Genomic DNA, 57,671 nt, shown 5'->3' on the forward strand with positions numbered 1-57,671 from the left:
TCAGTTCTTTTCGTTTCTTAGAAAGCGTCTCGAATATATGATTTTTAAATGTTTCTCCTGACATTTGAGAAAGCTTATTCATACGTTCTTGATCTCTTTTATGTTCCTCTAAAACGGCAAGCATCCATGGAGTATTTTTCAGTGTATCATCAGCCAACGCATATAATTCTTCAAAATCGGGTAAATAATAATTCATTTTATAACAATACAAACGCCCGATTCCATTATGAATATTTTGCTTTATGAATTCTTTACGTATTGCCCTTCTTGACATTCCAAGCATTTTATTTATACTATCAGATTTAAATTGCATACCATCATACTTCTTCATAGTCTTTTCAAATTGTCTCAGAGCATCATTCAAAGGCGTACCAACTACACTCAGTGAGTCTAAAGATACTTGTATTTTTCCCGCATCCAAGAATAATTCTACAGAACGTGTAGGCTTGGGATAATTACCCACTGCTAATATTGAAGGATTATAGTCATTTACCTTTCCTCGAAAACAGAATTTACCATCTGCCACCATTACCGTATCAACATGCTGGATCTTCTCCCAATCGGTAGCCTTGAACGTAAATAACATGGCAAGTTCACCATTGTAGGCAGGGTTTATTGTTCCATAAATTACATATTCATCGGGTTGCAAAGGGGCTTCTTCTGGTTTATTTACAGTCCAAAAGGTCCAAATACCATTTCGTGCTCTTTCACCAAAATTCATGATAGCATTACGCACAGATATGACTTCACCGAATCCATCAATCTCACCATCTCCCATTTTCTTTGCTGTAAATTGATAATCAGCTTCTTTAGAATCTATAAAACAAATCGTTGAATCGGGTGACAACATTTCCTGTCCTTTTACAGATATAGGAGAAAATAGTATTATAAAAAATAAATATATTACATTTTTCATACATCGAATTATTTATCATAAAGGGAAACATTTGCCTTGAAAATGTTTCCCTTTTAAATTTCATAAGGCTAGTTTATACCAGATATAACACATTCACATCCAATTGTTTTTTTGCATATTCTTGGTTTCATTACAAATGAACCATTAGATGAATCATAATGTCTATAAGGAGCACAAGTACCAGAGCATTTTGTCTGAGGAGGATCAAATGAAATATATTCTTCATAACAATTATCGCCAGTTTGTCTGGCGAAGGAGTTTCCTCCCAATATCTGTTTCATTTCTGAATCAGACATCTTCTCTACATGTAGTAGAGTCATTTTGGATAACTTTTTCATGTTTGTAATTTATTAAATTAATAATAGCCGCAACGTGCAGCAAATATTACTATTCTAAATATCTGTATCTAGGAAAAAAGATAAATTTTCTATTGTATATTGAGGAGGAAGTAAATATCCATTAACTAAGATTGTTGGAGTAGCCACTAGATGCGTATACCTTTTCCATTGTTCATGTTTTTCCAACTCCTCTTCCACTCCTTCAAAGCTAAAATTATATTTTGCTATAAAATCATCCGAATGATATTTACCTTTCTCATACCAATCTTTATATATTTCATCTATTTCGCCAGATTTCCCATTTAGATATGTTGCAATCAAAAAACGATTACTATCTAACAAGTCATCGCTAAAAGCTGAAAAGATATATTGCACACAAAGTTTATCTGCATTAATAGCCAACATCTTCTTTACTCTCGTATGCATCTGTCCACAAGGCTCACAGTGCGGATTAGTCAATATAGTTACTTTTAACTTCGCTTTTGAATTACCAAATACTATTTTCGTTGTATCTTGTGTTTCAAAATAGGGTTGTGATTTTAATAGAGCTTTAAATACATTATCAGAATTCTTTAATGCAGTAAATCCTTGTTCAAGCAATTCCAATCTATTAGAATGAGCTATTTTCATAGTTGATATATTGATCAACAAAACGATAAATACATAAAATGAGCCAATCGAAATTGATGGTATGATACTTAATGAAGATTCATTAAAACATACTCCCAATATATTAGTTAAGAAAATAGCCCACAACAATACTTGAACTATCAAACATAGCATACACCACTGCCTAACTTTTTTATATTGATACCAGACACTCCAAACTGTATAAGGAAGAGCAAAAATATTAATTATTGCTTGATAAAAGATATATTTGGGGAATAAAATAATCAATAATAGATTTGCAATAAAATAACCTAATCCTATCTCACTCCAACTAAAAATTCCAACCTTGGCCGCTGGCATTTCCAAAATATTATTACAATCTCGTTGATGAAATAAAGAACAAATTTTATCTGCATAATCACTTTGTCTCTTTTCTTGTTTCAATAACAGCAAATACGATATAAATATGCCAGCTAAATTGATTAAAGATAACATAGTTCCATATACTCCAATTTGTTCCATATTTGCATACCATGCTCCAAGAAGAAAAAGAGAAGGAATAATGCATAATAGAACTGTTTGAAGTTTTTTCACTAAAGTTATCATCAAATGTTTTTTATAATCTGGTTCTACGGAGTCTACAGCAGGTTCTGCAAGAAGCGCAACTCCAGACCATACCTCTTTAAAATTATCAAAAGAGTTTTTTATCTCAATACTTCTCCAATCATAAGTAACATTATTCTCTGAGATAGCTTTAACTACGACAAATTCTTCTCCAACATGAGCAATAAAAGGAGGCACAAACTGCCTTACATTTTTATCAACAGAACGTACTCCTTCATTATAAACACCATAAGTTTTTAACATATGAGAAAGTCCATACAAGGAATCACGATAAGGATGGATTCTATATAATTTATCTGAAAAAGCTGCAGTATGTTTTACTTTCAGAGCAGTAAGAAATTGTGTAAATATAGTATTTTTCATTTGATAAGGTCAAATAAATTAGTTAATAAGAAAAATAGCCATTACATTTTCATAACCCATGTACCAATTTTGGCTAATTTACTATTCATCATATATAAATCAAAATCAATATCTAAAAGGAGTTTATCTACCAATACATCAAGCTTAGTAATTAACGGAGATAGTGATAGCGGCATATTAAATAGCCAATACCAATTTAATTCTGATTCAAACATTAAACTCTCATTCATTACATCCATATGAAAATTTATGCTTTTGACTTTTACCAGTAGCTCTTTAGTAATTCTATCTTCCGGCAATAATGAAACAACGTTCTTCAATAAAACAATATTTACATCTCTATTTCTATTAATTGACTGTAGCGCACATTCCAAAAGATAATCATATAAAGGATAAAATCGACACTTATCGGCAACAAAACCAGATAACTTAAACAAAACGAAAAGAATTGAACTTATTAATAAAATCCTTGACGAGTCATCTTTTATTTGTCCCAAATCAATCGCCTCAACTGCATCTATAACCTTAAAAATCCATTGCTCCTTCTGAGAATCAGCAACATCTTCTACAGACAAACGATCTAATAAATACAAACCTGAAGAATAGATGGGATAATCAGCATTCATATCCTCCATTAGCGTTTCTTTTACATCACATAACAACTGCTCGTCTAAAACGTCTAAAATTTCTGAGGGATCGCCTTCTACGTACTTTTCCTTTATAATTCGGCACATTGCACAACCTATTCCAGCTAATCCACGTTCATAATTTCTTGGAATTGCGTCATTCATTTTATTATAAATATCATCAATTATTTCATCTGCGATATTTTCATAAAACTGGTTATTTACAAATCTAGAATATCTATACATAAATAACGCCAATCCTATTTTACCATATAAAAAGCCAATACCGTCCGCATTATTCAGATTTGCAATAATTGTATTGGAAATTTGAAGTAATATTCTTTTTTCTATCATAATTATTGATTCTTTTTGTATGCTATTACTTTTCTAAAGAACTCTATAAGCTGAGGAACATGATAGTCGAATGAGAATTCCATTCTATGTCTCAACATATTAACACGTAAGCGAGAGAGCATTTCTACATCTCTTAATTTAGTTACCAACTCTTCATAATTATCAAATAGGACACCAATATCCAGTTTGTTTATACAATCTTGAATCGCGACTAAAGCATTAGAGTTATTTTTCATCATAACTGGCAATCCAGCAGCAGCATAAGTGCTAATTCTGGCTGGTATATTCAAATCATCCCAACCAACTTTAAGTATATCATTATTATTATAGCTATTAAAACAATGCAAACAACCGATATCGTATTTTGAAAATTCTTTTGTCCAATTATCAGCACTCACGTGAGCATGAACATGAAAATGATTTGGTGCAATACGCATCCATTTTTGTTCAGCGCTAAAACGAGATTCATAATAATTTTCAGTATATGAATGAACATGAATATTATTGTCTGCCAACAAAGCCAACCCCTCATCCTCTATGCCAATCATGCGCCCGGCAACAAGAATATGTATAGCATTATCATCTTCCGAAAGCTTTTTTGAAAAATTATTTTTGAAATAATCAGCTTTTGGCAAATCCCCATCTAACACCATAGACAATCCATCTTTATCAATTATAAACTGGTTATACCACGATTGGGTCAATTCGTTCAAATAGATTTTTCCTGTTGAAAACGTATATAAATACATTAATTCATTCCATGTACCTTCTCGCAAACAGATAAATGGTCCTTCCTTAAAATGCCAAACAAATGGAATTTGACGAAACTCTCTCAAAACATTATAGGCAAATGAAACAGCACCTGAGTTTAGCATTGCATAAATAACATCTGGCTTTATTCTTTCCACTTCATCTTTCCACCGAGATATATTTAGATCTTCCACATGCCCAAAAGGCAAATGTCCAACAGTCGAAAAACTATATTGCGGCTCTGGCAACCACAGTCCATACAATTTATGACCAGCTTGCTCTAAAGCATAAACACGTTCTGGGTTATAAGATAATTCACCTACTATTAAAATTTTCAATGATTGCTCACATACAGAAATCTTGTCTCTATAGGAATTGTATAAGCTATCCTCATTTATAAACTTATATTTAGAAACTCTTAACTTAATAGGATCCTGTACATGATAATATCCCCTATATTTATTTAATCCACCACCATATTTTTCCGCTATTAATCTATGTCTTTGATAAGGATGGTTTGTCCAATAACAAGTTATCTTTTGAGTCATTGAAAACAAACCTTTGTCAGCTAATTTATGCCAAAACATCGCAAATAAATCATTGGTAATCCATTCTTTTCGTTCTAACCAGCGATCTAATGTTTTCCTATGCGCTGTCTGGACCAATTGCATACTAAATCCCTTTTTTATTCCTAAGCTTTCGGTGTCAGAAACGTTAAATAAAGAATCTTTCGCGTCATATCGTACACCAGAGTATGCTAAGACAATATCCTCATTTTTATCAAACTCTTTTCTTAAAACCTCCAAATGGTCTCTAAAATAGTAATCATCTGATGGAAGATAAGCAATATAATTATAGGTTGCTTTCGCAATTCCTTTATTCAAGGAATATCCTAACCCCTCATTTTGGGCGTTTTTCAAATATATGATTCGTTTATCTTCTAAAAAAGAAGAAACAAATCGGTCTGTATCATCTACACTACCATCATTTACAATCACCAACTCCCAATGTAAATACGTTTGTTGAAGCAAACTAAAGATAGCACGTCTAATAAAAGCCGCCTGATTATAAGTAGGCATAATAACTGAAATACCATCAACCATAATAATCTAATATAATAACATTAATACTAACATGTTACATAAATATTGATTTATCGACTATATATTTTAAACCAATGTTATTCAAAGAATGATTTATCAATCTATCATCAAAAGTTCAATTTATTACCACAAAGGTGACAAGGAAATATTGGAAATTCATTATAAGAAACTATTAACAAATGCAAAATAAGACAGATAAAAGCATCCTGCTAGCAATATTACGCCGCAATTTACACATCATTTAACGCTTCGATCAATTTTACACCTTTATTTACCTTCATTTTACCTAATAATGACTTACTTCTTTTATGTACATTAACAGAAGTGCATCCCCATATATATGCTATTTCCGAATACTTAAAATCCAGCTTTACCAAACAACAAAAATGTAGGTCATCTTCCAACAACCACTCATATTTTTTCTTTAATCTTCTCACAAAACCCATAGATACTTGATCAACTTCATTAATCAATATTTCCCATTCTTCCGAAGTCATTTTTTCTATTTTATCTGGACTATTCTTATTACTTTTACAAATCTCACATAATTTTATACAAACAGGAGTAGAAGATAAAAGAGATCTCAAATTCAACGTTCTTAGTCGTACAACTTCTAAATCCTTTTTTTGAAGTTGAATATTCAATTCATTTTGCATTTCTCTTTGTTGTTCTAATAGTTCCTTCATACAACTTTCTAATTGGCATTTCTGTTGCATATCATATTCTAAATTTTGGTAATTCCAGTTCATTTTCTTTATCTGTTCTTCTTTTTCGACTAGCTCTTTTTCTAAATCCTTTATATTACATAATAAAGACTTGGTATTACCAACCAATTCTACAACTCTTTCATTCTTTTTTTCCACTTTAATAATAAACTAACAACAAAGAAGAGCAATAAAAGTAATATTACTATTAAAGCAAAACGCAATAGGATCAAATATGATTTATAATGCTCCAGTGATTGACTATATGTAATATCTTTAAATAAAGATACTAATTGAACAGGGCGCTCTAACAGTTTTATAGAATCTTTATAAGCTACATATTTCAATTCATATTCAAGTGCCTCATCACTATCACCTAAAGCCTTTGCTACTTCGGACAATCTCATGTACGCATTTGCGATTGTATAATAATTCTCTGAATAGAGACACCGATTTAAATAAATTCTTGCTGAGTCGTATTGCCCGGACTGAGCGTATGCACTACCCAATACAAGATAACAACCTTGCCTTTGCAATGTATCCCCATCAAACCCTATACCTTTATTTGCCCAGAATATAGCATCTTGAAGTTTCCCCTGATATTCAAAAAGATAGCCCAATGATCTATAAATAATATCCTTATTATAGCGATTTTCGAAATTTTCCGCGAGCTTTAAAGCACGTTTCAAGTATCCCTCTGCAATGTCATAATACCCCTCACCATTCTCAATGTAAATATCAGCACGATTCACTAAGGATGTAGCCAAACGCAATGAATCTTTATGTGCTTCCGCTAATTCCATAACTTGTTTATAAAGAGAATCTGCGGCTTCCTGCAACCCATTTTCCCTACATAAGAATCCTAAATTACTTCGCAAAAGAATATTCAACTCATAATCTTTTGCTTTCTCAGCCAAAGGTATTGCTGTCAAAAATTCACGCACAGCTCTCTCGATATCATCTCTATCCTGAAAAAACCTTCCCCAATAATAATGTGCTTTAGCTTGCTGAAGTACATCACCGAAAGAATCAAAATAATCTACAGCTATGCGAATTAATGAATCATTTGTATGAGTAACACATTTTTCATCTGCTGCTTGAGTCAGTAGTAAAGCATACCAAGCCTTCGATAATTCCGTATCCAAACAGGAAGGAGTAATATCTTCGAGTATAGTTAATGCACTATCTACATGTCCGATCTGTATCAAGGAATCCGCACTCAATAAAGGGGAAATTGGCCTATCTGTTGTAGAAACACAAGAGATAAGTAACATGAACAATATCCACCAAAAATTTTTCATTCCTATTTGTGTGTTATTCCTATTTACAAAATCAATTGATAAATACTAATACTCCGCACATAATTTCTTATAGCGTTACATATTTACAGGCACAAAGGAAAGAAAAAGGTAATAAAAACAAGGAAATATACAAACCAATAAAGGACAAAATCTATTCATTTATCACTTTTCAGTTATCTCTTTCTCCTAACTTAAAAATGCAAACGTTGCTATGATTTTTACATCGGCTCTACCGTTCCAAACAAGTTAACTCAACTCTGAAATAAGAATTTACACAACACGTATATACACTACCGTTTTCCCAATCCCATATTTCTGAATAACTCCCTTTTCAATGAAAAGATTCAATTGCCGTATAGCCTATGTTTTATTCATTCCGGTGATAGCACAATAATCTGCCCGATTGATACAAGGATATTTCTCCCCAAAGTCCTGCAATCTTTTCAAACGAATAGATGGAGAGAACACCTCTTTGCCTGTTATAAACTCTGGCTTAACGTGTTTAACAGTAAGTGTTCGTATTTTATCTTACCGACATCTTCATCGTTCCACCCGGGTGAACAGTACATATCACCCGGGTGAACAAGTCGGTTCACCAAGGTGTAATGATCTGTTCACCCGGGTGGAACGATGAAGATACCGATAAGTTAACGCAATGATGTATATAGGATAACGTATGAGATACAGTGACTTAACATACAAACAACTGTCGGTTTTCAACAGATATAACGGCCCATATCTGATGTACTTACTATGATGCGAGAGATAGGAATGAGAGATAACCGAAAATAGGTGGTTTTTGCCATAAAAACAATGAGAGATACCTTTCCGGAAAGGTATCTCTCATTCATTACATCATTGATTATCAACAACATAAGTAGATCACAGTGAGACCGTGAGACTAAAATTATTTTTTTCTTTCTAAGAGAGTGCCAATTTACTTGGCAGAAAATACCGGAGAGCGAAAGCATAAGGATAGAAAAAGACATAGCCTGAAAGACGCGAATCTTTCAGGCTATATTCCTTTCATTTATCTACAGTGGTGACTAGCGACAATTAGTCCACCTGCCCCAGAGAGTTTCCATATTCCATTTCTCCCTGAACCACAAAAAGGATTTCTTCGGGATCATATTCTCCCATGTCGTCCTTCTTGGCTTCTTTCACGATGTAAGCTACGACCTCTTCCAAGTCGATGTTTACGTAGCCGTCGTTATCGGGCTGAGCGTCAAGAATGCCACTTTCTGAATAGTACTCGTCTATCAGATCGAGAAAATAGTACAGTTCATCATCCTCGAACTTCTCTTTCAGTTCCTGAGGCAGATAGTTCTTGATAAACTCGACGGTCTTTTCGTCATCGGCATCTTCTAATAAAAAATCATCTTCCAGTCCCATGGTTGTAAGTATTAAGTAATAAGTATTAAATATTAGACAAAGTCTAGAGAAGGTTCTTCACTTTTTCCACGAATACCGGTTTGGCGACTGCGCCTACCTGCTTGTCTACAATCTCACCATTCTTGAAGAACAAAACAGTAGGAATGTTGCGGATACCGTATTCGGCAGCCACATCGCTGTTATCATCCACATCGCATTTACCGATGATGACTTGTCCTTCAAACTCCGCAGCCAATTCTTCAATAATAGGAGCCACCATTTTACAAGGGCCACACCAGGGAGCCCAAAAATCCACCACAACAGGCTTTCCTTCTGCAAGGATTTCCTTATAGTTGCTGTCTGTAATTTCTAAAGCCATTTCTTTTTAAGTATTAAGTATTAATTATTATGTATTACTTCGTTTGTAGATTTGCGCTACAAAGATAATCAATTTATACGGAATCCAAGTTCGGGGCGCTCCTTTAAATATGTTATTAAATCTCTGCCTACCGAAAGCCTGACCGGACGGGAAATCAGATCGACCGACATACGGCTGTCCGTATCGTCCGTCACCTTGAAATAGAGTTCTGTATTACCGGGATGTTCTTTGGTCAAAGTCGCCAGCTCGGTAATAAGTCCCGAATTTAACACTGACAGAGGAATGATAATGGTGATCTTCTGCACCAGTTCTTCTTTCACATCGGGCAGAAGTTCCATTGAAGTGATCTTGACTTCCAGTTCGTCCTGCCGCCATTGCTTGGCCTGACAACGGGCTTTGATATACAGGAACGTGCCTTCATTCAGATATCCCTGATAAGTCACCCAGTCATTTCCCCAGAAAGGTATTTCCGTAGAGCCCGAATAATCTTCGATCTTGGCAATGCCATACGGATTACCATTCTTGCTGACTCCACGACGGACACTGGTCACAATGCCACCCATTGTAATCTCCCGGCCTGCCAAAGCCGCCTTATCTTCCAAATCTGCCATACGGGTATTGCAGACGTGATCCAGCACAATCGCGAACTCATCCAGCGGATGGGCGGAAAGGTAGATACCTACCAGGTCGCGTTCCTTGTTCAGACGTTCGAGGTCGCCCCAGCGCTCTACTCCCTGAGGTATTTCGGGGGTGGCGATATCGACGACATTCGCTCCGCCGAACAATGAATTGATGGCAGCTCTTTTGTCTTCCTGATAGCGGTTACCGTATCGCATTAAGGTCTCGAGGAATACTTCGCCCTTAGAGTTGACGGCAAAGTACTGCTCCCGCTTCAATTCGGGGAAACTGTCGAAACCTCCCGCCAACGCCAGACATTCCATATTCTTTTTATTGCAGGCATTCAGATTGACACGTTGTACGAAATCAAAGATACCTTTGAATGGTCCGTTGGCATTACGTTCTTCTACAATGCTTTGCACGGCAGCTTCGCCTACGCCTTTCACCGCTCCCAGTCCGAAACGGATATTACCGTCGTGGTTGACCGTAAACTTCAGGTTACTCTCATTCACATCCGGACCGAGCGTCTGGATACCCATTGCCTTGCATTCGTCCATCAGCTTCGTGATATCGGTAATGTTGGACAAACTTCGGCTCATGACAGCCGCCATGTATTCCGACGGGTAGTTCGCTTTCAGATAGGCTGTCTGATAAGCTACCCAAGAGTAGCAAGTAGCGTGCGATTTGTTGAACGCATAAGAGGCAAACTTTTCCCAGTCGGTCCAAATCTTTTCAAGTACTTTCGGGTCATGCCCGTTCTTGCGTCCGCCTTCGATAAACTTAGGCTTCATGTGATCCAGCTTATCACGCAGCTTCTTACCCATCGCTTTGCGAAGAGCATCGGACTCACCACGGGTAAAGTCCGCCAGCAGACGTGACAAAAGCATCACCTGTTCCTGATAGACCGTAATGCCATACGTATCTTTCAGATATTTCTCCATCACCGGAATGTCATATTCAATCGGCTTACGGCCATGCTTACGGTCGATGAAGTCCGGAATATAATCCATCGGACCCGGACGATAGAGGGCATTCATAGCGATCAAATCTTCGAAGGTAGAAGGCTGCAATTCGCGCAGGTACTTCTGCATTCCGGCAGATTCAAACTGGAATGTTCCGATGGTACGTCCGTCACTATATAATTTGTAAGTTGCCGGATCGGTAATATCGATCTGGTCTACGTCTATCTCCAGACTACGACTCAGACGGATATTCTCAACCGCCTCCTTAATAATAGACAATGTTTTCAATCCGAGGAAGTCCATCTTGATCAATCCGGTATCCTCGATCACCGAACCTTCATACTGGGTAACGAGCATCTTTTCGCCCGTTTCCTTATCGTCGGCCGTACTTACAGGCACCCAGTCGGTAATGTCGTCACGACAGATAATCGTACCGCAGGCATGCACACCGGTACCACGAACGTTACCTTCAAGCATTTTGGCATACTTAAGAGTGTCTCGCACCAACGGGTCGGACGATGCCTCAGCCGCTTGCAGTTCGGGGACGTATTCGATGGCATTCCGCAGGTTCAACTTCTTGTCCGGGATTTTATCCGGCACCAGCTTTGCCAGACGGTCGGACTCCGAGAGAGGAAGTTTCTGTACACGGGCAACGTCTTTGATAGCCAGTTTGGTAGCCATCGTACCATACGTGATGATATGCGCTACTTTTTCCTGACCATATTTATTGGTTACCCAGCGAAGCACTTCACCACGACCGTCGTCATCGAAGTCCACATCGATATCGGGCAACGAAATACGGTCCGGATTCAAGAAACGCTCGAACAGCAAGTCGTATTGGATAGGGTCGATCTTGGTGATACCCAGACAGTAAGCCACTGCCGAACCGGCAGCCGAACCACGTCCGGGCCCTACCGATACGCCCAGTTCCGAGCGTGCGGCATTGATAAAGTCCTGCACTATCAAGAAGTATCCAGGGAAACCCATCGTTTTCATGATGTACAACTCGAAGTTGAGCCGTTCTTTCACTTCTTCCGACAAAGGGTCGCCATATATTCTTTTCGCACCGTCAAATGCTAACTTTGCCAGATAGTCGCCTTCAAGTTTGATACGATACAGTTTCTCATATCCCCCCAGACGTTTGATCTTGGCCTGTCCTTCCTCTTCGCTCAGCACCACATTACCATTTTCGTCCTGTGTAAACTCATCGAACAGGTCTTTCTCCGTATATTTAGCACGATATCCTTCTTCTGTCCCGAAGTCTTCGGGAATAGCGAAGGTAGGCATGATAGGTGCATGGTCAATCGAATAATATTCGACTTTATCTAGAATTTCCAGCGTATTGCTTAGTGCCTCGGGAATATCTGCAAAGAGTTCATTCATCTCTTCACGGGTCTTCATCCATTCCTGTTTGGTATACAGCATACGAGTCGGGTCATCCAGGTCTTTGCCTGTACTCAGACAGATCAGACGGTCGTGCGCCTCGGCATTCTCTTCATCCACAAAATGGACGTCGTTGGTGCAGATCAGCTTGATATTATACTTCCGGGCATACTCCTGCAAGTATTTGTTCACATTTACCTGTAGCGGATAACATTCATGATTGGCACGGGGTACAGTCGCCTTATGGCGCTGCATCTCCAGATAGTAGTCATCACCAAACAGGTTCTTATACCATTGGATCGCTTCTTCGGCTTCGGCAAACTGCCCTGCGGTAATACGCTTCGGCACCTCGCCACCCAGACACGCCGAGCAGACAATCAGACCTTCGTGATACTTCTCCAGCTCACTGCGGTCGGTACGCGGACGCATATAGTACCCGCGCGTCCACGCGTGCGATACTAATTTAATAAGGTTATGATAACCTTTCTCATTCTTGGCAAGTACAATCAGGTGATAACCGCTTTGGTCCGGCTTCCCTTCTTTCAAGTCCATCGTACGGCGGGCGACGTACATCTCACAACCGATAATCGGTTTAAAGAGCTTGTTCTCCGCCTCCACGATCTTCGCCTTGCAGGCAGCTATCTCCGCCTCCTTATCCTCACACTCCACTGTGCCGGCTTCAATCCCTGCAATCCGCTTCTTCAGATCCTTGATTTCCCCTTTCGGACCGCTATTCTTCTTATTGACATAGTTCGTAAATTCCTTGATGCCGAACATATTTCCATGATCGGTCACGGCAATACCCTTCATCCCATTTTTCATGGCTTTATCTACCAGACGGGCGACACTTGCCTGACCATCCAGTAGAGAATATTGCGTATGAACGTGTAAATGAACGAAATCCTGCATAATGATAAGTAGTTAATTTGAAGGCATAAAATTACTACCTCCCGCGTTATAAACAAAAATAATCCTCAAAAAGTTATCAACACTCGCATTTCTCTGCTCATTTACTTGCTGTTTTTTTAAAATAAGTATATTTTTGCACACAATATCATTAAACAGCATTCATGGGCCGACTAAAGAAATTAAAAAAGATACGTATTCACCGCGAAGGAACACATATATTATGGGCTAGCTTTTTGCTATTGCTACTGATCAATGCGGCTCTTTACTGGGGAATAGATTGCAAAATTCCTTTTTATGTGGTAGCAGTAGCCAGTATTGCAGTATATCTGCTGATGGTTAACTTCTTCCGCTGTCCGATTCGACTTTTCGGGAAGGATACGGAGAAAATAGTCGTTGCTCCTGCCGACGGCAAAATCGTAGTCATTGAAGAAGTAGACGAAAACGAATATTTTCATGACCGTCGACTGATGATCTCTATCTTCATGAGCATCGTAAACGTACATGCGAACTGGTACCCGGTGGACGGCACTATTAAAAAAGTAGCCCACCACAACGGTAATTTCATGAAAGCATGGCTGCCCAAAGCAAGTACGGAGAACGAACGCTCTACAGTAGTTATAGAAACTCCGGAAGGAGTGGAAGTGCTGACCCGACAAATTGCGGGAGCCGTGGCACGCCGCATTGTCACCTACGCTGAAGTAGGAGAAGAATGCTATATCGACGAACACATGGGGTTCATCAAATTCGGTTCCCGTGTGGATGTATATCTGCCCCTCGGCACGGAAGTCTGTGTCAACATGGGACAACTAACGACCGGTAACCAAACGGTTATCGCCAAACTTAAATAATTCGGTCACAATGACAAATGTTATAAAGAACAATATTCCGAATACAGTAACCTGCCTGAACCTTTTCTCCGGTTGTATCGCTTGTGTCATGGCTTTCGAAGCCCGATATGACCTGGCACTGCTTTTTATTATTCTGAGCGCTGTCTTCGATTTCTTCGACGGCATGCTGGCTCGTGTTCTGAATGCACACTCAATCATCGGAAAAGACTTGGATTCACTTGCTGATGATGTAAGTTTCGGTGTGGCCCCTTCGCTGATTGTATTCTCCTTATTAAAAGAGATGTACTATCCGGCAAGTATGGAATTCATAGCTCCTTACCTGCCTTATGCAGCCTTCCTGATTTCCGTATTCTCAGCGTTGCGACTGGCAAAGTTCAACAATGATACCCGCCAGACCAGTTCTTTCATTGGCCTCCCTGTTCCGGCAAACGCTTTGTTCTGGGGTTCTTTCGTCGTGGGAGCACATGACTTCTTGGTCTCCGAAAACTGCCATCCTGTCTACATTCTTCTATTGGTTTGTCTGTTTTCATGGTTACTGGTGTCAGAGATACCGATGTTCTCGCTGAAGTTTAAGAATCTTTCATGGAGTACTAATAAAATCAGTTTCATTTTCTTGATTGTATGTATCCCATTCCTCATTTTCTTGGGTATTAGCAGCTTCGCAGCAATCATTGTCTGGTATATTTTACTTTCACTTTTTACAAGAAAAAGTAAATAAACAATCTCTTGGCACGTTTGTTGTACTATGAGTTTCATCGAAGTTACAACATAAAATCATCGCCCAATGCATATATTTTTATTTTTACTTCTTTTTCTGGCTGCCATTGTCATATTTGGCCTTTCGATTGTCGGATTTATATTAAGAGCCATCTTCGGGCTTGGTCGTGGTTCGTCTTCCCGGACGAAGCAGACGGATAGTGGACAAAACAACCAGCAGCAAAGCCGTCCCGGCTACACTCAGAACATCGATAACCGTACAGATAACGAAGAAGAAATTTTCTCTGAAAACAGACCGAGAACCAAACATAAGAAAATATTCACTCAGGATGATGGTGAATACGTGGATTTTGAGGAAGTAAAATAATGCAATTTATTTTCTTCGGGATGCGAAGAATTCCTTCATCAGTGCAGCACATTCGTCTGCAAGGATACCTTTTACAACTACCGTTTTAGGATGCAGCGCTTGTGCCGCATATCGCTGATACCCGCGTTTATCATCTTCCGCACCAAAAACAAGTTTTCCCGTTTGTGCCCAGGCAATAGCACCGGCACACATCACACAGGGCTCTACGGTGACATACAGTGTACATTCGTTCAGGTACTTTCCGCCAAGCACATTGGCCGCAGCAGTAATAACCTGCATTTCGGCATGGGCTGTCACATCATTCAATGTTTCTGTCAGGTTATGGGCACGGGCAATGATTCGCTCTTTACAGACAACCACTGCCCCTACAGGAACTTCTCCCCGCTCTGCAGCCTTGCCTGCCTCTATCAATGCCTGTTTCATGAAATAAGTATCGTCCAGTGTCATAATCAGCGTCTCATATCATGTTCTCCGAAGAGGGTAGGATAATCTTCTTCCATATTTTTATGGATAAACATAAGAATCGTTTCACGAAGCCAGCGCGACTTATTCGTTATCTTATATTTTTCCAGATAACGATCGACAATCAGCTGCTCGTCTTCGCTTAACAAAATGCTCATTCGCCGTTCCCGTTTGGTATACTCAGCATGCATTTTCAGGCACTTTTTGCTCCTTTTTCTCATATCTTCTGCAAAATTACTTTTACTTCTGTAAAAACAAAGAATAAAAGCTGTAAATTTGCAAAAAAAGATGGCTGAACACAATGAATTAGGGAAAGCAGGGGAAAATGCCGCAGTAGCCTATCTCGAAGAACATGGTTATCTTATCCGCCACAGGAACTGGAGAAAGGGACACTTTGAGCTGGATATCGTAGCTGCTAAAAAGAATGAACTGGTGATAGTAGAAGTAAAAACACGCAGTAATACTCTGTTTGCCCAACCGGAAGAGGCGGTAGATTTACCAAAGATTAAACGAACGGTGCGTGCAGCAGACACCTACATGAAACTGTTTCAAATAGATATTCCGGTACGCTTTGATATTATAACTGTAATCGGTGAGAACGGAGATTTCAGAATAGACCATATAAAGGAAGCTTTTTATCCTCCTTTATTTTAATATAGAACAAGTATTTTAATAAAGAGCAAAAACATAGAATTGAAAGACTTATGAATGTAGAAACTATCAGGGAGTACTGTTTAAGCAAAAAAGGGGCAACCGAATCATTTCCATTCGATGACGTATCACTTGTAATAAAGGTGATGAATAAAATGTTTGCCCTCATCGACTTGGAAGGAGCAAACTCTATCGCACTGAAATGTGACCCGGAACGTGCCATCGAATTGCGTGACTATTATACAAGTATCGAAGGTGCCAGCCATTTCAACAAGAAATACTGGAATAGAATCAACTTCGGTATGGATGCGGATGACAAACTTATCAAAGAACTCGTTGATCATTCTTATGAAGAGGTCATCAAAAAATTCACTAAAAAACTGCGTGCTGAATATGATGCCCTCCCTTGATACACTATTTCCTGTTCCATTGATTCATATCAGTGAGACAAACTCTACAAACAGCTATCTGCAGACTCTTTGTTCCAAACAGCAGGAAGTTGCAGAATTCACGACGGTAGTTGCCGACTTCCAGACATCCGGACGTGGACAACGTGGCAATTCGTGGGAGTCTGAGCCCGGGAAAAATCTTCTTTTCAGTTTTGTTCTTTTTCCAGAGTTTCTGGAAGCGCGCCGGCAGTTTTTAATTTCCCAAGTTATGTCGCTGGCTATTAAAGAGGAACTGGATAGCTATACGGACGATATTTCCATCAAATGGCCGAATGACATTTACTGGAAAAATAAAAAAATATGTGGCATGCTGATCGAAAATGATCTGATGGGACGTACTATCAGACAAAGCATTTCCGGCATCGGAATCAACGTGAACCAGGAAGCATTCCACAGTTCAGCCCCAAACCCGGTTTCGCTTCAACAAATCACAGGAAAACAATATGAAATTTTCGGGATTCTCAGAAATATCATGCTCCGCGTTCAATCTTATTATGAATTACTCCGAAACGATGATACTGAATTTATAGCCAACCGATATGAAAAAGCGCTTTTCAGAAAAGAAGGGATGCATCGGTATAAAGACCCTGATGGAGAATTCTTTGCGAGAATTGTTTGTGTAGAGCCCGAAGGAAGACTCATACTGGAAGACGAAACGCTGAGAAAAAGAGGCTATATGTTTAAAGAGGTAGAATATTTATTGATATAATACATACATCCTAAAGAAGAAAACATTACCTTTGAGTTTGCTATATAAAAAACACCTTTAATTTTATGAAGAAAATACAGTATGTCAAGTTACTTGGTCTTTTGACCGTTTTATTACTCCTCAACATATCATGTAAAGATGATGACACTCTACTGCGAGGTAGTGGAATTACAGAACAAAACTGGTCTACTAACCAAACATATTTTGCCTCAGCAGAGCAAACCCTCACTTTTACTTTCACAACTCTGTCCAGCTGGACTGCTCAAAACAGTTCTGCCGCATTATTATCATTAGATAATGATGCAGGAAACTCCGGGAAAAACACCATAAAAATTACGGTACACAAGTCTTCTCAGGAACAAGGTACCATTACGATTAAAGTAAATGGATATTCCTCTACCAGCAATATAAAAATCCAGTTGAGTAATGATAATGTAGAAGGATACGAAATCAACTATAGCGTAGATCAATATTTGAAGGAAAAATACTTGTGGAATGATGATTATAAATTACTAACTCCCAATTTCAAGCAAGCTTATGATGACTTTTTAAGAAACACATTGCTAAGCATGACTACTAATACATTGGACAAAAAACGCAATAGTAATGGTACCTATTCATTATTTTCATTTATCCAAAAGCTAGATCCGGATTTACAATCTTCCCGAAGTGCCAAGGAGAAAAAAAACTTAGAGTATAATTATGGGTTCGTAAACTTTGTAGCCGTTCAAACCCGTAATACTTCCAATATTGTTTTTGTCATACAAGGAGTACATAAAGGATCATCTGCCGATAAAGCAGGGCTAAAACGTGGAATGGAAATAGCCGAAATAAACAATCAAAAGATAACAACGTCTAATGTGCAAACGTATTACTCTAAATTGATGCAGCCGTCCTCTCCAACTTCTATAGAAGTTAAAGACAAAGATGGAAAAGTATATACAATAGACTCCGGACCTATTTATGTAAATCCAATCATTCATCACCAAGTCAACGGACAGACCGGTTATTTGGTATATTCGGCCTTTGAATCCGGCTTTGATCAGGAACTATTCGATGTATTCAAAGAATTTAAAAACCAAGGTATAGAAGAGTTAATTCTAGATCTCCGTTACAACGGAGGAGGAGATGTTACATCAGCCAATCTCATATCCAGTTGCATCGCCGGAGATTTTTGCATTGGAAAGACATTCGCTTCATACCGATATAATGATGGGCGCATGAAAGCCCTTAACAATCAACGTCCTATTCAAAAATTTGTATATTCTCTGTATGACAATTTAAATACTTCTCTCTCTGACGGAGGTTTAAATCTACGGAAAATCTACTGCCTTGTTACCGACGACTCTGCATCTGCAAGTGAATTAGTAATCAATGCACTGAGAGGAATTGATATCGAAGTTGTTCTAATCGGCACTACTACACATGGGAAAAACGTAGGAATGGAAGGAGTAGAACTGACTGTTGATACAGACAAATATCTGCTTTTCCCTATAACTTTCCAGGCATACAATGCTAAAGGCTTTGGAGACTTTGAGAACGGTTTTACACCTGACTACGAAATAAATGAAAATAAGCCTAACGGAGAATATTTCGAAGGGTATGGAGACTTTGGTACAGAAAGTGATCCTTTATATGCCAAAGCAATCAGTTTGATTTCAGGAACGGACTTAGTAACCACTACCCCTACAAGGGCAGCAAATCAAGCTAAAGAACAAGCACAAATAATAGCTACACCTAATTTGAACCGCATCGGTATGATAAAATAAGATTGCATACATTGTTATTATAGAGAAAGAGGTGAACCGCTCAGCGATTCACCTCTTTCTCTATCAACAAGATCTTATCTAATGTCTTTTTAGCCTCCGTCGATGGAAACCTCAACACTACTTTCTGCAAGGAACTTCGTGCTTTTTCATATCCGGTAGCAAACAGTTTCGACAACCCATCCCGATAACGTGCATACTGCATCTTCGTCGGCGAAGAAATCTTTCTGTAATCACTCTCCAGTTTTTTCTTCTCTCTCTCCGCCATCAAATAATAATAATTGCCGAGAAAAATGTTGGCTGCCAGATTATCAGTATCCAACCTCAATATATTCTCATACAGACGCAACGCATCCTTCTCCTGCCCACGACATACCTGCATTTCGGCAACGGCTTCCAGATAATCTACATTATCAGGGGTCTTCTGCGACAGCTCTTTATAAAACAAAAAGGCTTTATCATAATTCCGATTCTTCTTATAGGCAAGAGCTAACTCATTAGAGAGTTTCGAGCTAATATCACTGCTCTTATCTATACTCGTCCAATAGAACATTTCCGATCGGTCTATATTCAGACTGATAGCCTGGCGGAAATAGCTAACCGCCTGTCCATGCTGACCAGCTTCAATAGCCGCCGAAACTTTATGCAACATCTCATCGACCGTCTGTGCATTCAGCATCAGCGGCAACGAAAACAAAGAAAAAAGAAGAATAGTTAAGGCTTTCATAATCAGTTACATTGTTTCTAGTTCGTGACACGCAAATATACAATAAAAAAATAAAAGATGTACCTTTGTCCGCAAAAAGAACAATCTATTTAACAAAAGTGTTTCTACAAGATGATAAAGAAGAAAACTACCTCCGAAAACAGACGAATATTACAGATTGCCGTACCATCGATTATTTCGAATATTACTGTACCATTGCTGGGACTTATCGATGTCACTATCGTGGGGCATCTCGGTTCTCCGGCATACATCGGAGCGATTGCCGTGGGAGGAATGTTATTCAATATCATCTATTGGATCTTTGGGTTTCTGCGCATGGGAACAAGCGGTATGACTTCACAAGCATACGGCCAGCATGACTTAAACGAGATCAACCGGCTACTGATACGCTCTGTTGGTGTCGGACTATTTATTGCTGTCTGCTTGCTGATTCTCCAATACCCCATTCTTCATCTGGCATTTACGCTTATACAAACTACGGAAGAAGTCAAGCAACTGGCAATGACCTATTTCTATATCTGCATTTGGGGAGCTCCGGCAATGCTGGGCCTTTACGGATTTGCAGGCTGGTTTATCGGAATGCAAAACTCACGTTTCCCGATGTATATTGCCATTACACAGAATATAGTCAATATCATTGCCAGTCTGTCTTTTGTCTACCTTCTGGATATGAAAGTGGCAGGAGTGGCTACCGGGACTCTTATCGCACAGTATGCAGGCTTTTTTATGGCCATACTATTATATATGCGTTATTACAGTACCCTCAGAAAACGTATCATATGGAAAGACATCATACAAAAGCAGGCGATGTACCGTTTCTTCCGAGTAAACCGTGATATATTCTTCCGTACTCTCTGTCTGGTGATTGTGACAATGTTCTTCACGTCGGCTGGAGCGGCACAAGGAGAAGTCGTACTGGCAGTAAACACACTACTGATGCAGCTGTTCACGCTTTTCTCTTATATCATGGACGGCTTTGCTTATGCAGGAGAAGCATTGGCCGGACGCTATATCGGTGCACGAAATCAAACGGCTCTCCACAATACAGTAAACCATCTCTTCTATTGGGGCATCGGACTATCTGCTGCATTCACCCTTTTATACGCAACAGGCGGAAAAGGGTTTCTCGGGTTACTGACAAATGATATTTCAGTAATCAATGCCTCGGATACTTATTTTTATTGGGCACTTGCTATTCCATTGGCAGGTTTCTCCGCTTTTTTATGGGACGGGGTATTCATTGGCGCCACTGCAACCCGGCAGATGCTTTATTCAATGCTAGTTGCTTCCGTCAGCTTTTTTATTATCTACTACGCTTTCCACAATCTTTTGGGAAACCATGCTTTATGGCTGGCTTTCATCACTTACCTGTCATTGAGGGGAATCGTACAAACCTTCATTGGAAGAGAAATTGTGAAGAAAGCGATATGAAAGTTATCGCACAACTATGAGGTCTATCCAACAAATTATCTCTATATTTGCAGTAAACTAAATGTAAAAAGATTATGGCAAAGTATAAAAGAATTCTGCTGAAGCTCAGTGGAGAAAGCCTGATGGGGGAAAAACAATACGGCATTGACGAAAAAAGACTGGCGGAATATGCCGCACAAATCAAGGAAATCCATGAACAGGGAGTACAAATTGGTATCGTTATCGGCGGCGGAAATATCTTCCGTGGATTAAGTGGGGCTAACAAAGGCTTCGACCGTGTGAAAGGTGACCAGATGGGTATGCTGGCAACTGTTATCAACAGCCTTGCACTCAGTTCTGCATTAGTAGCAGCCGGAGTGAAAGCCCGTGTACTTACAGCAGTCCGTATGGAACCAATCGGTGAATTTTACAGTAAATGGAAAGCAATCGAATGTATGGAAAACGGTGAAATCGTTATCATGTCCGGCGGTACGGGAAATCCTTTCTTTACTACAGACACCGGCTCTTCATTACGAGGAATAGAAATCGAAGCGGACGTTATGCTGAAAGGTACCCGTGTAGATGGCATTTATACTGCCGACCCCGAGAAAGACCGCACTGCAACCAAATTCAGCGACATCACCTATGATGAAGTTCTGAAACGTGGTCTGAAAGTAATGGACCTGACCGCTACTTGCATGTGCAAAGAAAATAATCTGCCGATTGTCGTTTTTGACATGGATACGGTAGGTAACCTGAAAAAAGTAATCAGCGGAGAAGAAATCGGAACAGTAGTGCACAACTAAGCTCTGACTCCGTCATACGCATACATACCTTTGTCAGAAATATATCGTTAAACCTCTTTCTGACAGATTACATAGTTCGGCATTGATTTTCGTCTTTGAAAATTAATGCCGAACTATAATTATATACAGTACACTTTCGAACCAATAAGTATCCATATACACATAACAACCGCATTCTATCCATTGCGACAGTTCCCCATAAGCTATCAGACAGAGACGTTTTGCGAATAATATCACATTTTCTCCCGAATAAAAAATCTGCTATTAGTAGACAGACATTCTTTTCACATACATATCATTTCCTTTGCTGCACCTATATGTAAACAATAAAATTAGCATAATTAGATCAAATATGTATCTATTTTATTTGCATATAGAAAACAAAATATTATATTTGCGATGTTATTTAACCTGATAAGAATAAACACCTTTAGCAATATATCATATGAAACACGCCAAAATCAAAAGAAAAAAATGCAGCAGATATGTAATAATGACATATATCTGCCTGTTTTCATTTAGTCATGCTATTCATGGAAACCCTTGTTTAGAAACTGGCGCGGACCATCCTTTCAAAAAAGGGGCAATTGCCATATGGATGTTCTCTGATTTAAATGATGCCACGCAAGAAAACAGCAGACTCAAAAAGAATGGAAACATTTCCTTCATTACCTTGCAAGGGGAAGAAGCCGATGCTTCCAAAATCCGGGGAGGGGATGGAGTAGTAGCAAAATTCAATGGTAGTTGTCTGATTGCAGGACAGGGAGCAGACAATGAGCTGAACTTCAACGGCAAATTTCTATCTATTTTGGCCAGAGTAAAAGCAAATCACATCACCGGCTACACCCCTATCCTAACAAAAGCAGGTAATGACCAAAGCCTCGCCTACAATGTAGCTTTCAATCCCCAAGGAAAAGACATTTATCTGGAAATATTATTGGGGAGTGATGATATCGCGGGAGCACACCTTTTAAAATATAAAATGCCCAAAGAGGAACTTACGCTATGGCACGATATCATTTTCCGTTTCAATGGAGAAATTTCAGAGTTGTATGTGGACGGACAGCTCCGGGATGATGAAATAACAGTAGGCGATATTCGCGACTGGAACCGACGTCCGCTAATGATTGGTGGTCAGTACAGGGATGGAGAAGGATACTCCGACAGTTTCAATGCTTCACCAGAATTTGTTTTCGACGGCTTAATCGATCACATCGGATTGTGGGATCGATATCTGTCCGACAAGGAGATCATGCAACTTTCAGGAGTACAGAATCTGAAGGATGGGCGACCTGAATATTATACAGAAGCTTATCGCCCACAGTTTCATTTCTCTGCCAAAAAGAACTGGCTGAATGACCCTAACGGTTTGGTTTATTACGACGGAGTATATCACATGTTCTTCCAATATATGCCGCCGCACCGCCCCGGAGCCTACAAAGACTGGGGGCATGCCATTAGCAGAGACTTGATTCATTGGGAACAGATTCCAAATCACATTACTCCGCATAAGGTGTGGGCAGGCTGCTGGTCCGGCTCTGCAGTAGTAGATGAACACAATGTAACCGGCTTCCAAAACGGAGATGAAAAACCGATCATCGCATTCATTACCAATGGTGGACATCCTAATGATGGCTTAGGGCCGATGTGTACTCAATGTATCGCCTATAGTACGGATGCCGGCAAAACCTTCACTTACTATGATAAGAACCCTGTCATACGAAACATTCACAATGCCAACCGTGACCCCAAAGTGGTATGGGACGCGAACTCCAAACAATGGATAATGTCTCTTTATATGGATAAAGAATGTGAATTCGGTCTGTTTGCTTCCAACAATCTAAAAGATTGGAGACAACTGTCGACTCTGACTCTCGACGGGGTAACAGAATGTCCCGGATTTCTACCTGTCCCGGCCGACGGAGACAATAACAATATCAAATGGCTATTCTTTGGTGCTAATGGCAAATATAAAATCGGTTCGTTCGACGGTACCCACTTCCAACCAGAAACAGAAATACTGGAAGGAGATTTTGGCAAGAACTTCTATGCAGCGATGACATGGAGTAATGTCCCCGACGGCAGATGTCTGCATTTAGCGTGGATGCCTACACGACGCTATCCGGACATGCCGTTTGAGCAACAAATGAACTTCCCGACAGAACTGACTCTGCGCACTACGCCAAATGGATTGAGAGTATACAGAATCCCTGTCCGGGAAATCAGTAATCTCTATGACCGACATGATAGATGGAAGAATAAAACGATTACGCCCGGTAATAATATATTAAGCAAATTGAAAGGCGACTTATACGATATGCAATTCGAATTCGACATGACTCAATCTTCTTCTTTCACGATTGGTATTCGTGGCGCTAACATATGCTATAATGCTGATAAACAAGAAATTTCCTGTAACGGACCGACAGTGGACAATAAATGGGCAGATTTAGGCAGAGCCACATTAAAGAGTATCGACGGCAAGGTAAAACTGCGTATCTTAGTAGATCGGACAAGCATTGAGATCTTCGGCAATGACGGTGAAATAGTCATTACCTCTAACTTTATGCCCGATTTGCTCCATCGGTCTTATTCTCTCTCCACAGATAAACAAATTAAGATAATATCAGCCGATATCCATTCTTTAAAATCAATCTGGAACATCAATTAATGCCCATAAAATCAATACAAAACTAATTATCACATCATCATGGAAAACAAATTAAACATAAACAAGATCATTCCTATCATGCTTGCCTTCTTCACGATGGGGTTTGTAGACTTAGTAGGAATAGCGACCAATCACGTAAAAGAAGACTTTACGCTATCCGATACAGTAGCCAACACTTTTTCGGTCACGGTATTTCTTTGGTTTCTGATATTCTCGGTACCTACAAGTATGCTGATGAACAGGATAGGAAGAAAGAAAACTGTCCTTCTAAGCATGACTCTGACACTTGCCGGACTTGTTATCCCCAACTTAATTTACGATAGTATCAGCATGTTCGTTGCCTTTTCTTTTATAGGAATCGGAAATACAATCATGCAGGTATCCCTCAATCCTCTATTAGCCAATATGGTAAATCCGGAGAAGCAATCCAGCTTTCTCACATTAGGGCAATTCGTTAAGGCCATAGCCTCCGCCATCGCACCGATTCTTGCAGCCAAAGCGGCCATCTACTATGGGAACTGGAAATTACTCTTTGTCGTATTTGCCATAGTAGATATTATTGCTATCATTTATCTGATGAGTACTCCGATCAAAGAATCGACGGAAAAGAAACAATCTTCTTCGTTCCGCGAATGCATCGGTCTGCTAGGTAACATCATTATCGTTCTATTTTTCCTCGGAATCCTCGTTCATGTAGGCATAGATGTAGGAGTTAACATTACAGCTCCCAAACTCCTACAAGAAAGAGCAGGTATCTCACTCTCAGAAGCCGGATATGTAATCAGCCTATATTTCTTCTTACGTACCATCGGCTGCTTCTCCGGAACATTTATTCTGGCATGGTTCTCACCTGTCAAGTTTTTCACAATCAGTGTATCCATGATTATGGCAGGTATCATAGGACTATACTTTAGCCAAAGCTTGCTTGCCATTTATATATGTATAGGACTCATTGGTTTCGGTAACTCCAATATATTCCCTATTATTTTCTCAAGTGCACTAAGCTATATGCCGACCCGGCATAATGAAATCTCCGGATTAATGATCATGGGAATCATAGGAGGTGCCATCTTCCCTGTTTTGATGGGAGTTGCCTCCGACACAATGGGAGGACAAACTGGTGCGGTGATCGTATTAACGATTTGCGCATGCTACTTGTTATTCCTGATGACCAAAATGAAAAAGATTAACCACATTTAAAAAAGAAAATATGCACTTTATAGGAATTGATATAGGAACAAGCTCTATCTGCGGAGTCGTTTATCATCCGTCCACTCAAAGCGTCATCTCCGTCACTAAAGAAAACTGTGCCAACATCTCTTCGCCCGATAATTGGGAGAAAAAGCAGGATGCAGACATTATTATAAATATTGTATGGGATATAGTCCGCGAATTCCAGACCCGATATAAAGATATTGGAGGAATAGGAATCACTGGCCAGATGCATGGCATAGTATATACTGACGTTCAAGGAAATGCAGTAAGCCCGTTATACACCTGGCAAGACGGCAGAGGAAATCTCCGTTACAAGGACAACCTGAATTATGCCACTCATCTGAAAAATATCACAGGCTATCCGGCAGCAAGCGGATACGGACTGGTTACTCACTATTATAATATACAAAACGGACTGGTCCCGGCAGATGCTTTCAAACTTTGTACAATTATGGATTATGCCGTAATGAAACTCTCCGGAAACAACACTCCGTTGATAGACCCCTCCAATGCTGCCAGTCTGGGGATTTTCGACAAGGAGAAGCTCATTTTCGACACAGAAGCTATACAGAAAGCAGGCATTGAACCAACAATATTACCGGAAATCATGCCATCGGCCTCCATAGCCGGTTACTTTGAAAAGATACCGGTGTATGCTGCTATCGGTGACAATCAGGCTAGCTTTTTGGGTTCAGTACGCGATAAAGATCACTCTATTCACATCACCGTAGGAACCAGCAGTCAGATTTCTATCTATACCGACCGATATATGGAAATTGATTCACTGGATACCCGCCCCTTGCCCGGTGGCGGATACCTTTTGGTGGGAGCTGCCTTATGTGGAGGATATGCCTATGCTCTTTTAAGAAAGTTTTTCAATGATACTTTAAAACTTTTCACTGAAAAAGAACTGTCTAATGCCGACCTCTATAAAATAATGACATCCATACCCTACCCCAAAAATACAAAGGGCAATCTAATCGTTGACACTCTTTTTGACGGTACGCGTTCAAATCCAAATGAAAGAGGGAAGATCACTCATATATCCACCTCCAACTTTACCCCGGAAAATCTAATTATCGGATTTGTTCAAGGAATCAGTGAGGGACTTTATCATTACTTTCAGCTACTGCCAGAATTTCTCAAAACCAATAAAACAAGTCTGGTAGGGTCCGGTAACGGAATCAAAAAGAATCCACTGCTGCATAAAGCACTCGAAGAACGTTTCGGGCATCCGGTACAATTATCCCATATTCAGGAAGAAGCGGCTTTCGGAGCTTGTATTAACCTCAAAAATCAGAAATGAATGAGAACTACTCTATTTTATATATGCAGTCTTGCGACAATACTGTCAGTCTACTCCTGCAAGGAACCTATTTATTCTTCAGGTAAAAATCCGATTACCTTGGAATCACTGATGGAAGAAATGGTTTCCGTAGAAGCCGAACCTTGTTTTCCTGTCCCGTTTTTTACGACCAAACACGTATCCAGTTATGATCGCAGGTCAGTGATACCGGGCACACCTTCTTGGCATGCCAACCGTGACAATACAGGATTCGTCCGTTACGAAGCCAACAACGGACGGGTAGAAAAAGTATTATTCGATGAAAAAGGTCCCGGCGTACTTACCCGAATACTGACTACCGGCGGTTCCGACGGCGCCAATCTCCGCATCTATTTTGACGGAGAAAAGGAAGCCAGTATCCTTCTTCCCGCTTATGACATTTCTTTATTTCCGCTAGATATCCCTGAAGGGCTATTGTACAAGCACGAACACTATTCTACCACACAAGGAAGCAGTTTCTACTATCCCCTCCCTTATGCGCAAAGCTGTAAGATAACGGTAGATAATGTAGACCGTGATTACTTTTTTCATACTTCTTGCCGCACATATCCTAAAGGGACCAAAGTTCAGACTTTTACTCTCAAAGATGGAGAAGCATTGCAAGATAAAGCGCAAAAACTTAGCGAGCAACTCATGTACCCCAAAACATATACTGAAAACCCTGAAACAAAAGAGGCCAGACTGACCGCCCGGTCGTCTTTAAGGATGAAACTTCCTGACGGAGAGAAAGCGATCCGAAGCCTTTCGATCCACGTATCGGAGATTGATTCCGCCTGCTACGCTTCATTCATGCGCAATTTGATAGTCAAAATCTCATTCGACGGTGTTCAAACAGTTTGTGTACCATTAAGTGACCTGACAGGAGCCGGTATGGGAGCACCCGCAGTCCGCAGCTATTACCTGGAAGCGGATGGAAAAGGACATTCGAAACTACGTTTTGTCATGCCCTACCAACGGGAGGCGCATATAGAGGTCGAAAACATTTCCGAAAACTCTGCCGATATTAAAATAGAAGCCTGTATTTCTACCTGGAAGTGGTATGCCAATACCCTATATTTCCATGCCGGATGGAAACAGGAAAACGGATTGGAGACTAACCGCGGTTTGGATTACAATATGGGAACTTTGCAAGGAAGGGGTATTTTTAAAGGTGATATGCTCTCTTTGTATAACCACTGCCCACGCTGGTATGGCGAAGGTGACGAACATATCTGGATCGATCACGAAGAGTTTCCTTCTCACTTCGGTTGTGGCACAGAAGATTACTATAATACAACTTTCGCGCCCATTCATCCCTATTTTAATCCCTTCGGCGGTGCCCCCCGGGAAGATGATGAGGCTTCGAGAGGCTACAACACCTTTGTCCGCACACGAAATCTAGACATTGTACCTTTCAACGAACGTTTGCAATTCGATTTTGAGCTGATCAGCTGGGACGGCGGACAGGTAGATTATGCCTCCACCTTATTCTGGTATGGTGATTTAAAGACAAAAATGACGAATATCTCTGATAGCAAAGAAGCTTTATATGCCCTTCCTCCCGCCATCTATACAGAAAAATAAGTAATACATAGTTAAGGATTCACCTTTCACACCCGTTTATCCATCAATGTTTGATGGTGAAGGGGCTCCCTTCACCATCCCTGTCACTATCTCTCCACAGGAACCGATATATTTCTTTTCGGGCAGATTCGTACTTAAACTACAAATCTGCCCAACTTTTATTGAAGATAACGACATAACAAGTATAAACAAACACAACGCTTATCATTCCCAAGTATGCTAATATTTGCCGTCTGATGTATTAATAGATAAGTTCTGTTTTATTGATGCTAAAGTTACTATGATCCAAGAGTAAACTTGCCAACCATCCGATACAATCTATAAACGCAAGCTTTGTTTTTATAAATGAAGGTTTCATTTATATAATTGCAAGCTTTGTTTTTATAATCAAAGCTTGCAATTATAGATTACATGGTATCAAAAACAAATTTACTATCAGAGATTAATAAGTTTATAAGGCAATATGAGTAACTTTTCTATTAATAAAGGAGAACCGAACTAATGTAGAATGGTGAAAGAATGCCCTTCACCCTCTATCACCTATGAATAGGGCGAAGTGAAGGTTGAAGGGCACTTATGTAAATACAACTTTATTCTGTCAAAAGAGATAAACGGACATTTTTAACTTCCATATTTTCATAGTGGAATTGCAAACGTTCTACAGCTAACTTCTCACGATAGGAGACCATCGTACGCTTTCCGGCTATCTCCGTATCCACCAAAGAGCCATCAAACTTATCGGACGTTTTCACTACCATACGTACAGTAAACGTTTTGTCTGTATCTATCAGATTTTCAATTGCATAATTTCGACCTTGTTGCGGAGCACCTCCTTCACGCAAAGAGCGTTCACGACTGTCTTTATCACCGACAAAAGCATATTGTGCACGCTTCTCTCCGCTATCCAACTTCCATTCGCACGCATCTTGCGTTCCTTTATCGGCAGAAGGCAATAAGTTGACAGTCAATTTGCCGTCAGGGCCGACAGGCGTAACCTCGAAAGTCAACAAGAAAGAGCCGGACGGTATCTTTTCAATCTTATCAGAACTGCCCGACAGTGTAATGGCATCCGGCGAAACGGCAGGCACTAACTCATCCATCCACTTCGTACCAATGCGTCCTTTCGGCAACTGTACCATTTCGTGAATTACCAGCGGGCCTCCCCAAGCTTTCATCCACATCCAACCTGCCATAACAAAACGATTGTTTGAGATCTCAGTTATAGTAGGAACACAAGAACCGTTATAAAAATCGAGTCCTTCCGCCACAACATCCTGATATACGGAATCCGGCTGAACGGTCTCTTTAGCCCACAGACGTGTAAAACCACCAATAATATAATCATAATCTCCCCAATGGAAGAAGAAAGTACAATCACCACCCAAAGGAAAATTTTCGTCCAGACAGTGCCAGCCACCACTGACTGAATCAGAAGCCCACGTACCACGAGCTCCATAATTAGCCAGCATTTTCAAATCTCCTTTCGGATCGACATAGATACTTGGATTCTCACAGGGATGAAATAAAATGCCTGTCTTACGAAAATGGATACCATCATCGCTGACCGAATAAGAAGAACCGGCAGCCACGCCGGACATCTGATGACGGTTGAAAGACCCTGTATATCCATGTTTATCCAAGTACTCATACAATTCAGGAAGAGTAGTCTGCTCACGCGGATAAATGCGGGTAGTATGATAACCATAACTGATACAAAGCTGATTGTTGAAAATAAAAGGAGTACCGGTGCCGAACGTTTCCCATTGTTCTTCGATAGGAACGGCTGCTTCATGCTCGGTCCAATGACGAAAATCTTTTGTAGAAAGGTGTTCAAAATAATGTCCTCCGCGACCGAATTTACTTTGGTGTCCACGACGATCGTACAAGTAAAAAAGATGATAGGTTCCGTCGTGATAAAGACTGACCACATCTCCTACCCACGCATTATGTCCGGTCGGAGTCCAGAATTGTACTTGTGGTTGTAATCCGACTGTAGCTCCTTCCGCGCGTTCGGGGTGTAGAGAAGGATAATAGATAGCTGCTTGTGACACAAAGTGAGAATCAATCTTCCAGTTTTTCATTTTCTCGGGAAGAGGATAGCCTAATGGAAAATCATTATCCAGTAATTTGCCGTCTACGTACATGGTCCAGCGGACACCAGAGAAATTCAATATTACTTCGTGCTCTCCCAAAGGCTGATTTAACATAGCCAATGGAATACCGATTATCATTCGTTCCATGTGCCCGTCAACAGGAGACTTCAATTCCAGTCCGGCTTCAAGCACCGGAACTGATCCGTCCGGCATTTTATAAGCAGGATAGTTCTGTTTATTACGGTCTAGTGGATTATGCTGGCGAAGGCAAACATCCAGCACTCCCGGGATCTCGAGAATATGACGGTCGAATGTCGGTATTTCCAGATTCACGGTGAAAGAGATGGCAAATCCTTTTTCTACTTCTTTAATAACAGGCAATGAATCTGCCTGTACAGCACCGCCTAACTTTGCCTGAGCCATTAAAGGCAAATTCATGTTCCACGAATTATTCAGCAATGTTATACGGGCAGGCTCCTGCATTTCCTGCTGGCAAGAGGTCAGTCCTCCACTCAACAGTATTCCGACAAACAAGCATCCTAATAGCAATTTCTTATTCATATATTTCATACTTTGTATTTAATCGAATTCAAACTGAATCCATAGCATATTCTTCAGTCTCAGCTACATAAGATAGGGCAACTGGGACAGAATTTCTTCTTTACCAGAAGACTGCTTTACCTTACTATTCAAATCTCCATACCAATAATTTGTCACAGCATAATCTACTTTACCCGGATTCCAGCTCAACATTTCAATATCAAATTTATATGACTTCTGAAAAGGAATACCATCTAAATTACGAGTACGTACAAAAGCGTTAAAACCATGAGAAGAAGGATTATCGGCCCGTGGCGCACCTCCAAACGGAGTATGGAAAGGAACTACCGGTGCCCAAGAACAATTGTAATGATCTTCTGTCCCCGTCCCATGATGTGAAGGAAATATATCATTATCAACCCATATTACTTCATCCCCTTCTCCATACCAATCAGGAGCATAGTTGAATAGTGAAAGCAAATCTCCCCTAAATACCCCTCTTCCATCAATTGTTATATAATTCCACATATGATTCCCTTTATGATCATCATATCGGTTCGTTATTTCAATGCCTCTTTCCTGTTTCCAAGTCGTGTGAAAATAAAGTGTATTTTTGCTCCATTCCCATTCTGACACATGCGCTCTGACATTCATCCAAACCGGAAACTCAAACAAATTCTCAATTTCTATTTTGGCATTCTTTTTATATGGCATTACCCAACGCGATACGATATGTCCGCGACCATCCGTATCCATATACCAGCTATTCACTTCAGGAGCTCCCAGTCCTGCCCCCGAAAAATCTCCCAACGGCACCCATACTGTCTCTTTTCCATCAAAAGTTATTTTCAGTATCAACTGCCTCATCATCTTTGCATAATCTCCTTTACGGCAATTCACATCAATAAGTAGTGACCGAATAGCATGATTCCCAAGAGGAAGATCTATTGCACTTGTATGATTAGGAGCAATATCCATTGCAAACTCACAACGCTTTCCACCTTTAAAGGTTGAAGGATTCCAAAGCGTCTTGTTTACATCTTGTATTTTTTCCTGCATTGTATGCGTATTCACTTGTCCGACATCAAATGTTTCAACCTCAGTTCCAGATACATAGGTGCGATATTCGATTTCATAATAACGCGGTCCCCAAGTATTCCTGTTTTTATCAAGTTCTTCAAACGTTATCCGGCAGTTTTTCTGGTATGGAAATGGAAACATAAATGTATTCCCTCCCAAACCTTCAGGAGTATAATTCGTATGAATTAAAGAGAGCGCATCTCCAACTTTAAATGGAATGCGTGTCATGTCATACGCAGGAATCACAATACGAGGATTCTCTTCGTTATCAAAATAAAAACGGAGGATACCATTTTTGGCATGAGCACTCATCCAAATACGTGTTACTGCCCCCGGTCCATCATAATCGAACATCACTTTTTCTACTCGCCCCTGAACAGTATCCACTCGCATACAACCAAATCCGTCATCATTAGCATACCACCAATCTTTATCCGGTGATACAGTCCGGCGGTCATAACTACTTACCATCTTACAAGTGTAATAAGGTTCGGGAAACTCTGTTGCTTTTTCAAATGAAATCATTTCATCCAACAAAGTACTTACCATCACTTTATCTGATGCCATAGAAGGACTTTCAAAACACAGAAAGGCCACTACACATAATCCTATAATTATTCTCATATCTAATATTCTATTATCAAAAAGAGTATATCAAAAGTAGTACAAATATACCAATTTTTCAATATACTCTTTTCATTAATTACTTACTCTATGATAATACGGGTTCTTCCGTTCACCGGAACCGAATCCATTGTAACAATATCACTTGAAACCGGATATACATAGGCTGTAAAGTTTACATAATAAGTTGATCCTTTGCTTAACTCCGGAGCGGGCAATGTTAATTCATTCACACGATCTAAACTTGTTACGTTCTCATTTTCCAAGCAGCCCTCAGTGATCACTTTATCTCCATCCTCTGAGACTATTTTATAATCAATATAGCTATACTTACAATAAGCCATACTTACCGCCGACAGTCCAGCCCAATAAACCGATGGTACTCCATCTACTTTAACATAAGAACAAGTAGGAGGAACCAAATTATCTACCATTGTCTGAGAAATAGGTAAAGCTGTAATAGTAGCAGGTACAGAACGATTACCCGCATTGTCCAATGTGTATATAGCAAAATCAAATCCTGTCCCTGTATCAAGTCCGTCGATCACCACAGAGTCTACTAAATAATCAAATATTTTTTGCTGTTTATCAACGCCATATTCAATCAAAATATGTTTTGACTTTTGATCTTTCGGGTTATCCCAGGCCAATGCCACCCGTTCGAATCCAAGATAACTCCGCACTGACGTAACTTTACCGGAATAATTATATTCCTCCAAATACTGTTTATAATTATCATCCATATCTTCACAACCAATCATACCAATGAACGACAATAAGCAACCAACTATATAAATATATTTACGTTTCATAATTATCTGTTTTTATTTAGATCAATCATTAACCTCCAAACCATATAATGTAATCTCAGAGCCTACAGATACCATTCTTTCTGTAAATCCATTCAGAGCCTTAAATCTCAGATAGCGGAATGGCTTGGTATATTTTGTTTCTTTCGGATACAAAATAAACTCATGTCCGGCTATTGCCTCCTGATCAGCTTCATACGAGTCAGCCGGTTTCACAATCTTATACGTTCCTACCAATTCCCAGTCAGTCACACCATCCGTCGGGTCGTCATCATCGCTAATATAAAGCTGGAAAGTCTGCACATTTTCATTGCCATATTTATCGGACAGACGCTGCCAATATCGTACACGGCTTCCTTTGACCGTACGTCCCATATCTATGAAATAAGAATAAGGATACCCCCATTCTCCCGTATTAAAAATGTTATAATTCTCCGGATTCAACTGATAGGTGATATTATCCCAAAACTTCTCAATACGTCCCTCATACGCAGCAGAAGGTGCATTCCTTAAACTGTCTTTTGTAAAAGCTCCCATATATTCATCATAAGGCTGCTGATTATCCGGATTCGGGTCACTATCATAGTTCCAGCGATTGCCATATAATTGTTGATTGGGAAGGAAAGCCCATAATGATTTATTCAATGGAGCATCTTCCAATGGTCTCAGTATCCCACAATCCTGCACCGAAGATATATTTCCATATTGATCTTTCACATAAGTTGAAACGGTATAATCCTTATTCTGCAGGTTTTCTACCAAGAAAAATCCATCTTTCGAATTAGACGAAAGTACTTTCTCGGCAACAGTTTCTCCATCACTCAAACGTACATATACATCTACCGTCTGCTGCAACTCATTAGTCCACTCAGCAATCAATGCAGAGAAGCCCGGGCGAACTGTCAATGTTGCGGCCACTGTATTTGTGTTTGCCTCTAGCGGAGTAATAACCTGCACTACCGGAGCAGACACATTCTCATTGCGATCCACAGAATAAAGTTTCACTTCATATTCTTTCACCTGACCGAATCCTTCCACAAACAATGTATCATTGTATGTACTGCTCGTTTTAGAAACTTTCTCGCCAGAATCTACCGTATAATCCGCACGCACATACAAGAAATCCGGATCTTCCGGGATATCATACAAGAAATATCCTCCACCATAATTGGGAACAAATCGCACATTGGAGATTTGTCCCGGAGCCATCGTATCTTTTTCGTCGTCATCCGAACAACTCGTATTAATCATAAACATTCCGCCCAAAATTAACATTAAGCTATAATATATCTTTTTCATGTTCCTATTTTCTAATTAAGTGAATAATTACTACCATCCCGGATTCTGTACCAAACTAGGATTCTTGTTAATGTCATCCAAAGGAATCGGGAATAAATAATTTTTAGGAGTTTCCCATGTACGTGCCTGCAACTCTGTCACTTGATAAAAGTCTTCATAAGTACGACCTGAACGTGCATTCCACCCTTTCACTGATGACACGAAGAACTCGCCTGCACGTTTCCAACGACAAAGATCAAAATACCGATGTCCTTCGAATGAAAGCTCAATTAATCGTTCAGCCTGTATTATTTCACGCAACCCTTCTTGCGTCTGGTGCTTGTTGATGTTTTTCACAATAGTCCCATCGCTCCAAACTGTTTCTACATTAGGCAGTCCCGCTCTTTTACGTACCTCATTCAAATAACGATAAGCTTCCGCATCGGGACCATAATATTCATTATATGCTTCTGCATACATCAGATACAAATCCGCCAAGCGAATTATCGGATTCGGATAACGAACCATTCGCACTGCATGCTCATTCAATGACTCCGGATGCACTAGCTTCTTTATTGCAATGCCCGACCAATAGAAATCATCTTGCTTCGTACTATAACGCCCGCCCGGGAATTCATCATACTTCATATGCATCTCAAGTTTAGTCTGTTGATTGCGCCAATAACAATTATCAACAGCAATCCAACTGTAAAAACGTGGTTCACGATTCAAATATAACTTGATTGTTTTCTCATTCGGCTGCATATACCCTAAATGATAAGTGTCATTCGGGATAGTAACTATATCCAACCGATTGTCATAATCAAATGTTTGATCTTCATTGATAGGTACCCCGTTTTTTGTGTAATACAACTCACCCATCCGATAGGAAGCACATAACCATTGCCAACTATAATCCGACACTGACTGATTATCCGGACGACGACATTGGGAAGCATGTTGAAAAGTACCTTGGTCAAAACTACCTACATTAGAATATCCCCATATCAACTCATCATTCCACGGATCAAGAATGGAATAACGATTATTATAGCAATATTCAACAATCTCGGACTTACCCCAGACATCTTTATCAAAGAATTCGATATTCGCTCCACCATCAGCATTATATTTATACAATTTCTTGTTCCGTGCGTGAGCGGCATCAATAGCTACTTTCGTAGCATCCAATGCTCTCTTCCACTTTTCATTATCTTTCTCCATCGGGAAAAGTAGTTCACCGTCCACATTTTTAAAATTACTATAATATTCTGCATTTCCATTAAACAACGGGCTGGCCTGGGTCAGTAACACAACTGCTTTGATTGCCTTGGCAATAGTACGGTCTACCATTCCCAAAAATTCATTAGGACGATCATCTTTCAAGTCTGTCTTTTCATTTCCGTTCTCGTCATACAATACCTCATCAATCAAATCTACCACATACTGAAAACAAACATCTACCGGTTGGCGCTTCAATCGTACCTCGCTTGGCGAAGCGGAAGGAGTCAGATTTTTATCAACAATACAAATGGGTCCATACAAACGAGCCAAATAAAAATGGTAATAAGCCTTTAGTATCTTTACTTGTGCAATCCAGTCTTTCCGATCTTCATCCGTAATATCCTTCACCTTGTCAATATTTTCCAGAAATAGATTACAATAGCGAATGCCCACATACAAAGCTGACGCATTCTTGCCTCCGTTCCAATAACACAAATAAGGATTCTGAGCGCTGTTCCACCCTTTCATTAGTTTTTCACCTGGCATACGATCCGGATTACCAGATTCACCTCCATCCAAACGTACGATAAATTCATCTCCGGCAAGACTCATCGAATTGTTTAACCATCCCCAATTAGGCATATATTCATAACAAGTCGACAATGCACCATAAGCTTGCTCCTGTGTTTCAAACATTGTTTCCAACTCAATAGTATTATCCGGAACAATATTCAGATAATCGCAACTACTCATCCCTATGATAAAAGTTGCTGCCGTTATAATATGTTTTAAATTAAATTTCATTGTTATTACATTTTAAAAATCAAATTGAACACCTATGTTATATACACGCTGTAATGGATACCCTAAACCATTATCCCCCATTTCTGGATCCCACAAATTAAATGAGCTGAAACACAGCAAATTCAAACCTGAGAAATAGAAACGTAGATTACTCAATCCCACCTTACGCAAGGTGTTTTTAGGCAAGGAATAACCAAGTTCTATAGTCTTCAAACGTAAGTAACGTCCATCGCGCAACCACCAAGTTGATTCTTTTTTATAGTTATTAGCATTATTTTCAGTACTCAAACGAGGCCAGAATGCATGGCTCACCGGATTGTTGGGACTCCAATGATCGTCAGCAATATAAGAAACAGCATTCCGATAATTCATAAATGGCGCTATCCTACTCGGATCAATGAAAAATGAATTATGTCCTTGCCCTTGGAAGAAGAAAGAAATATCCCAGTTCTTATATCCTGCAGAGAGCCCAAAACCGTAACTAAATTCAGGTACCGACGGGTAACCAATAGGTACCATATCATTATCGTTTACTATTCCATCGTTATTAATGTCCTTATATTTAATATCTCCTGGCTGAACATTTGTTCCAAATCCTTGCGTAGGTGAATTGGCAACATCTGCCTCATCGATAAACAAACGTTCTGCTATTAATCCCCACTGTTGTCTAACCGGCCAACCAATCGTTCTCCGATATTCATCCCGATAAGCAGGCTCTTCTCTTTCTGTAACCTCATTTTTCGCATAAGTGAAATTAAAACGTCCTGTAAGCCAAGCATCTTTATTAATGGCATAGTTCAAATCGGCAGATCCATCCCAACCCCACGATTTCACTTCACCTACATTTCCCCAAATATCGCTGGTCAACCCCATAGTAGATGGGATATGCGCACGTTTTTCGTATACCTTCTCACGTCGTTCATGAAAATAATCCAATTGTACATCTAATACTCTCCATAAATTGAATTCTACACCAATATCCTGTTTACGGGCAATTTCCCACGTAATCTCCGGATTAGCATAACGTTTTACTCTCAATCCAGAATAAGACGTCAAAAAATCTTTTCCCCAAGTATAGCCACCTTCTCTACCGATATCCGACAAGAAGTAAAAACGATCCTTGGGATCTGAAATATTATCATTACCCACCAAACCATACGAATAACGAATTTTAAATTTATCAACCACCTTAGATAAAGGACGCCAGAAATTTTCATTTGAAATCATATACCCTGCACCTATCGCAGGAAAAACGCCCCAGCGATGGTCTGCATCAAACTTCTCGGAACCATTATATGTAACACTACCTTCAACCAAATATCTAGATTTATAAGCATAATTTGCACGGGCACGTAAAGCCTGATTACGTTGCGGCAATGTCACTTGAATACTTCCTTCCGCTGCCGTATTCTTATTTTCTTCCTGCGTATAGATAACAACCGCTCCTAGTTCATGATCATCATTGAACACATTAGAATAACTGAGCCCTGCCTCAAAATAAAAATGGCTATTTGCCGAACGGGTATTAACCGGCTCTCCCAGCACATCAGAACCTTTCACTATCTCCGACAAACTATAAACATCAGCCAATTCATCATAATCCTTTATATTATAAAAGAATGGAGCATACGAACGATTACTATCATGAGAGCTATCTGTTTTAATAGATACTTTAGCATGAAAGTTAAGTCCTTTAGTCAGAAAATCCAATTTCTGATTAAGTGAAAATTGGGACAATATATTACTGGAGAATCCATCTTTATACCCCTTCACCATATCAGCATAAGGATTAGCCATGCTATTACGAGGATTCATACCGAAAAGCACATGCTTAGTATAAACATTTTTCTCATCCGGTAAATAATATTTAGGAAATTCTACAGGATTAGCATCCATCACTCGGTTAAATATATCATTAGCCTCCACCGAAGGACCTGTATAATTCTGAAAACGAGAATTCATATTTACCTCAAAAGAAGTCGTTTTAGTCAATTGTATATTCACCTTTGCCGTCACATCATACGTACCAATATTGATGTTATTCTGGAAGTTATTCATTTGTTCATTCTTCAAGATACCAGTTTCATTCGTATAGGCTGCTGCTAAATAATATTGGATATCCTTACTACCTCCACTTACATTCAAATAATAATATTGATTATATGTGAGATTCTTAAACAGCTCATCATACCAATTTACATTGGGATAAGCATATGAATTAACCCCATTAATCGTGTTCTGTATTTTTTGTGCTTCATAATAAGGAGGCAACAAAGGATTGTCATTAAACTGCGCCTCATTATACAGCTTCATGTAAGTGACACCATCCACTGTCTTGGGAATTTTAGTAGGTGTAGAAAAACGTGATTCATGACGGAAAGAAATACGAGGTTTTCCTTCTTGCCCTTTCTTCGTAGTCACCATGATAACACCATTTGCTCCTTTTGACCCATAAAGAGCAGCAGAAGTTGCATCCTTCAATATTGAAAATTGTTCTATATTATCAGGCTGTATACGGGCTAAATCATTAGCAGAGATTTCAAATCCATCCAACAAAATCAAAGGAGATGATGAATAACCGAAAGTCGTCACACCACGTACAAAGAATTCAGCATTATCTTTACCTGGTTCTCCACTTTTTTGATAGGAAATTACTCCTGCCAACCGCCCAGCCAAAGCTGCAGTCAGGTTCCCAGTAGGCATTTTTAATTCTTTTGGATTAATGGTTTCAATAGCCGAAGTCATACTTTCTTTTCTCTGTTTACCAAATGCAACAACAGTTACATCCTGTAGTTCATTTGTCTTCGGTGTCATTTTTACATACAAAGTTTTTTTATCACCGATAGTGATAACTTGCGTCTCATACCCAACATAAGAAATAAGCAATTTGTCTGTCGATAACACTTCAATCTCAAACTTTCCATCCAAATCAGTTATAACACCTTTAGTGGACTTATCAACTTGAACTGCGGCTCCTGGAAGAGGAGTATTCAATTCATCAGATACTACTCCTATTACTTTTATCGGACTTTGATCAACAACCGCCAATGCCTGATTAAAGACAGAAGTTCCTACGATACAAAGCAACAACAAAAACATTTTAAGAATCCCGTTCGGTTCTCTTTGTGTGTTTTTAGAATGTTCCATAATTCTACATTTAATAATTAACAATAGGTTTACAAATATAAATTTCATATAATCCTTCCACTATAGAAGGTTCCTGTTTTTCTATGCTAAACTAATCAATATCTATTTTTAATAAAGATTTAAGTATTATCAATAATAAGAGTTTTTATTATTAATTGATCAACATATTGCAAATCTATGAAAACTACACATACATAAGTGTAACTTTCATTTCAAATACTATCAAAATTGATACATTATCCTAACATATACATTACATCACCAGAGCATATAATCCAAACAAACACAAGCTTTTACATCAAACAAACTATAGATAATCTCACCATAATTTGTCATTCCACTGATAAATGTTAATATTTTTAATTGTTGCACTTCCATTTTTCAGGAAGAAGAATAGCTTCTGCCCTTTCTTTTCTGGCAATCGGTTGATAACAGACCGCTTACCATTTATATTCATATCAATAAATTCATCTTTCAATATCAAGTCCAGAATGATTGTCTTTCTCATATCTTTCACCGTGTTTATGCCGGTATTATAGATGAAAGCACTTTCCTTATTAGCATTCAGCTCGATTTTATATCCACGCTCTCTTTTATCTGTAGCTCGCACAAACAAACCGATTTCATCATAATTGCTTAAGGGTTGTATTTCCATCGTAATCCGATAATTGACAGGCAAATCAGATATAGAGGCAACACTGGTACCATTCGGAGAATCTATAATTAGTTTTCCATCCGAATACGAAACAGTTTTGCTACCAACAGGAATCTCAACTTCCGGCATTTGAAGGAGAGACATCTGTGGGAGAGATTCCGAAAGGAATTTTGTATAGAGCGTACCATCTGATCCTTGCACAACTTCCCTCAACAACATATTTCCACCCCAAATCGGACCATCAAAATCCCTATTATTACTTCTGCAAGGCATGTATGCTACTGCTATTCTACGGTTGTCTTTATATTCCGCCGTTTTATAGACGCTAGCCCACTGCTCTACAAAAGCCTGTGTACTAGGATATTCCCAAGGTCCGTAAGGTTTCTTCGATTTAACGTAATAAGTGTCTCCCCCCGTACTATACAACAAATAGTACCAACCATTCCATTGGAAATAATCAGAACACTCCGGAGTAGCTACCTGTCCTGTCAACAGAGATTCAATTTCTTTCCAATCCTTTAAATCTTTAGATATCAGGTGAACCAGATAACCACCGAAACCATCTAGTTCAGGTTCTTTTTTATAACCTGAAATAAAGAGATGATACACATCTTCTCTATCTTTAAAAATTTTTGGATCACGAAAATCACGACTAACGCACTCCTGAGGAGCATAATAGAAAGGATTCGGTTTTTGTTTCACATAAGATTTGCCTTCATCTTCACTCATCGCATAACTCAATTGTTCGTGTACTCCTTTGGCATCTTTCACCCGAGTAGAATAAAACGCATAAAACTTTCCTTTATCTGCTATCACCGAACCGGTACAAATGGATTTCTCCCAATCTTCATCTATACCGACAGCTACTGGATAATGTGTCCAATTAATAAGGTCCTTAGAAGTGCTTAATGCCCATTGATGTCCACCCAGTCCACCCAACCCGGCATGGTGACCTTCATCCAACAACCAATAAATATAGAATGTACCTTTGTGATAATAAGGCATACAGTCACCTGTAAAAAGATGTTTTTCTACAGGTTTAAAATACTGTAGGTTCGTAGTCCTCTGAATTTGCGGATCGTAGTCCTTTACTACTTGCGCAAAAACACTGGTAGAAAATAAGATAAAAACTAATAGCAGTTTTGTTTTCATAATAGCGTTATTTTAGATAGTTGTTAACTAGGTATTCTATATATGTGCGTATTTACTTTGCAAACATAAACTATATTTTTATTAAATGCAAATATATATGCAATATTTTAGCAGCATAATAAACAAATATACATATCATTTATGTAAACCATCAAAGTTACATACAGAATATCACATATTAAGAATAAGCTTAATGACAGTTATTACATTTATTCAATAGCACAAGAGAGAGAATCCACTATTTCTTATTATATTTGCATCCTATTACCAAATAACTCCAAGTAATGAATACAAAACCAAGTTACAAATCGATTTATGATATCTTAAAAAAGGATATTCTAGATGGGGTATATCCTACCGGTTCGCTATTGCCAACTGAGCTTACATTGGCCGATCAATATTCTGTATCAAGACCAACTATAGCAAAAGTTTACAATCAATTACAAGCCGAAGGTTACATTACGAAAAAAAAAGGACTGGGTACTATCGTCAACCACAAACATACTGCCACCACATTGACATTCGGATTATTACTTCCCGGAGCTGGAGAGTCCGAAATATTCTCTATTATCAATGACCAGTTACTGAAACAATCGGAAGCAGGTAAATTTAACTGTTTATGGGAAGGCGCCACCGCAAGCAATGCAGATATAAGACGAGAGTTGATAGAAACCTGTTGCGACAATTACATAAAGAAAGGGGTAAACGGCATATTCTTTTCTCCACTGGAAAGAGTAGCCAACGCAGACGAGATCAATATTCGAATCTGCGATAAAATAGAGAAAGCCGGTATTCCGCTTATCCTTATTGACAGAGATATCTATAATTTCCCCAAAAGAAGTAATTTCGATATTGTTTGCCTAGACAACTTTAGCGCAGGTTGTATTATGGCACAACACTTAATAGATCAAGGATGTACTCATATTCACTTTTTCTACAGACCTGACTCCGCAAATTCCGTAAACATGCGTTTATCAGGAATTAAAGAAATGGTACAGCAGAACAAACTCCCATTCGATACGAATAATGTGCATTGCGGTAATCCGGAAAACATCAACTTTGTAAAACAGATGCAAATCATATCCGGTAAGACAGGCATCATCTGTGCGAATGATTCTACAGCTGCTGTTTTAATGTCAACTTTAACAGATATTGGTTTGCAAATATCTGAAGACCTGCTCATATGCGCCTATGACAACATGAAATATTCTATGCACTTAAAACACTCACTGACATCATTCAAACAACCGTGTGAAGAGATAGCCAATGTCAGTGTAGAGCTTATGTTCAGAAGAATCAATCGTATTAACGCCTTCCCGGTTACAGTAAATCTTGCAGGAGAAATAGTAATTCGTGATTCAAGCAAATTTGGTTAATTACGATCTAGATATGATAAACCTTTAAAGACAGGCATCTCCGTGTATGTGAGATGCCTATTTTTATAAGAAGATAGGCCCAATTTAAACTTCCCCTAGCATAACTAAAGACTATTTCTCGCCTACGAAGAATTAAATTATACTATCAACCCACTAAATACTTGTTTATCATCTGCGAACTTCGTACTTTTGCACGCTATTTTTTTTAGAAAGCATACATAAATGAATAACAAGACCAAAGGTTTTATCTATGGAGCTATCGCCGCTGCAAGCTACGGCATGAATCCTCTCTTCGCACTCCCGCTTTATGCAGTTGGCATGAGCGTTGATACTGTTTTATTCTATCGCTATGCGCTTGCTGCGATCGTACTCGGTATTTTAATGAAACTGCAAGGACAGCCTTTCGCCCTCCGGAAAGCAGATATCCTTCCTTTGGTAATCATGGGGCTACTATTTTCATTTTCATCTCTGCTTTTATTTATGAGTTATAATTATATGGATGCCGGAATTGCTTCTACCATTCTATTTGTATATCCGGTAATGGTAGCTGTTATTATGGGAGTATTTTTCAAAGAGAAAATTTCCGCAATTACTGTCTTCTCTATTTTACTGGCACTCTCGGGCATTGCCCTACTCTACCAGGGTGATGGGAATAAGCCACTCTCCACCATAGGAATTATCTTTGTTTTACTGTCATCCCTCTCTTATGCCATTTATATCGTAGGAGTCAACCGGTCTTCGTTAAAGACACTGCCGACCACCAAGCTTACGTTTTATGCGATACTATTCGGACTATCAGTTTATATAGTCCGCTTAAATTTCTGCACGGAATTACAGATGATACCATCCCCATTATTGTGGGCAGATGTATTGGCTTTGGCTATTCTTCCCACTGCTGTATCACTGATTTGCACAACATTAGCGATCCATTATATAGGTTCCACTCCTACCGCTATATTAGGTGCTTTGGAGCCTGTAACAGCACTATTTTTCGGAGTCCTCCTGTTTCACGAAAAACTGACTCCACGATTAATGGCCGGCATTTTAATGATTATCACTGCCGTTACCTTGATTATCCTCGGCAAGTCGCTTATAAAAAAGATGAGTATGCTGTTGCAGATAAACAAAAAATAGTATACTTTTGCTAATCAATCAACCAAATAGCAACTTTAATTATCAAAAATATGGTAGACGTAAAGACTTGCCTTGACAATGCACAAGAAAAAATGGATATGGCCATAATGTATCTGGAAGAAGCATTGGCACATATCCGCGCTGGGAAAGCGAGTACCCGACTGTTGGATGGTATCCGCGTAGACTCTTATGGAAGTATGGTAGCCCTCAGCAACGTAGCTGCTTTATCCACTCCGGATGCTCGTAGTATCACCATCAAACCATGGGACAAAAGCATGTTCCGTGTCATCGAAAAAGCCATTATCGACTCTGACCTTGGCATTATGCCTGAAAATAATGGTGAAATTATCCGTCTTGGTATCCCTCCTTTGACGGAAGAACGTCGTAAACAACTAGCCAAACAGTGTAAAGCTGAAGGCGAAACAGCCAAAGTGAGTGTACGTAACGCTCGTCGTGATGGTATCGACGCTCTGAAGAAAGCTGTAAAGGACGGACTAGCAGAAGACGAACAGAAGAATGCAGAAGCCAAGCTACAAAAGATCCACGATAAGTATATCAAACAAATTGAAGATATGCTTGCCGACAAGGATAAAGAAATCATGACCGTTTAATAAACTAAAAAGATAAAGTGCACGGATTAGTAATCAAGAACACGGGTAGTTGGTATCAAGTGAAAACCGACGACGGACAATTTATTGAATGTAAAATCAAAGGTAATTTCCGGTTAAAAGGTATTCGTAGCACCAATCCCGTAGCTGTGGGAGATCGTGTTCAGATTATACTCAACCAAGAAGGTACTGCCTTTATCAATGAAATAGAAGATAGGAAGAACTACATCATTCGTCGTTCTTCCAATCTTTCTAAACAATCTCACATTCTTGCTGCCAACCTTGACCAATGTATGTTGGTAGTAACTATCAATTACCCCGAAACTTCAACCATCTTTATTGATCGTTTTCTTGCCTCTGCCGAAGCTTATCGCGTACCCGTCAAATTGGTATTCAATAAAGTGGATGCTTATGACGAAGATGAACTCCATTATCTGGATGCTCTGATTAACTTATATACTCATATCGGCTATCCTTGTTTCAAAGTATCCGCAAAGAAAGGAACCGGAGTTGACACTATTAAAAAAGAGTTAGAAGGAAAGATCACCCTTTTTTCCGGACATTCCGGAGTGGGGAAATCAACTCTTATTAACGCTATTCTACCGGGAATTGAAACGAAGACCGGTGAAATTTCAACCTATCATAATAAAGGTATGCATACGACTACCTTCTCTGAAATGTTCTCTGTCGACGGAGATGGATATATTATCGATACTCCAGGAATCAAAGGATTTGGAACATTCGATATGGAAGAGGAAGAGATCGGACATTATTTTCCTGAAATATTCAAAGTATCTGCCGATTGCAAATATGGAAATTGTACACATCGACACGAACCGGGGTGTGCTGTACGTGAAGCGGTGGAGAAACATCTTATCAGCGAATCACGCTATACTTCTTACTTGAATATGCTGGAAGATAGGGAGGAAGGAAAGTATAGGGCAGCATACTAATCAATCATTTTCCAAACACCGCTGCATATATAAAAATATTCTATCAAGATAGCACCTGATAGAATGAATAACTGATATAGTTCTTGATTATTTTGAATAACCAAGAACTATATAATGATTTTAGAACTGTGTTCCATTACCATCTGTCTTATAACGTACAGACTTTATTTTACCTAATTCTCCAGCAGGCACATGCCAACGAACAAGATAGTCTTGATCCTCACAATGATTTTTAGCCTGATTCATTCTTAAAACATAAAATTCTCCATTTTCTAAGCCTACACCCAAGTAATTACCACCTGGACACGATGTATCCAAAGCTGTCACAGGACTATCAAAATCCAACAATTTCTTAAAGCTAATATCCTCATCCAAATTGTCAATATCGTATAAATATAAACTATTTCCACTTGAAACAAATGTATAGGGATGTGATGAATCTAATCCATAACCTTCAGAATATTCCAAAACCGCTATAATACTCTTCTCATTGAATATATTTCCAAATAAAGCTGGTACTTTTCCTTCTTGCCCCTCATTCACACTAGTTTTAAAGGTACCATCACTTGTATACGCTCGCTCTATCATAAATTTTTGATAATAATAGTTACTATTCTTTTCAAAAATAGAAAAGAACCAATTGACATATGTGTTACGATTATCCCGGAAAAATCCTGTGTGGATCACATTACATTCTTTCATATTATTCAATGGAGTAAATTTTTCCGGCCATTCATCGCCTGAATAATTAGCTTCTTCTATTTTGCCAATGGTAGTAACATCTGAACTAGCCGACCAATTAGTACCGACTAAGTCTGATATAACTAGATAGCGCTTCTTATGATTATCATATAATAACAAGAAATTTCTATAGCTAGAAAAATCATCCGGTATGATACGAATATTCTTCAACGTTTCACCCTTAAACATCATTGGTTGTGAAAGAAAACGTTGAGAATGAAATAATTCATTGGTTGTTTTTCTACGTTGGTAAAGGCATCCATCTTTATCAGTCACTAAATCAAGCCATTGCATAAACATTACATCACTAATTTGAGGTACTTCACCTGAAAAAATGGTTTCAGCTCTCATTGCCTCTTTAAAAGTATAGGCATTAATATCTACTAGATCAGTTTTACAAACAGCCATTATTTGAGAACCATAACTCCCTTTACAGAAATGCTCATGAAGCTTAAACACATCATTCGGCAGTGATTTCCCATTTTCTTTTTGATACAATCCTGTCAAAAGTTCATAATCAGAAACATCGTCATAATATATTCCTTTTAAAAGACTCAGACAAGGTATTCCATCTTTCTCACTTAAGATTAAGAAACCTTCCGCCTGATAAGGTTCGCCTACTGTAAGATAAAAAGCTGTAATAAAATGAGTTCCATTCTCAATATCTTCTATATCAAGCAATACAGCTCCACTGCCCAATATATCACTTTTCCAACTTAGCGTTTCATCAGTTCCAATTATCTGATCTTTGAAAGTCCAAGTATAATTAAAATTCATATTAGGTCTTTCATTTACTATAGTCAATACAGGACGAACAGACACCATTCCTCCTATAGTTACACTCATACTGGAATTTACATTAATACTAGTACCATCTTCTTTCAAAAATTTTTCAACTTCGATCTTTGACAGATTTTTATAGTCATAGTTTCCTTTATCCTCATAACAACTAGAGCATAAAAAAGTGACACAGCATATAAATAGAAATATCTTATTTTTCATATTCTTTCAATTTTAATAAATAGGAAGATCTATCAACTCATTATCTTTATCTTTCCAACCATATTTCTCAATATCATTTTTGAACTTTACTGCTAACTCCATTATCTGATACCCTTCATATTCTGATAAATCAAGCACCTCTCCACCACAACTTTCAATGAATTTCTCATATTTAATAGGTGTCCATTCACCTAAATAATTCATTTCAATATCGCTATTCCACCAAGTTGGCTTACTGATTTGGTTATCAAAAGTAACAGATGCCGTTAGACTCTGAGCACGTGACTCACTTTCTCCTAAATAATCAGCTACGCCAAAGTTCTCATTGGGAGTCAAACGAAGTGTAACACGTACCGTTTCATTAAGCAGATGAGCTGTATTATGCAAGGTTATTTTTAATTGATCTTTCAATACTCCAGCATGAAATATCTGTTCGGTATCCAAAGTATAGTCTTCAACCTTGGCGGTTGTTTTATCCTTCACAACTTCTATAGAATACGATTTGTCCTCAATGAGTTGTATTCCAACTAATCGTACTTCAAAAAAAACATCATAATCATCTATTCCAGGGTGATGTTTAAATGTAACGAAGGTAGTATCCATATATTTATCATTCGGAATATAAAGATAATTCTTTGCAGCATCATATTGTGTCAATCCTTCCTTGCTACAAGCGCATAAAGAAAGAATGATTATACCTAATATAAATATGTATTTCCTCATATATCGTTAATATTTGGTTTGTAGTTATAAGTTTTCATTATCCGGACGCGGCAAAACAAATTGCAACTCTGACGTCATATACTTAGAATTTGGATAGATATTGAATTTCTTAAAATAAAAAAACAATTGTCCTTCCCCTATAAATTCACGACGTGCCTCATTGACTAAAGCCTGATTAAAATCACCTGATAATCTTCCCTTCGTACAACTATGTCCCGCACGCAAAACATCCATCTCTTCAAAAGCAACATCTGTCTGTCCTTTACTATTATAATACTCAGCTCGGATATAATACATTTCCCCTAAACGAATCATAGGAATTATATCTTTCGAATAATTTGCAAGTGTTCCACTAGCCTCAACATTCTTTATACTAACCGGATAATAATTTAATGTCGTAACTAATTTTTTACGAATATCCGAATTATCATCAAATAAATCGTCTGCACTCCAAGCATTTAAATAAAGGGACATTTCACCACCATAATAAGGTTTATAAATTGTCCATAGCTGATCATTAGACAAACAGAATATTATTTCTTCATACAATTTTGTATTGCCATTACGAAGAGTGTAAGAAGGAGTAAAAGTAAAGCATTTACTTCCATAGCTATCACACAAAGCATTAATAACAATTTCTGTTTCATTGAAAGCTTCCTGATGCATACCTGCATAATTATAAACTCTTGCTAACAAAGCACAAACGGCATAATAATTCATTCTATACCCTCTGTAAGCAAAAAAGATATCATCCGCTCCTCCATTCTCTATGCGATTTATAGGACTTAATTGAACTATATTTGCTAAATCATAACTCCCTACCAACTCTTTGGCAATCTTTAAATCAGCAATTGCTTTATTAAGCACATCTTGGTTACTGGTATAAGGTTGAAATGTACATGGATAAGTTGTCACATAAGGTATATACAATTGCTTATCTTCCTCCACATTCATCATAGAAGGAGCAAATAATCGTAGTATATCCAAATGAAGGTAGGCACGCAATGCCAGCGCTTCACCTTTTATCACATTTTTCTCTATTTCTCCCTCAGCAAACTTTCCAGCAGGTTCATTGTCAATACGCTGGATTATATTATTGCAATTAGCTATATTATTATATGCTTTGGACCAAATACCCTCAATGATACTTTTAACCTTCTCATCTGTATAACTATATTTTGCAGAAAGTGCATATTCACTAGACAACTCAGAAAGCATATACATATGAGCAATTACATCTAGAAATCCCCAGTTTAATTGTTGTCCATAAAGACTTGACTCAGCCATCTGTGCGTATACACCATTCAGAGCTACACGATATCCATCACCGGTCGCAAAAAGATCTGTTTCTGTTGTGGTATCTTTAGGCTCAATATTCAACCAATCGTTGCAAGAACTAAGCCCGACAAACAGAAAAATAGATATTATTAATTTATATATTTTCATTTCCTTCATAATCTATTAGAAACTTGCTTTTAATGAAAAATTAATAGTTCTTGAATATGGATAACTCAATCCTCTCTCCAACTCAACGGAGGACCAGCGTGCCAGTTCATTAGCGCCAACACCAAAACGCAACATACTTAATCCAATATGTTTGATTAACGTTGGATTGACATCATATTCCAATGCTATAGAATTAAGACTCACCCAATTATAGTCTTGCACAAAACGTGAAGTAGGCTTGGTTACCTCAACAGTTTCCCGGTTACTCACTTGAATTCTCTTGAAAGAGGCCAGATCTCCCGGTTCTTTCCAACGTTCAGTCAATACTCTTCTGTCTGCATTATCATTTGCAATATCTACACCTTCTATCTTATCAGCCAAAGTTCTATTATAACGTTGTCCTCCAAACTCATACATAAAAGTAGTGTAGAGACTAAAACGTTTCCAAGTCAAGTTTAAGCCAAAAGTCCCCTGCGCAGTAGGTTCTTCATTACCAACAACAACCTGATTAGCAGAATTCCAATATTTAGTAACAGTTCCATCCGGATTTTGGAAGAGCTCTTCTCCAGTAGCAGGATCAATGCCAAGTGATTTCATCGCCCAAATTGCATTTTGCGATACACCTTCCGAATATTTTTTATAGCTCTTTGACGCCACTTGGGTATTGGAATTAGCTGGATCACTAAAAAATGCATCTACTTTATCATTATAGGCTTTTAAACTCTCTGCAATTTTCACAATTTTATTCCTATTATGTGCCAAGTTGGCAAGGAGAGTAAGATTCCAGTCCTTTGTACGAATAAAATTGACACGTACATCCAACTCAAATCCTTTATTCTCAATTTCACCAATATTATCCATATAAGTAGTAAAACCAGAATGACTAGGGATAGTAACAGAGTTAATACAATCAACAGTTCTCTTAATATAATAACTACCTCTCAAATACAACAAACGCTTAAACAAACTGACTTCCATACCCACATCTAATGTATTGGTTGTTTCCCAAGTCAACCCTTTGTTTCCTAAAGCATATAATACAGCCCCATAACCCGTTTTGTACCATTGATCAGAAAGAATACGATATGTTGTTTTTGCATCATAAGATGCAAAATTCACCTTACCAATCTGCCCATAACTAGCACGGAGCTTCAACAAATCAAAAACATCCATGTTCGTAAAGAATTTATAATTATGTAAATTCACACCGGTACCAAAGCTCCAAAATGGAGCATATTTTCTATCAGTACCAAACTTGGATGAGCCATCCATACGAATACTAGCATCAAACAAATAAATATTATCATAACTATAATTCACCAAACCGATCAAACCCATCAGACGCGAATGTTCTTCACTCTGTGTTGGTTTACTTACAATCTCCTCTGCATAATTAGGTGAATGTAAACTACCTGAAGGAAAACCCTTATAATTAGCAGAAAGACTCTTTTCCTTACTTTCCATAATATTCATCCCAACTGAAGTATTGATATTATGTTTTCCAATGAAGCGGTTATAAGCTAAAGATGCCTGCCAATCAAGAACAAAGCTATCACCGGAACCAGTAGCCAATGTACCGGCAGAAAGATTTGTATTACTCAAAATCGGATCATTCTTCATTGAATTGGGATCAAGAAAATTTTCACTGTTACTAAACTGACGTGTAAGCCCAAGTGTGCTTTTAAACAATAAATATTTAGAAATATTCCACTGTGCACTCAAATTATTTATAACTTGTTCATAAGAAGATTTACTATAGCTACCTAAAGTTGCCTCATATAATGGGTTATAAGTAACTGTCCTATTCCCCCATCTAGTCAATTCCTTCATATACTCACCATTTTCATTCTCATAAACATCATATGGTAATTGAGTGGTATAATCAGAAAACGAACCATAAGGTGAATCTTTAGAGCTATTCACATCATACGTAAAATGATTTCGAACAACAAGATTTCCGATTGTATACTGTATATATGCACCGGCCCCCCATACATCTCGTTTGGAGCCTTTCATTACACCATCGTTTTTGTTCAAACTCAATTCCACTCCAAAACGTAATTTATCAGAACCTCCATCAACATAAAGACTATGATTCATATTAAAAGAAGTCTGTAATGGCTTACTTAACCAATATGTATCTACACCATTCTTTACATTATACAATTTTTTATTATAGAAGTCCTGAAACTTATGTTCACCTTCGTTATCAACAAAACAATTAGCTAATCTTTCAGCCTCTAATTTCTCCGCTGCATTCATCAGGTTATAATCACTCAAGTCTGGCATTTCCACCTCACCAGTTAAGCTATAAGCAACATTCAATTTCCCCGGTTTAGGAGTTACAGTTGTTATTACTACAACCCCATTAGCGGCACGTGAACCATACATAGCTGTAGCTGCAGCATCCTTCAAAATTGTAACACTTTCTATACGAGAAGGATCCATGTCATACAATTTTGTAACACTAATTTCGAAACCATCCATTATAAAAGTCGGAAGATTCGGATTGTTTTTCAAAGAGGATTTAGAAGTTACATCCACATCTAATTCTTTAATTCCAATCCCAGACTTACCACGCAAATATACTTCAGGAAGAGCATTAGGGTCAGATCCCCACATACTATTTTCCGCAATACGGAAAGATGGATCAAAAGCCTGAAGTGCAGCAATCACATTGGTTTTGGAAACCTTTTGCAATTCTTCTTTTTTAACAGTTATAGTATTTCCGGTAAAACTTTCCTTTTTCAAAGTTGCATACCCTGTTACTACAACCTCATTCACCTCATTCACATCTTCCTTCATATGAATTTGAATCTCTTTTTTCTGACTACCCTTTACTGTAACTTCCTGAGTTACCATTCCGATATAAGAGACTATCAATACGACATCTTCCCGTGGGGCACTAAGCATAAAGTTCCCATCAATGTCACCAACTGTACCTCCCTGCACACCTTTTACCCTTACATTCACACCGGGTAAGGAATGGCCTTCCGCATCTGTAACCTTACCTCTAATAACCCGGTAACTATTGTCCTCTACTTTAACAGTAACCTTAGTCTGTGCACTAGCAAAGAAAGTGTACGGAAGCATAGCTACCAATAATAAGCAGCCCATAATAAAACTTCGCTTTTTTTTCATAAATGCTGTGTTGTGTTTAGTTATATATTGTAATCCAACAAAATTTATTTTATCTATTATTTTTTACGACGACGCCACCAAGTGATGATATATCCCGCTAACAATCCTACAGGAATAATTCCCATAAATAAGATGCGAACCAAAACTAAAGCTCCCTGACCAGAAATGGACAGTTTATCGTCATACGGATGAGGACGATCATCATTTACGGGGAATTGATTATAAGACAATTCACGGAAAGCTTCGGTAATCAGCGTAAAGTTAGAAGTGCTCAAATCATTCCGATTAGTAGTCAATTCACTGTTCGCCATACAATCAGCATCACCACATACATAGATACGCTGTTCTTTATCACCTACTTGGCGAATCAAACGCACCACCAAAGGAATAGAATCAGCTTTTTCACCTGTTTCCGGATTGATTTCCGGTTTGTCATCCACAAAATCAGTTGTTTGCTGTTCATTCCAAGCCTTTGCAGTGGTAGCAAATAAGACTGAAGACTTAAAGCCGCAACTATCATTAAGTACTAATTCTACAGCCCCAGGCATAGAAAGTTTAGAGCCATATCGCCCCATTGTATAATAACCTTTATTCTCTGTTATAGCTGTTTCTGTAGGATTCACAAATAATTGATTGGGAGCATATCCCTCTGTCTCTTCCACTACAATGCCTGGCATAAATGTAATACCCAAATTTTCAACTAATGGATTCATCAATGGTTGACGCCGTGGTTCGCAAGCTATAATCATGTTACCTCCGCGAGCTATAAAACGTTGTATTTTAGCTATCTCATCCGGTGTGTATGCTTCACGTACATCTGCTATAACGATAATATCAATATTATCAGCAATATCTGTTGCCATAGAATCCGCCTTCAAATCCAAAACACTCACTCCGAACCCTTGATTGATCAGAGAATATCGGAAAGTGAGATTTTTTGCAAATGCACTATAATCACGTTCACCGCCTTTGTAAATATCACGTTCACCATGTCCTGTGATAAAGGCAACCTGTGGAGACTTGACAACCATCGTTTTCAAGGCAGCCGTAATTTCAGATTCACGAGGATCACGCTGATTATCATCATAAATGCGTAAAAAAGCTTTCTGACCATTTTCACGTTCGAAAAGATAAACAAAACGATTGCCTTCTTCTTCCAGATTAATACCCTTGGAGTCTGTTACTTTCTTGATATCTTCCGGAGAAAGGAACATATTAAAATCCAAATCATAAGTATCACACAAACGCTGAGCTATTTCTTTGTCTGATAGTCCAGAGAATTGTGCATAAAGACGAGGATTATCCGTATGGTCATAATAATACACATATTCCATCTTCATTTCCGGTTTGAAACGGATATAGTCTTCAAACTTACGCATTTCCCAATTCCTGTTTTTCGGCATTCCCTTGTTGAAATTATCATCCAGCAGGTTAACGAACATCGTAAGAGTCAATCCACCGTCCAGCTTCGTCATTACTTCCTGACTTGGAGGAGTCAAAGTATTTGCCTTAGTTGCTGTTGCATCATAGTAACACATTAACTTAGGTTGGGAAGTCACATAACCGACCAATAATGTAACACACAACACACCGATATACTGCACCATCTTACTTAAACTATTGGCTGTAGTACGTTCGAACTTCAATTTCAAAACAGAAAGTGACAAGAACAGTACAACCACAATAATAAAATAGAATGCATCTTCACTACAAATCATACCGTGAAGAAACTTGTCCGAGCGTCCTGCCAAAGATAACCAATAGGTAAGATCACGAACAAAATCAATGTCCTGTCCAATATTACCCATAAAATTAAGAATAGCAAGAACAGTCAATGTTCCAACAGCCGCAACCACCTGATAAGCAGTCAAAGTAGACATAAACAAACCTATAGCTGCATAAGCACATACCAACAAAAAGATTCCAAGTATCCCGGTCAAAGCAAACGGAAAATCAAAGTTCTCCACAATACATGCACTATAGATAAAATAGGCAAACAAGATAGCAACCAGAATCAATGCATATACCAACATAGATATATATTTACCTAGAATTATCTGTATATTGGTAATAGGGGAAGAATACAGCAACTTGATGGAACCACTGCTATACTCCTTACTCATCAATCCCATTGTAAGTAATGGTATATAAAGGTACAAGTTATCCTGCATACTTGAATAAACACCACTGTATCCTAACAATAAAGCACTGGTCAGGTTATAAGGGCGGTAGTTTAGTGCCAAATAACGTAATTGATCGGAAATCAAGTCGGAAAATGTCAGTCCGGCCTGAAATGCAAATATGATAAGGATCAACCATGCAATAGGTGAACAAAAGAGAGTATTCAGTTCAGCCTTTGCTATTTTCCATATAGTTTTCATACTTAATCTTTATTTTCTAAGTTTGTGTTTACTTCTTTCCAGAAAGACGGGCAAAAATCTCATCCAAAGAAAGACGTTCTAACTGAATCTCTTCCAGTTGCCATCCATTAGCGACACTAGTAGCAATCATTTTCTCGGTTATTCCATCCGTTTCAGCTATATGAAAGCGGTAGTGACAATCCCCCAAACAATCGACAGAAGTAATACCTTTAAGCTTGACAAGTTCTTCTATTGCCGGAGCATTAACCAATGTTGCAGTGAAAGAAGTAGGAGCAACATAATTATCAAAATCATCCATACTTCCAGAGAAAACGACCTTTCCATGTTCAATCATACGAATTTCATCACAAGTAGCCTGAACTTCCGGTAAAATATGCGTGGAAAGCATTACTGCATGATCGGTAGCAAGTTCCTTAATTAAATTACGGATTTCGACAATCTGATTAGGATCAAGACCATTTGTCGGCTCATCCAGCACAACAAATTGCGGATGATGAACAATAGCCTGTGCAATGCCAATACGCTGCTGATAACCACCGGACAGATTACGCAGGAGACGTGAACGAAAATGAGTTACTCCGCAACGAGCCATAGCACGCTCTACGGCTTTCCCAATCTCCATGGGTTCCATCAGACGAAGATTTGCACAATAAGTAAGATACTCCTCAACTGTCATATCCGGATATAAAGGCGGGCGTTGAGGCAAAAAACCTATGAACTTCTTTGCCTCTACCGGATTCTCACGCAGATTGATGTTATTAATCCAGACATTTCCTTCTGTCTGATTCAAAACTCCACATATAATATTCATAGTTGTGGACTTACCGGCGCCGTTGGAACCCAACAGACCGAAAACTCCCTTACTTTTTACTTCAAGATTTATATCGCGGATAGCCCAATCTACACTATAACGGTGAGAAAGGTGCTCTACTCTGACAATAGCTTCTTCCATGATGTGTTTGTATTTTATAAGGATACTCTTTATTATCTTCTCTTTCTACGAACAAGGATCGTAATTCCGCAAGCGGCAAAGATTAGCGGCAAAAGTGCGTAGCAGCCATATCTCACCATTTTACGAGCATCACGTCCTATAGATACTGCATTATCTTCCGGATTAATCCGCTCTGTATCTAACGGATATTCATCGTAAGAAAGCCATTTAAAAGTTCCGGTAATTACTGTAAAATTATTAGATGAATAACCATTGCGGCTTTTGCTCATTTCTCCATTACTTACGCAATCCGCATCTCCTGTTATGACGATACGTTGTTCTTTATCACCAACTTTACGGTCAAGCGCCAAAATTGTAGGAATAATACCTTGCTTCTCACCCGTTTCAGGGTTATACTGCGGTTTATCATCTAAGAAGTCTGTTGTTTGCAACTCATTCCAACATAAAGAGTCTGTAACAATCACCGGAGAGGCATTGAAACCTTTAGAAGGGTCAAATACCAAACCAACAACATCAGGCATTGTGATGACAGATCTGAACTCATATGGACGGGTATAAGGTTTAAAACGCTGCGCAGCTTCTTTAGTTATATGCCCGGCAATCAATGACGGAGAATCATTCTCTTTCATTTCAACTAATGTTCCTGACATAAAAGTCACTCCCATTTGTTCAGTTATGGGATTCATTATTTCCTGACGACGGGCATCACCTAAAATGAAAAGATTTCCTCCACGAGCGATATACTTATTCAAACGATCATTTTCAACTTCATTGAAAGGCGTTTTCATATCT

General features: G+C 38.7%; 44 protein-coding genes (1 of these 44 running past the window's edge). 17 read left to right on the top strand and 27 right to left on the bottom strand.

Going from position 1 to position 57,671, the window contains the following annotated elements:
- The 10 genes from HMPREF2794_RS03530 to dnaE all read right to left on the bottom strand — a co-directional run.
- Positions 1-916: DUF4369 domain-containing protein (locus tag HMPREF2794_RS03530; RefSeq protein WP_139147231.1), on the bottom strand; the 916-nt coding region annotated here is incomplete at its 3' end.
- A 68-nt stretch (positions 917-984) separates the two neighbouring features.
- Complete coding sequence (locus HMPREF2794_RS29235; RefSeq protein ID WP_139147232.1) at positions 985-1,254, bottom strand: hypothetical protein; 270 nt, start codon at positions 1,252-1,254, stop codon at positions 985-987.
- A 54-nt stretch (positions 1,255-1,308) separates the two neighbouring features.
- Positions 1,309-2,850: a vitamin K epoxide reductase family protein gene (locus tag HMPREF2794_RS03540; RefSeq protein WP_070750928.1), complete on the bottom strand. Its 1,542-nt coding sequence runs from the start codon at positions 2,848-2,850 to the stop codon at positions 1,309-1,311.
- A 41-nt stretch (positions 2,851-2,891) separates the two neighbouring features.
- A complete protein-coding gene (locus tag HMPREF2794_RS03545; protein WP_070750930.1) occupies positions 2,892-3,830 on the bottom strand; it encodes a glycoside hydrolase family protein in 939 nt (312 codons plus the stop codon).
- 2 nt (positions 3,831-3,832) lie between these two features.
- A complete protein-coding gene (locus tag HMPREF2794_RS03550; RefSeq protein ID WP_070750932.1) occupies positions 3,833-5,683 on the bottom strand; it encodes a glycosyltransferase family 2 protein in 1,851 nt (616 codons plus the stop codon).
- Between the two features lie 230 nt (positions 5,684-5,913).
- Positions 5,914-6,546, bottom strand: a complete 633-nt coding sequence (locus tag HMPREF2794_RS29405) for a hypothetical protein (RefSeq protein WP_227034840.1) — start codon at positions 6,544-6,546, stop codon at positions 5,914-5,916.
- On the bottom strand, positions 6,519-7,688 hold the full coding sequence (locus HMPREF2794_RS03555; protein ID WP_234076478.1) for a tetratricopeptide repeat protein: 1,170 nt from the start codon (positions 7,686-7,688) through the stop codon (positions 6,519-6,521). The genes HMPREF2794_RS29405 and HMPREF2794_RS03555 overlap by 28 nt, the downstream gene beginning before the upstream one ends.
- A gap of 1,056 nt (positions 7,689-8,744) precedes the next feature.
- Positions 8,745-9,080 carry a hypothetical protein gene (locus HMPREF2794_RS03560; protein WP_010539437.1) on the bottom strand — a complete coding sequence of 112 codons (336 nt, stop codon included), beginning with the start codon at positions 9,078-9,080 and terminating at the stop codon, positions 8,745-8,747.
- A gap of 43 nt (positions 9,081-9,123) precedes the next feature.
- The gene (gene trxA, locus HMPREF2794_RS03565) at positions 9,124-9,438 is read right to left on the bottom strand and encodes a thioredoxin (RefSeq protein WP_008759608.1); all 315 of its coding nucleotides are present in this window, start codon (positions 9,436-9,438) and stop codon (positions 9,124-9,126) included.
- Positions 9,439-9,506: 68 nt separating this feature from the next.
- Positions 9,507-13,310, bottom strand: coding sequence for a DNA polymerase III subunit alpha (gene dnaE, locus HMPREF2794_RS03570; protein WP_070750934.1), 3,804 nt, complete (start codon positions 13,308-13,310; stop codon positions 9,507-9,509).
- 161 nt (positions 13,311-13,471) lie between these two features.
- Between dnaE and HMPREF2794_RS03575 the strand changes: the two genes are divergently transcribed.
- The 3 genes from HMPREF2794_RS03575 to HMPREF2794_RS03585 all read left to right on the top strand — a co-directional run bounded on the left by HMPREF2794_RS03575 (position 13,472) and on the right by HMPREF2794_RS03585 (position 15,242).
- A complete protein-coding gene (locus HMPREF2794_RS03575; protein ID WP_008759606.1) occupies positions 13,472-14,158 on the top strand; it encodes a phosphatidylserine decarboxylase family protein in 687 nt (228 codons plus the stop codon).
- A 10-nt stretch (positions 14,159-14,168) separates the two neighbouring features.
- Positions 14,169-14,876, top strand: a complete 708-nt coding sequence (pssA, locus tag HMPREF2794_RS03580) for a CDP-diacylglycerol--serine O-phosphatidyltransferase (RefSeq protein WP_010539439.1) — start codon at positions 14,169-14,171, stop codon at positions 14,874-14,876.
- A 66-nt stretch (positions 14,877-14,942) separates the two neighbouring features.
- On the top strand, positions 14,943-15,242 hold the full coding sequence (locus tag HMPREF2794_RS03585) for a DUF4834 family protein (RefSeq protein WP_010539440.1): 300 nt from the start codon (positions 14,943-14,945) through the stop codon (positions 15,240-15,242).
- Between the two features lie 6 nt (positions 15,243-15,248).
- Here HMPREF2794_RS03585 and HMPREF2794_RS03590 read toward each other — a convergent pair whose 3' ends face one another.
- Positions 15,249-15,689: a nucleoside deaminase gene (locus HMPREF2794_RS03590; protein ID WP_010539441.1), complete on the bottom strand. Its 441-nt coding sequence runs from the start codon at positions 15,687-15,689 to the stop codon at positions 15,249-15,251.
- 2 nt (positions 15,690-15,691) lie between these two features.
- On the bottom strand, positions 15,692-15,925 hold the full coding sequence (locus HMPREF2794_RS03595) for a hypothetical protein (protein WP_008759602.1): 234 nt from the start codon (positions 15,923-15,925) through the stop codon (positions 15,692-15,694).
- Between the two features lie 67 nt (positions 15,926-15,992).
- On the opposite strand from HMPREF2794_RS03595, the gene HMPREF2794_RS03600 reads away from it, so the two are divergent.
- The 4 genes from HMPREF2794_RS03600 (at position 15,993) to HMPREF2794_RS03615 (ending at position 19,282) form a co-directional block, all read left to right on the top strand.
- Complete coding sequence (locus tag HMPREF2794_RS03600; protein WP_070750936.1) at positions 15,993-16,358, top strand: YraN family protein; 366 nt, start codon at positions 15,993-15,995, stop codon at positions 16,356-16,358.
- Between the two features lie 50 nt (positions 16,359-16,408).
- Positions 16,409-16,765, top strand: coding sequence for an MmcQ/YjbR family DNA-binding protein (locus tag HMPREF2794_RS03605; protein ID WP_010539444.1), 357 nt, complete (start codon positions 16,409-16,411; stop codon positions 16,763-16,765).
- Positions 16,749-17,513, top strand: a complete 765-nt coding sequence (locus HMPREF2794_RS03610) for a biotin--[acetyl-CoA-carboxylase] ligase (RefSeq protein WP_022300899.1) — start codon at positions 16,749-16,751, stop codon at positions 17,511-17,513. The genes HMPREF2794_RS03605 and HMPREF2794_RS03610 overlap by 17 nt, the downstream gene beginning before the upstream one ends.
- Positions 17,514-17,578: 65 nt before the next feature.
- Positions 17,579-19,282, top strand: coding sequence for a S41 family peptidase (locus HMPREF2794_RS03615; protein WP_070750938.1), 1,704 nt, complete (start codon positions 17,579-17,581; stop codon positions 19,280-19,282).
- A gap of 40 nt (positions 19,283-19,322) precedes the next feature.
- On the opposite strand, the gene HMPREF2794_RS03620 is transcribed toward HMPREF2794_RS03615, so the two are convergent.
- A complete protein-coding gene (locus tag HMPREF2794_RS03620) occupies positions 19,323-20,006 on the bottom strand; it encodes a tetratricopeptide repeat protein (protein ID WP_070750940.1) in 684 nt (227 codons plus the stop codon).
- A 111-nt stretch (positions 20,007-20,117) separates the two neighbouring features.
- Between HMPREF2794_RS03620 and HMPREF2794_RS03625 the strand changes: the two genes are divergently transcribed.
- From HMPREF2794_RS03625 to HMPREF2794_RS03650, 6 genes are all read left to right on the top strand, one after another.
- Entirely contained in the window at positions 20,118-21,437 is a 1,320-nt protein-coding gene (locus tag HMPREF2794_RS03625) for an MATE family efflux transporter (protein ID WP_055270546.1), read from the top strand.
- 74 nt (positions 21,438-21,511) lie between these two features.
- On the top strand, positions 21,512-22,222 hold the full coding sequence (gene pyrH, locus HMPREF2794_RS03630) for a UMP kinase (RefSeq protein WP_010539449.1): 711 nt from the start codon (positions 21,512-21,514) through the stop codon (positions 22,220-22,222).
- A 445-nt stretch (positions 22,223-22,667) separates the two neighbouring features.
- Positions 22,668-24,893 carry a glycoside hydrolase family 32 protein gene (locus HMPREF2794_RS03635; protein WP_081030897.1) on the top strand — a complete coding sequence of 742 codons (2,226 nt, stop codon included), beginning with the start codon at positions 22,668-22,670 and terminating at the stop codon, positions 24,891-24,893.
- Positions 24,894-24,932: 39 nt separating this feature from the next.
- Entirely contained in the window at positions 24,933-26,093 is a 1,161-nt protein-coding gene (locus HMPREF2794_RS03640) for an MFS transporter (protein WP_055270550.1), read from the top strand.
- A gap of 10 nt (positions 26,094-26,103) precedes the next feature.
- The gene (locus tag HMPREF2794_RS03645; protein WP_055270552.1) at positions 26,104-27,414 is read left to right on the top strand and encodes a sedoheptulokinase; all 1,311 of its coding nucleotides are present in this window, start codon (positions 26,104-26,106) and stop codon (positions 27,412-27,414) included.
- A complete protein-coding gene (locus HMPREF2794_RS03650) occupies positions 27,415-29,016 on the top strand; it encodes a glycoside hydrolase family 172 protein (RefSeq protein ID WP_055270554.1) in 1,602 nt (533 codons plus the stop codon).
- Between the two features lie 590 nt (positions 29,017-29,606).
- Here HMPREF2794_RS03650 and HMPREF2794_RS03655 read toward each other — a convergent pair.
- The 7 genes from HMPREF2794_RS03655 to HMPREF2794_RS03685 form a co-directional block, all read right to left on the bottom strand.
- Positions 29,607-31,670, bottom strand: coding sequence for a glycoside hydrolase family protein (locus HMPREF2794_RS03655; protein ID WP_055270608.1), 2,064 nt, complete (start codon positions 31,668-31,670; stop codon positions 29,607-29,609).
- A gap of 63 nt (positions 31,671-31,733) precedes the next feature.
- Positions 31,734-33,353 carry a glycoside hydrolase family 172 protein gene (locus HMPREF2794_RS03660; RefSeq protein WP_055270556.1) on the bottom strand — a complete coding sequence of 540 codons (1,620 nt, stop codon included), beginning with the start codon at positions 33,351-33,353 and terminating at the stop codon, positions 31,734-31,736.
- An 83-nt stretch (positions 33,354-33,436) separates the two neighbouring features.
- On the bottom strand, positions 33,437-34,165 hold the full coding sequence (locus tag HMPREF2794_RS03665; protein ID WP_055270558.1) for a DUF4998 domain-containing protein: 729 nt from the start codon (positions 34,163-34,165) through the stop codon (positions 33,437-33,439).
- Positions 34,166-34,186: 21 nt separating this feature from the next.
- On the bottom strand, positions 34,187-35,461 hold the full coding sequence (locus HMPREF2794_RS03670) for a DUF4959 domain-containing protein (protein WP_083312004.1): 1,275 nt from the start codon (positions 35,459-35,461) through the stop codon (positions 34,187-34,189).
- A gap of 30 nt (positions 35,462-35,491) precedes the next feature.
- Complete coding sequence (locus tag HMPREF2794_RS03675; protein WP_070750944.1) at positions 35,492-37,468, bottom strand: RagB/SusD family nutrient uptake outer membrane protein; 1,977 nt, start codon at positions 37,466-37,468, stop codon at positions 35,492-35,494.
- Positions 37,469-37,480: 12 nt separating this feature from the next.
- Entirely contained in the window at positions 37,481-40,615 is a 3,135-nt protein-coding gene (locus tag HMPREF2794_RS03680; protein WP_070101332.1) for a SusC/RagA family TonB-linked outer membrane protein, read from the bottom strand.
- Between the two features lie 319 nt (positions 40,616-40,934).
- On the bottom strand, positions 40,935-42,422 hold the full coding sequence (locus HMPREF2794_RS03685; RefSeq protein WP_055270567.1) for a family 43 glycosylhydrolase: 1,488 nt from the start codon (positions 42,420-42,422) through the stop codon (positions 40,935-40,937).
- A gap of 284 nt (positions 42,423-42,706) precedes the next feature.
- Here HMPREF2794_RS03685 and HMPREF2794_RS03690 point away from each other — a divergent pair, with 284 nt between their 5' ends.
- From HMPREF2794_RS03690 to rsgA, 4 genes are all read left to right on the top strand, one after another.
- Positions 42,707-43,798: a GntR family transcriptional regulator gene (locus HMPREF2794_RS03690; RefSeq protein WP_055270569.1), complete on the top strand. Its 1,092-nt coding sequence runs from the start codon at positions 42,707-42,709 to the stop codon at positions 43,796-43,798.
- Positions 43,799-44,020: 222 nt separating this feature from the next.
- A complete protein-coding gene (locus HMPREF2794_RS03695; protein WP_010539450.1) occupies positions 44,021-44,932 on the top strand; it encodes a DMT family transporter in 912 nt (303 codons plus the stop codon).
- 50 nt (positions 44,933-44,982) lie between these two features.
- Entirely contained in the window at positions 44,983-45,543 is a 561-nt protein-coding gene (gene frr, locus HMPREF2794_RS03700; RefSeq protein WP_010539451.1) for a ribosome recycling factor, read from the top strand.
- 17 nt (positions 45,544-45,560) lie between these two features.
- Positions 45,561-46,493 carry a ribosome small subunit-dependent GTPase A gene (gene rsgA, locus HMPREF2794_RS03705; RefSeq protein ID WP_010539452.1) on the top strand — a complete coding sequence of 311 codons (933 nt, stop codon included), beginning with the start codon at positions 45,561-45,563 and terminating at the stop codon, positions 46,491-46,493.
- Between the two features lie 120 nt (positions 46,494-46,613).
- Here rsgA and HMPREF2794_RS03710 read toward each other — a convergent pair whose 3' ends face one another.
- The 7 genes in view from HMPREF2794_RS03710 to HMPREF2794_RS03740 are tightly spaced (at most 56 nt apart) and all read right to left on the bottom strand, a layout consistent with a single transcriptional unit that may run on beyond the window.
- A complete protein-coding gene (locus tag HMPREF2794_RS03710) occupies positions 46,614-48,236 on the bottom strand; it encodes a PKD-like family lipoprotein (protein WP_010539453.1) in 1,623 nt (540 codons plus the stop codon).
- A 12-nt stretch (positions 48,237-48,248) separates the two neighbouring features.
- Positions 48,249-48,959 (bottom strand): DUF4843 domain-containing protein, encoded by a 711-nt coding sequence (locus HMPREF2794_RS03715; RefSeq protein WP_010539454.1) that lies wholly within the window; start codon positions 48,957-48,959, stop codon positions 48,249-48,251.
- Positions 48,960-48,983: 24 nt separating this feature from the next.
- Entirely contained in the window at positions 48,984-50,414 is a 1,431-nt protein-coding gene (locus tag HMPREF2794_RS03720) for a RagB/SusD family nutrient uptake outer membrane protein (RefSeq protein ID WP_010539455.1), read from the bottom strand.
- A 6-nt stretch (positions 50,415-50,420) separates the two neighbouring features.
- Complete coding sequence (locus HMPREF2794_RS03725) at positions 50,421-53,546, bottom strand: SusC/RagA family TonB-linked outer membrane protein (RefSeq protein ID WP_029425718.1); 3,126 nt, start codon at positions 53,544-53,546, stop codon at positions 50,421-50,423.
- A gap of 56 nt (positions 53,547-53,602) precedes the next feature.
- Positions 53,603-55,927 carry a Gldg family protein gene (locus tag HMPREF2794_RS03730; protein WP_070750946.1) on the bottom strand — a complete coding sequence of 775 codons (2,325 nt, stop codon included), beginning with the start codon at positions 55,925-55,927 and terminating at the stop codon, positions 53,603-53,605.
- Between the two features lie 28 nt (positions 55,928-55,955).
- Entirely contained in the window at positions 55,956-56,879 is a 924-nt protein-coding gene (locus tag HMPREF2794_RS03735) for an ABC transporter ATP-binding protein (RefSeq protein ID WP_010539458.1), read from the bottom strand.
- A gap of 32 nt (positions 56,880-56,911) precedes the next feature.
- Positions 56,912-57,671 carry the 3' portion of a Gldg family protein gene (locus HMPREF2794_RS03740; protein ID WP_022300903.1) on the bottom strand. Its footprint extends 1,535 nt past the window's final position, so only the last 760 of its 2,295 coding nucleotides appear in the window; its start codon lies beyond the right edge, outside the window; it ends in the stop codon at positions 56,912-56,914.

It is taken from the genome of Bacteroides sp. HMSC067B03, from assembly GCF_001811315.1.
Lineage (GTDB): Bacteria > Bacteroidota > Bacteroidia > Bacteroidales > Bacteroidaceae > Bacteroides > Bacteroides faecis.

Coding starts and splice junctions, on each gene's coding strand:
- HMPREF2794_RS29235 (WP_139147232.1), bottom strand. CDS start 1,254: ATGAAAAAGTTATCCAAAATGACTCTACTACATGTAGAGAAGATGTCT.
- HMPREF2794_RS03540 (WP_070750928.1), bottom strand. CDS start 2,850: ATGAAAAATACTATATTTACACAATTTCTTACTGCTCTGAAAGTAAAA.
- HMPREF2794_RS03545 (WP_070750930.1), bottom strand. CDS start 3,830: ATGATAGAAAAAAGAATATTACTTCAAATTTCCAATACAATTATTGCA.
- HMPREF2794_RS03550 (WP_070750932.1), bottom strand. CDS start 5,683: ATGGTTGATGGTATTTCAGTTATTATGCCTACTTATAATCAGGCGGCT.
- HMPREF2794_RS03555 (WP_234076478.1), bottom strand. CDS start 7,688: ATGAAAAATTTTTGGTGGATATTGTTCATGTTACTTATCTCTTGTGTT.
- HMPREF2794_RS03560 (WP_010539437.1), bottom strand. CDS start 9,080: ATGGGACTGGAAGATGATTTTTTATTAGAAGATGCCGATGACGAAAAG.
- trxA (WP_008759608.1), bottom strand. CDS start 9,438: ATGGCTTTAGAAATTACAGACAGCAACTATAAGGAAATCCTTGCAGAA.
- dnaE (WP_070750934.1), bottom strand. CDS start 13,310: ATGCAGGATTTCGTTCATTTACACGTTCATACGCAATATTCTCTACTG.
- HMPREF2794_RS03575 (WP_008759606.1), top strand. CDS start 13,472: ATGGGCCGACTAAAGAAATTAAAAAAGATACGTATTCACCGCGAAGGA.
- pssA (WP_010539439.1), top strand. CDS start 14,169: ATGACAAATGTTATAAAGAACAATATTCCGAATACAGTAACCTGCCTG.
- HMPREF2794_RS03585 (WP_010539440.1), top strand. CDS start 14,943: ATGCATATATTTTTATTTTTACTTCTTTTTCTGGCTGCCATTGTCATA.
- HMPREF2794_RS03590 (WP_010539441.1), bottom strand. CDS start 15,689: ATGACACTGGACGATACTTATTTCATGAAACAGGCATTGATAGAGGCA.
- HMPREF2794_RS03595 (WP_008759602.1), bottom strand. CDS start 15,925: ATGAGAAAAAGGAGCAAAAAGTGCCTGAAAATGCATGCTGAGTATACC.
- HMPREF2794_RS03600 (WP_070750936.1), top strand. CDS start 15,993: ATGGCTGAACACAATGAATTAGGGAAAGCAGGGGAAAATGCCGCAGTA.
- HMPREF2794_RS03605 (WP_010539444.1), top strand. CDS start 16,409: ATGAATGTAGAAACTATCAGGGAGTACTGTTTAAGCAAAAAAGGGGCA.
- HMPREF2794_RS03610 (WP_022300899.1), top strand. CDS start 16,749: ATGATGCCCTCCCTTGATACACTATTTCCTGTTCCATTGATTCATATC.
- HMPREF2794_RS03615 (WP_070750938.1), top strand. CDS start 17,579: ATGAAGAAAATACAGTATGTCAAGTTACTTGGTCTTTTGACCGTTTTA.
- HMPREF2794_RS03620 (WP_070750940.1), bottom strand. CDS start 20,006: ATGAAAGCCTTAACTATTCTTCTTTTTTCTTTGTTTTCGTTGCCGCTG.
- HMPREF2794_RS03625 (WP_055270546.1), top strand. CDS start 20,118: ATGATAAAGAAGAAAACTACCTCCGAAAACAGACGAATATTACAGATT.
- pyrH (WP_010539449.1), top strand. CDS start 21,512: ATGGCAAAGTATAAAAGAATTCTGCTGAAGCTCAGTGGAGAAAGCCTG.
- HMPREF2794_RS03635 (WP_081030897.1), top strand. CDS start 22,668: ATGAAACACGCCAAAATCAAAAGAAAAAAATGCAGCAGATATGTAATA.
- HMPREF2794_RS03640 (WP_055270550.1), top strand. CDS start 24,933: ATGGAAAACAAATTAAACATAAACAAGATCATTCCTATCATGCTTGCC.
- HMPREF2794_RS03645 (WP_055270552.1), top strand. CDS start 26,104: ATGCACTTTATAGGAATTGATATAGGAACAAGCTCTATCTGCGGAGTC.
- HMPREF2794_RS03650 (WP_055270554.1), top strand. CDS start 27,415: ATGAGAACTACTCTATTTTATATATGCAGTCTTGCGACAATACTGTCA.
- HMPREF2794_RS03655 (WP_055270608.1), bottom strand. CDS start 31,670: ATGAATAAGAAATTGCTATTAGGATGCTTGTTTGTCGGAATACTGTTG.
- HMPREF2794_RS03660 (WP_055270556.1), bottom strand. CDS start 33,353: ATGAGAATAATTATAGGATTATGTGTAGTGGCCTTTCTGTGTTTTGAA.
- HMPREF2794_RS03665 (WP_055270558.1), bottom strand. CDS start 34,165: ATGAAACGTAAATATATTTATATAGTTGGTTGCTTATTGTCGTTCATT.
- HMPREF2794_RS03670 (WP_083312004.1), bottom strand. CDS start 35,461: ATGAAAAAGATATATTATAGCTTAATGTTAATTTTGGGCGGAATGTTT.
- HMPREF2794_RS03675 (WP_070750944.1), bottom strand. CDS start 37,468: ATGAAATTTAATTTAAAACATATTATAACGGCAGCAACTTTTATCATA.
- HMPREF2794_RS03680 (WP_070101332.1), bottom strand. CDS start 40,615: ATGGAACATTCTAAAAACACACAAAGAGAACCGAACGGGATTCTTAAA.
- HMPREF2794_RS03685 (WP_055270567.1), bottom strand. CDS start 42,422: ATGAAAACAAAACTGCTATTAGTTTTTATCTTATTTTCTACCAGTGTT.
- HMPREF2794_RS03690 (WP_055270569.1), top strand. CDS start 42,707: ATGAATACAAAACCAAGTTACAAATCGATTTATGATATCTTAAAAAAG.
- HMPREF2794_RS03695 (WP_010539450.1), top strand. CDS start 44,021: ATGAATAACAAGACCAAAGGTTTTATCTATGGAGCTATCGCCGCTGCA.
- frr (WP_010539451.1), top strand. CDS start 44,983: ATGGTAGACGTAAAGACTTGCCTTGACAATGCACAAGAAAAAATGGAT.
- HMPREF2794_RS03710 (WP_010539453.1), bottom strand. CDS start 48,236: ATGAAAAATAAGATATTTCTATTTATATGCTGTGTCACTTTTTTATGC.
- HMPREF2794_RS03715 (WP_010539454.1), bottom strand. CDS start 48,959: ATGAGGAAATACATATTTATATTAGGTATAATCATTCTTTCTTTATGC.
- HMPREF2794_RS03720 (WP_010539455.1), bottom strand. CDS start 50,414: ATGAAGGAAATGAAAATATATAAATTAATAATATCTATTTTTCTGTTT.
- HMPREF2794_RS03725 (WP_029425718.1), bottom strand. CDS start 53,546: ATGAAAAAAAAGCGAAGTTTTATTATGGGCTGCTTATTATTGGTAGCT.
- HMPREF2794_RS03730 (WP_070750946.1), bottom strand. CDS start 55,927: ATGAAAACTATATGGAAAATAGCAAAGGCTGAACTGAATACTCTCTTT.
- HMPREF2794_RS03735 (WP_010539458.1), bottom strand. CDS start 56,879: ATGGAAGAAGCTATTGTCAGAGTAGAGCACCTTTCTCACCGTTATAGT.